Below are 50,614 nucleotides of genomic sequence, written 5' to 3' on the forward strand. Positions count from 1 at the left end.
CGAGGCGTCGCGCGATGACCCGGGTATGGACGCCGAGGCGTCGCGCGATGACCTCCAGGCCGACGAGGTTGCTGTCGAGGAACTCCTCACGCAGCTCGAGGAACTGGAGGCGTCCGTCGACGACCCTGACGAGCGCCGTGAGGTGCAGCGCGCGATTCGTCTCGTCGACAAATTCCCGGGCGATGGGGTTCGGGAGAGCATCAAGAAGTTCACACGCCGGGACATCGCCGAGTCGTTCGTCGGCGCGATTCTCATCTCCCTCCCGATGCTCCTCGAAGACGGCGTTTTTGAGATCGCCGAGTACCTCCTCGCCACGCCGTGGCTGTTCGCTGTCAACGCCGCCTTTGTCGTTCTCATCGCCGTCAGCCTCCTCTACTTCGCCGACATTCGCGATGTCGATGTCCACCGTCCCATCTTCGGGGTCATCCCGCGGCGCCTGCTGTCGGTGCTCGTGGTCGCCTTCGTCACGGCGACGTTCATGATGACGCTGTGGGGACGCCTGGAGGGCTGGCAAGACGCCAGCGTGGCGCTCTCACGCATCTGTGTCGTCTGGACGGTCGCCTCGCTCGGCGCCGCACTCGGGGATATCCTCCCGGGTGAATCCTCCGGCACGGACATCAACGACGAACTCGATGACCTCGGCGAGCGCGTCGGCATCGGCGACGAGGAAGGGCGGTTCTGAAGCCGCGGTCACGCCCCAAGCGGCGACGCAGTCGGAATCTCGATGCCTCGTTCTTCACAGAGTTCGCGCGCGTGCTCACGAACCGTCTCGGGTGTCGGAAACGCCCTCGAAAATCCGTTCGTACTCGTCTTCATAGCGCTGGTACCGGCCGATGGAAGGCGGTCGCTGTGCATCCTGACTCACTTTCCGAATGCGCCGCAAAATCATCGAAACGTTCGCCATACATCGGCTTCGACCGGGAGCGGAATAACGCTACTTGCCGTCAGTCGTCCCGTTTCGCACCGGGATTGGTGACGGCGCCGTTTGACGCCGACCCGAACGCCTGTCCGTACTTCGCGAGCACGCCCGTCGAGTAGTTCGGCTCTGGCTGCTCCCAGTCTTCGAGCCGTTCATCCAGTTCCTCGTCGGTGAGGTCGACGTTGATGGAGCGGTCCAGAATGTCGATGGTGACGTGGTCGCCGTCCTCCAGGGCGCCGATTGGGCCGCCGACGTACGCTTCGGGCGCGGCGTGGCCGATCATCGGGCCGCGGGTGGCCCCCGAGAAGCGACCGTCGGTGAGCATCGCGACGTCGTCCTCGTGGCCGGCACCGACGACAGCAGCGGTGACGCCGAGCATCTCGCGCATGCCGGGGCCACCCTGCGGGCCCTCGTTGCGGATGATGATGACATCGCCGGACTCGATGTGGCCTTCCTGGACGTACTTCATCGCTTGCTCTTCGCCCTCAAAGACGCGGGCCGGCCCCTCGTGGTAGAACTTGTCGTCGCCGGTCACTTTCAGGACGGCTCCTTCGGGCGCGAGGTTGCCCGTGAGGATTTTGATAGCGCCTTCCTCGTTGAGCGGGTGTTCGACCGAGTAGAGGAACTCCGCGTCGATGTCCTCCGTCGGCGGGAGATAGCCCGTCTCTTCGAGGTGAACGAGTTCCTCCGCGATGGTTCGGCCCGTGACGGTCATCGCGTCGCCGTGGACGTAGCCGCCGTCCATCAGCCGGCGGATGACGACCGGGACGCCGCCGATCTCGTGGAGGTCGTTCATGACGTGGACGCCGCCGGGCTGGAGGCTGGCGATTTTGGGCGTCCGCTTCGAAATCTCGTTGTACTCCGTGATATCGAGGTCGATGCCGGCCTCGGCGGCCAACGCCAAGACGTGCAGCACGCCGTTGGTCGACCCGCCGAGGGCGACCTGCACGGCGATCGCGTTCTCGAAGGACTCCTTCGAGAGGATATCGGACGGCTTGCGATCTTCCTGGACGCATTCGAGGACGAGTTCGCCAGCGCGTTCGGCGACCTCGTAGCGTTCCTCGTCTTCCGCGGGCGCGGAGGCCGAGCCCAGCGGCGCGAGGCCGAGCGCCTCGCTGATGGACGCCATCGTGTTCGCGGTGAACATCCCGCCACAGGAGCCGGCACCCGGACAGGCGGCGTGTTCCATGTCTTCGAGCTCTTCCTCGGACATATCGCCGCTTGCGACGGCGCCGACGCCCTCGAAGACGTTCTGAATCGTGATTTCGCGGCCCTCGTGCTCGCCGGGCATGATGGAGCCGCCGTAGAGGAAGACGGACGGCAGGTCGGTTCGAATCGAGGCCATCATCATACCGGGGAGGTTCTTGTCACAGCCGGCGACGGTGACCAAGGCGTCCATGCGCTCGCCGAAGGAGACGAGTTCGACGGAATCGGCGATGACTTCCCGAGAGATGAGCGAGGCCTTCATCCCCTCGGTGCCCATCGAAATCGCATCGGAGATAGTGATGGTGCCGAACTCGATGGGCATGCCGCCGGCGTTGTCGACGCCGTCGATGGCGGACTGGGCGACGTCATCGAGGTGAACGTTACAGGGGGTGATGTCGGCGGCGGGGTTCGCGACGCCGACCATCGGCGAGGCGAGGTCGTCGTCGTCGTATCCCATCGCCCGGAACATGGCGCGATGGGGTGCACGCTCTGGCCCCTCCGTCACCTCGCGGCTTCGGAGGTTTTCGGACTTCTCGCGGTCGCCCGGCTCTTCACGCTCGGGCGGCTCTTGGTGGCTCATGCTATCCACTTGCCGTCGAAGGACTTAATGACCCGTATATCGGTCAGTTTTTGCTCGCAAAGCGGGCCGACTGGCGGACACTCCCGCTGCCGGTGTCGAAACCCACAACTCCGTGACCGTCCAAGAGGCGTCAATGCGCGTCCGCGTCGACGCCGGCGCTCGGCTTCACGTCGGCTTCCAGAACCTCTCGCTCGCCCACGAGCGCCTCTACGGCGGCGTCGGGGTCGGCCTCGAAGAGCCAGGCGTCGTCATCGAAGCCGAACCCGCCGAGAGCGTCGTCTGTGATGATGCTCTCATCGCCGACTACGCCCAGCGGGCCAGCGAAGTGCTCGGCGTCGACGGCGCAAAACTGACCGTCGAGGAGACACTCCCCCGTCACGTCGGCCTCGGGAGTGGCACCCAGACCGCGCTGGCGACGCTCGCTGCAGTCGCGGCCGCCCACGACATCGACTCACGCGTCCGCGAGCACGCGCCCGACCTGAACCGCGGCGGCCGAAGCGGCGTCGGCGTCGCCACCTTCGAGGCAGGGGGGTTCGTCGTCGATGCCGGCCACCCGACGGAGCGGTTCACGACCGCACCACCGGAATCCGGCGAGTGGGAGGTACCGGCCGTCGTCGCACGCCACGACCTCCCCGAGACGTGGCGATTCGTTCTCGTGTTGCCGGACGCTGAACCCGGCCGGAGTGGCGAAACCGAAGATGAGAGTATGCGCGCCGTGGTCGAACGCGCCGACCCGGCCGTGGCCGATGACCTCGCGACGCTTCTCGTCCGGCGATTGCTCCCGGCCGCCGCCGAAGGCCGGCTGGAATCGTTCGGCGATGCGGCGGGGGCCTTCGGCCGACTCAACGGCGCGTGGTACGCCGACGAACAGGGCGGCGTCTACCGCCCGCCTGCGGGCCGACTCATCGATGCCTTGGCCGACCAGCCGTCGGTTCGCGGCGTCGGCCAGTCCTCGTGGGGGCCAGCAGTCTACGGTGTGACGGACGCGTCACTGGCCGGGGAGGCGCGAGCAGCCGCCGAAACCGCCCTCAAAGAGGCCGGGGTCGACGGTACCGTCGAAATCGTCGCGCCTCGAAACGAGGGGGCGCGCATCTCGCTTCCGTAGGCGACTGACCGCTGATCGACCGAAACGACTGAACGGTTTAAGGGCTCGCAGCCAAAATCGGGGGTATGGATCGTATCCCATTCGGGATTCGCCGGCTGGACACGACGATCGGTGGTGGTGCACCGCCGGGTAGCGTCGTCCTGCTGTCGGGGCAGGCCGGCGCGGGCGCCCGCGAGTTCATGTACACGTCCGCAATGATGAACGGCCTCGCGGAGAGCGACCCTGACCTCTTCGAACTCTACTACGGCGGCATCGACGACCGTGCGACGACGGTCGATGAGGTTCATTACGTCTCCTTTACCTCCGACGAACGACAGGTTCGCCGCGAGATGTCGCTTGCGATGGACGAAGAGATCGTCGACGCAGCCATCGAAAACGTCGAGTTCCACGACCTCTCACCGGAGTTCTTCAGGCTCAGCCCCGTCCCACGGGAGTGGTACGCCGCCAAAACGCAGAATATCTCCAAACTCGGGCAGAATCAGGAGCGTGAAAGCGTACATGAAGCGCTCGGTAACCGCGTCACGAAACACGCCTCCAACAACGTCGTCGTAATCGACTCGCTGGCCGACCTCATCAGCTCGGCGCGCGACAACATGCCCTGGAGTGACATTCCCGTTCTCTTGAAAGGGCTCTCGCGAGCAGCCTACGACTGGGGCGGCCTCATTCTCGTCCACGTCAACCAGGAGACGCTCAACGCCGAACGCCACGGACAGCTCATCGACTCTTCCGGCGGGGCGCTGCTTTTCGAGTGGGAGAGTGGCGGCTCCTCACGCGCCCGCACCATGGTCGTGAAACAGTTCCGTGGCGTGCTCTCACGCATCGAAGACGAGAACATCGTCCGCTTCGAGACGGAGATTGGGGACGCCGGCTTCGACATCAGCGACGTCCGGAAGATCCGGTAGCGACGACTCGGGCGAACCCTTAACTTCCCGTCCGTATAAAAACTGATAATGGATTCGGAGTCAGCGGAGGGGGCTGAGCTATCCGTAACGGTGCCGCCGCCGCTCGATGAGTGGCTCGACGAGCGGGCCGAAACGCTCGGTGCCGACCGCCAGGAACTGATTGTACAGCTGCTCAGCGCGTATCGTGCAGCGGCTGACCTCGACGATACCGTCGCGATGTTCGGCGGCGAGGACATCGAACAGCGGATCGACGAGAGCCTGGAGGAGCGGCTCGAATCGCTCGATACCGGCGATACCGAGGCCGAAATCAAAGACCTCGAAACGAAAGTCGACGACAGCGTCGACGACCTGCGAAACCGCATTCTTCAGCTTCGGGACGGGATGAAAAACCGGGCGAAGAAAGACCACAGCCACCGCGAGTTCGAACAAATCGGCGAGCGTATCGATGGCCTCTCCGAGAGCCTCGATGCGGTCGGTAGTGACATCGCCGACCTGTCGGACGACATCGAGGCGACTGACGATCGTCTCGATGACGTAGAGTCGAAACTGACGCAGCTGGCACAGGCCGTCGTCGCACTGCGCCGCCAGGCCGGCGCTTCGAACTCACTCGACGCGGAGCATCTCGACCACATCCGCCGGGCTGCGAACGAACGAGGCGTCTCGAAGGGCGAATGTGTCGAGTGCGGCCACAACGTCCAGCTCGGCTTGCTGACCGAACCGGCCTGTCCCGCCTGTGGGACTGCGTTCCGCGACATCGAGTTCCCCTCTTCGGTGCTGGGCTCGTTCGACCCCCGGAAACCGAAACTGACCGACACCGAGCGACCTGACTCGGGGCCCACGGATGAGTGAGGAAGACCCGTTCGACGACCTCGAGGTGAACGACGACGCCGACGACGAGGCCGAGGATCTCTTCGCCGAGATGGAGAGCGCCGACATAGACGCAGACGCTGTCTGGGAAGAACTCTCCGAGGGCGAGACTGCTGACGCGGAACCGACAACGGGCGAAACGCCTGTCGAATTGGACGACGTGGACGTCCGCCCCGATGCGAACGAGGCCATCGTCTCGAAGCACCGGTACTGCCACCGCTGTGAACACTTCTCGGAGCCGCCGGACGTCGCCTGCCGCAACCCCGACACCACCATCGTCGAGATGGTCGATATCGACCACTTCCTCGTTCGGAACTGCCCTGTCGTCGAACGCCGCCGTGGCCCGAGCGGCGCCGCTCGCAACGATGAGGGCTGAACGGAGTCGGTCGAATCCGCACACTTTTGCCACACTCGTTCGTAGCCTCGCGCATGCAGTTTTGCGATGAATGCGGCTCTATCATGCACTCGACGGACGGGGAGATGGTGTGTTCGTCTTGCGGTGCGACCCAGTCGAAAGACGAGGAGATGGCCGAGGAGTTCGTCTCGACCGAAGCCCAGACGGAGGGCGACGTCATCGAATCCTCGCCGGAGGCGGACTTCGAAGGCAAGCCGACCGCCGACGACGTGACGTGTGACGAATGCGGCCACGGCGAGGCGTGGTACACCATCAAACAGACCGCCTCCGCAGACGAACCGCCGACACGATTCTTCAAATGCAAGGAGTGTGGGCACCGCTGGCGCGAGTACAGCTGATCCACGCGGGCAGCGGGCTCGCCGAATCGCGCCCTTGAAACGCCCGCCGCCCGACGTTCCGACAATGAGTGACGATCACGAGGACGAACACGCATCCCCTGAGAGGGAGGCGTTCAATCACGACCCCGTCGAGCACGCGACCGTCTCAGCGGGCATGAGCGTCGCCGACCTCGCAGACGAGTACGGCAACGCCGGCATCGGCGCGGCCGATATCGCCGAGGCCATAGACGTCACCGGCGAGGCGTTCAGCCGCGAGGAGACGACGGTCTTCTTCGGACTCGCGGGCGCGATGGTGCCCGCCGGGATGCGCGCTATCGTCTCCGATCTCATCCGCGAGGGTCACATCGACGCCCTGGTGACGACCGGTGCGAACCTCACCCACGACGCTATCGAAGCCATCGGCGGAAAACACCACCACGGAACCGCCGAACACGGCGAACTCACTGAACGCGAGTACGATGAACAGCTTCGCGATGAGGAGGTCGACCGCATCTACAACGTGTATCTTCCACAGGAACACTTCGCGCTGTTCGAAGAGCACCTCCGTGCAGAGGTGTTCCCGGAGGTTGGTGAGGAGGTGGTCTCAATCGCCGAGTTCACCCGCGAGCTTGGCCGGGCCAATGCCGAGGTGAACGACCGGGAAGACATCGATGAAGACGCCGGTATCGCCGCGGCAGCCTACGAGAACGACGTGCCGGTCTACGCGCCGGCGATTCAGGACTCCGTCCTCGGCTTGCAGGCGTGGCTCCGCTCGCAGGTCACCGGCTTCTCCCTCGACGCGTTGAAGGACATGTCGCCGTTGAACGACCTCGCCTACGAGGCCGACTCCACGGCCGCATTCGTCGTCGGCGGCGGCGTCCCGAAGAACTACGTCCTCCAGACGATGCTCGTCACGCCCGACGCCTACGATTACGCCGTCCAGTTGACGATGGATCCGCCACAGACCGGCGGGCTTTCCGGGGCGACGCTCAACGAAGCCCGCTCGTGGGGCAAACTGAAGAAGGACGCCCGGAACGTCTCCGTGTACGCCGACGCGACGATTACGCTCCCGCTCGTCGTCGCGGGCGCGCTCGACCGCGCGGAGTAGCAGTCACTACTCGCTGAGTCCCTGCTTGATACCCCTGACGAGGGATTCGACGTCCTCTGGATTCGCGTCGACGTTGAGCGTCAGCGTGTGGTCGCCCTCACTCGGTAGTGTGGCTTCGAGGGCGTCTGCCGAAACGTCGAGTTCTCCCAGTGCTTCGGACACCTCTGCCTCGATGTCCGGTTCGGATCCGGCCTCGGCTTCAGCTTCTTCGGCTGCCTCCGTTTCGGCCTCCGCTTCTGCTTCAGCCTTGGTTTCCTCCTCGGCTTCGGCCTCTTCAGGTGAGGTCGCGATATCGATCGTCCCCGAAACGGGGTCGGTCGAGATCGTCACTTCGACGCCCGGCTCCGCATGGATATCGAGCGTCACGCCCGAGCCGAGTTCGGCTTCCTCGACCGCCTCCGTTTCCGGGGAACCCCCATCGGTTTCCTCGATTTCTTCGGTGGTCGATTCCGCCGCTTCGTCCATTGCGTCCGTTGCGTTTTCTGCCATGGCTTCGTCGACCGATTCTTCTGTCCCCACCTCGGCGCCGACCGGCACCCCCTTAGCTTCGGCCGTCGTCTCTGCTGGTTCGGCTTCGGCGACACCGTCGCCAGCGGGTGTTACTTCCTCCGTCGTTTCTTCGGTTTCTGCCTCGGCCTCATCCTCTGGCGGTTCTTCTGCCTCCTCTGCCGGTTCCTCGACACGTTCTACGGCGGCATCTGCCTCCTCGATAGCCGCTTTTCCCCCGTCTATCTCCTCGGTCTCCTCCGCAGCCGTGGCGCGTTCGGACTCGGGCAGACGGTACCGTCCGTCCGCGTCCCGTTCGAGAAGGTCGATCCATTCGAGCATCTCCAGGAGCGTCCGAGTGCCGGTCTCGACGCGCGAGGATTCGGGGTCTTCGCCCGTCATCGCGGCGACGACGGGGATGAGGTTTTCTTCGGAGAGCGGATTTCCCCGAACCACGCCCTGAATCTCTTCGGTCACCGGCCACGATTCCAACTGCTCGCGGAGATTCTCGACCGCCTTCTCCTCTTCTGCGACGAGAAGCGCCCCCGCGATGTCCGCGCCCGTCTCCGTCAGCCGGTGTTTCTGCTTCACCTTCTCGAGGATGCCGAGTGCCTCGAAGAACTCGTTTTGTCGGCCTGCGGCGTCAGTAACGCCAGCGTGCTCCTCGATGTCGGTCGTGTAGTGAGGTTCCTGGGCGGCTCCGACCGACGCCCACCCGGTGAGGATGTCCTGCAGCGTGTCGAGGCTGACACCTTTCGGTATCGAGTGGTCTGCCATACCTGTCGTTTCAACGCACAGTCACTAAAAACGAGTTGTCGAATTGACAGTGTTCGAGCGCTGGCTGGAGTTACCGCCCCCGGGTTTTCGTGCTTCCGCACTTCGGACACTGCGTCAGTTCGCCGAGTGGTGGGTGTTCGACGGTACCCCACTCCTCGGATCCCTGTTGCGCCTCGTAGCCGCACTCCAGACATTGGGTCATGCTCTCGGCTGACATACTCAATTCTCGAACGTCGGGGCACTTAACGCTACTCCGGGTCGGTTCGAGCGTGGAGTCGGCTCGCATCGAGGCGGAGATGATGGTACAGAGTGCCCGAAAGCGCCGATTCGGCAATCCGCCTTCGAAAGGTCTCGACGAGCCGCTCCGGGCAGTAGCCGGCTTCGTTCCACGCTGGCACGAGCGAAACCCACCCAAAGTCACCACTGGTGGCACTTTCTGGCCGCGAACCGAGACCCTTGATGAGAATCGGCCGAACCGCCATCCATTTGCGGGTGGCCCGCCTCGGTCGATTCACAATGGCAGACGCCTCCGAACTCTTGGACGAACTGCAGATCGAACTGGAAGAAACTGGCCGGTCGCTCGGCGAACTCCTGCAGGAAGCTCTCGAAGACCCCTCCTCGGCGCCCGACGTGGTCGCCGAACTCATGCAGGAAGCCCAAGAGAGCGGCCAGTCGCTCGGCGAACTCTTCCAAGACGCGAGCCAGGACACCCTCGAGCAGTTCGGCGGTGAGGATCTGTTCATGGTCGACGACGAGCTCTTCCTCGACCTCGAGGACGGCCAGCTTCCCCTCGACCCCACGGACGAGGACTTCCTCCGCCAGCTCGACGTTTTCGGCGTCGGCGAGAGCTTCGGCCTGATTCCCTCCGACAAGGAGTAGCGGAACCGACTTTTCCGTCGCGTACGTACGCCTACCTGGCCGATGACGAGCGACCGGGCCGAGTCTGTGTAGGCAGCCGACGGTGACGAGCCCTATGAGTGCCGAGGCCGCTATTTTTGACGGTAGAGGGTGTCTCTGAGGGCATCTAGTTGTGGCCACAGTAGACATAGCCCCCAGTCAGATCCTCGCCGAGCGGGGCAAACACGGATTTAAGAGCAATGCCGAGCAATCATATGCTATGGCCGCTGAAATTTCCGACCGGGTTCGAGAAATCGCCGAGGCTCGCGGCCTTCCGGAGTCGGAAGTGTTCGAGCGAGCACTCGAGCGCGGTCTCGAAGACCTGTGGGAGGATCTCGTGCTCGCACGGTACCTCGACGGAGAACTCGACCGCGAGGAAGCCGTCGAGCACGTTGGTCGGACGAAAGTCGAGCGAGCGGAGCGAGAGCGTGAAGTCGTCGACGAAGATGTCGACTGGGGCTTGAACGCGTGACGTTCGCGACTGTTTCGGACGCAGGGCCGCTCATTCACCTCGCCGAGATCGATTCGCTCGAACTATTGTCAGCGTTCGATACGCTCCTGATTCCGGAGACAGTCTACGAGGAAGTCGAGATGGGCGGCATTCCCGACGGGCTATCCGACCTCTCATCCCAACTCATCGAAGCCGACGAGAAGAGAATCGAATCCAAGGAGCTGGATCCAGGAGAACGTGCCGCGTTAGCAGCCGCAAAAGAACGCGAAGTTGTTCTTCTGACCGACGACCTCGCTGCTCGGGAGACCGCTTCCGACACTGGCGTTGAAGTACACGGCTCTATCGGCGTCATCGCACTTGGATACGGCCGTGGATTACTCGACAGAAACGAGGCGGCGTCACTGATGCGAGCACTCCAGCGGGAGACGAGCCTCTTCGTGACCGAGGCAGTCGTGGAGCGGGGGAGTCCAGATGCTGAACGAGCAGTAACGGAACGAGGGGGCTCCATAGACGCGCTAAACACATTCACTATGGATAGATTGTGAGTCGTGAGTGCCGAGGCCATCTCATCCGATGCCGCGCTACTGATTCGTCGAGATGACTTCGACAACGTCGCGGTGGTCGAGCACGGTATCGGCGCCGACCTGACGGTCGTTCCGGCAGTCGATACCGTGGAGGAACCCCTCGCCGATGTCCGAATGGAGGTGATAGGCGAACTCTTCCGCGGTCGCATCCTCGGGCAGCAGGAAGCAGTCCCGGAACGGCCCTTTTGACCAGTTTCCGGAGGCCGAGCCGGGGAAGACGGCTTTCAGTTCGAGGACATCGAAGGCGGCGACCTCCAGTGCGCGCTGAACGCCGGTGCCGTCGTACTCCTCGAGGAACGTCCGAATCTGTTCGAGGCCGGCGGCCTTCTCGCGGGGGAGGTCGGCCGTAATCTCGAAGTCAGCATCGCCGGGCGTGTAGTCGACGACGCCCTGCTCTTTGGCGTTTTTCAGCGCCTTCTCGGCGTGGGCAGACGCCGGGACGAACTCCAGATGTTCGTAGTCGGGGTCGTTCGTAATTGCCTCCCAGTTCGCCTGGGCAGTCTCGGTGTCCATCTTGTTCGCGGCGACGACCATTGGCTTCGTTCGCTTGCGGATTTCGCGAGCCAGCTCCGCCTTCTCGTCGTCGTCCCAGGAAAGCGGCGCGACCTCGAAGCCGAGCGCGAGGATGACCTGCTTGATTTCGGCGGCCGAGATGCCGAACGCCGACAGTTGCTCCGCGAGGATGTCCTCGGGGTCGGGGTCTGCCATATGTTGGTTCTCGTAGCGGGTGACGCCCTTCTTGAGAATATCGAGATACCACGCGTCGAGCTCCGCCTCGAGGAAGTCGATATCCTCACGGGGGTCGTGGCCTTCGGTCGGCTCGCCCTCGATGTCAGTGGTCCCGGAGAAATCGACGACGTGGACGAGTACGTCCGTCTCGTTGAGATCGGTGAGGAACTGATTGCCGAGGCCGCGGCCCTCGTGGGCGCCGGGGACGAGCCCCGCGACATCGACGAGTTTGACAGGTACGAAGCGGGTGCCGTCCTCGCAGACGCCGACGGAGGCCTCACACGTCTCGCCGAACTCGGGGGCCGCACACTCCGTGCGGACGTACGCCTCGCCGATGGTCGGGTCGATGGTCGTGAAGGGATAGGCCCCTTCGGGCACGTCGTTCATCGTCGCCGCGTTGAAGAAGGTCGATTTGCCCACGGAGGGCTTCCCGACCAGACCGATCCGATAGCTCATTACCAATGCGAGGTGCTCGGTGCCTAAACGGATTTCTACCGCAGGAGACGCGTGTGGTGTGTTCGCAGGGAGTGCACGAACGGCGGTTCGGCCGACCTCTTTCCGAGTCAGTCGCCTGCAAGAACGCTATTGCGTAGTGCCCGCCCGGAACGTCCGTACGATGTCGCGCTTGCCCTCTTCGGCGTCGACCGCCTCGAAGCCGAGGTCGGTGAACACGCCGTTCCAGTCGCGGTAGTACAGCGGGAATTCGCCGTTGACGTAGTTCACGCCGTCGTCGGAGTCGGCGTCGTCGCCACCCTCGTTTTCGACGGTGACGAGAACGTCGTCGGTGATGCGAGCGATCTCTGCGAACACCCACTCGACGTCCGGGTGGAGATGCTGGAGCGTCTCGACTGAGTACACCGCGTCGAACTGCCCGTCGTCGAACGACTTGATTACGTTCTCGATGGCGGCGTGATGGAACGTCCCCGTCTCGGCGAGGTCGGGATAGGTCTCGTCCATCACCTCGAAGGCTTCCTCGTTGAGTTCGATGCCGGTCAGGTTCTCGAAGCCGTCATCGTGGAGGTGTGCGAGGTGTCGGCCCGAACTACAGCCGAGTTCGAGGATGGCTGCGTCACGGCCGAGGAATCGGTCGATGGCGCTCCGCACCGATTCGCTTCGGTCGTCCGGGCCGTGGTGGGCGTAGTACGTCGGCGAGTACTCGCCGGAACGGTCGGCCCACTGGCGTCGAACCTGATTAGAATCCACGTTTAATAACTGTCGTACATACCTAAAGGCTCGTCGACTGCGCGGCGCGTGCGCTGTCGGGTATCAGCAGCGAGAAAATCACTGTGCGACGTGAAACCCACTCGGAGTCACACGGCGGCCGTATTACTCGATGTGGCCTTCGCGGCGGAGCTGGTCTGCGTCCTGCTCCTCGTAGCGCCATTCGATGTTGGCCTTCTCGTCCTGCCACGACCACGGCTCGACGAGGACGACGTCGCCCTCACTGATCCAGGTTCGGTACTTCATTCGGCCGGGAATCCGGCCCATCCGGTTTTTGCCGTCAGCACAGCGCACACGAACGTGATTGCCGCCGTTGTGTTCCGTAACGACCGCAAACAGCTCGTCGTCGTTGGGCATTCGAAGGTTCTTACGCCCACTTTCTTCACTCATACATACTCTACGCGAGGCGCACGTTAAAGTGCCGTGGAACTCTCGATAGCGTGTACCACGGCCACGCCGAACGGGATATCTATCGATTTCTGCAGTCTGTGGGTTCTCATCGACAGAAGCGTGGCTCTTCTCGGACAGCCGAAAGGTCGAAGGGCCTGGAGTGTCCATTGGTAACACAACGCATGGCCACCACCGAGGCGACCCCCGAGATGCAGGAGGCCCCGATAGACGCGGCAGTGGTCGAGCGGGTTGGCGAGCGGGCCGAGCTGGATTCACAGCGAATCGCGAACGCCATCATCGCGCTGAACGCGGAGCTGCTCGGGCGGCACTCCTCGTTCGAGCGGGACTACAACTACGTGACCATCGATGGAACGCGCGCCTACCGCGTCCACGAGGCCGAATGGGAAGCGCTGACGGACGATTTCGACCTCGATGACGGCCTCGCAACGTCGGTTCGGGCCGCCCACACCGAACAGGCTCGGCTCCTGTTCGCCCGGTCGGTCTGTTCGAACGACGTGTTCGAGGCCGAGGAGGCAGGCGTCGTCATCGGCATCGAGACCGCAGAACAGTTCTGACCGTCAGCCCGTCGTCGCGTTGCCGTCGGTCTGTTGGATGACGTATCGCTGCCCGACCATCGGCTCCAGTAGCGAGTCGACGGGCGCCTTGTCGTCTCGCAGCGTCGGGACGCCGTCGGTCGGCGGTGGCTCCTCGTAGGTGGCGATTTCGCTTTCGAGGTCGATGCCGATATCCCGGCGGTCGTTGCGGGCCTGCAACTCCTCGGTCGTGAGCCGCGTCCGGTTCTTCGTCGCGACGAGTTCGATGTTCTGGACGACGGCGCCGTCTGTCGTCGGGAACGTGTACACCTGTGGATACACCTCACTCATCGTCCGGTACTCGGCGCGGTAGAACTTTGAGGCCGGCCCCGACGGCGCCGAGATGAGGTTCGCAAAGAGCATCCCATCCTCCGAGAGGCGGTTGGACGCCAGTTGCATGAACTCCACCGTCGTCAACTGGAAGGGCACCTTGTCCTTCTTGTAGGCGTCCAGCACGATGAGGTCGTAGGTGTGGTCGGTCTCCCGGAGGAACTGCCGGCCGTCGGCGTTGTGGATGTTCAGTTGCTCGGATTCCTTGACCCGGAAATACTTCTTTGCGACACGGATGACCTCGGGGTCGATCTCCACGACGTCGATGGTCGCGTTGTACTCCTCGGCGAACCGTTTCGGCCCGGTGAACCCCCCGCCACCGATGAACAACACCCGGTCGATCTCGTCGGGGTCGTCGGCGAACAGGTACGGCAGGTGGAAATAGCGCGTGTAGGTGAACACGTGGCGGTTCGGGTCGGAGCGATCCATCGCGCTGTGTCGCTGGCCGTCCAGATACAGCGTGCGCGTGTCACCGAGGTCTGCGACCTCCAGTTCCTGATACGGCGTCTGGGTCTGGTAGACGACCTGGCCGCCACTCGAGACGCCGAGGGCACCGCTCCCGACGGCCGCGACGAGCAACAGCGTGACGGCGATGGTCGCGAACATCGGCTCTCGATCCCGAAGGGGCACTGTCAGGCTCGCGGCCGACCCCACGAGCAACAGGCCGAACACGAACCCGATGGCCTCGATGCTCAGCGAGGGAATGAGCAGAAACGTCGTCCCGAAGGCACCGAGGATGCTGCCGACGGTGCCGACGGCGTAGATGCGCCCCGAGGCCTCACCGACACCTTCCGTGTCGGACAGTTCAGCCGCATACGGGCTGATGAAACCAAGCAGGTAGGTCGGGGGGCCGAAAAGCAGGATGACCGCCGGCAGTGATGCGAACCGACCCGGCAGGGGGAAGCCGGCTGTCCCCGCGAGCAGCAAATCACCGGCGAACACGACGATAGCGACGTAGGCGGCCGTCCCGAGCAGCAGCCACGCGAGCCGTTCGTTGCTCGCCCGGTAGGCCGCCCGTTTGCCACCGTAGTGGTAGCCAAGACTCAGGGCCGCGAGAAAGACGCCGATGATGCTCCCCCATGTGTAGATGCTGCTCCCGAACTGTGGGGCGATCATCCGCCCGGCGAGGATTTCCAGCCCCATGCTCGCGACGCCCGAGACGAACACGGCCAGCTCCGGCTTGCTCGGCCGCGGCCGCCCGAACGGGCGTGTAGAGAACGGCGCCATTCGTCCAGTGGTTCGGCTAAATCGGTTTAAGTGTTCGTGCGGCGGAAAGCCCCACAGCAGCGGTCAGTTCTCGTCGAGCAACGCGTCGTCGCCGTACTCCTCGCGGAGTCGGTTCAGATACGCCCGCTGTTCCTCGACCCGTTGGGTCGGCTCGGCGTAGGCGTCCGCAAAGAGGTCGTCAGGGTCGGCCTCGATATCGGTTCCGCGTTCGATGGTCTCCGCGACGGTGTCCGTTACGTCCGTCTCGATGGCATCGATTCGCTCGTCGTCGAGGCTGCCACGGCCGTGGAGATAGCCTTCGAGCCGCGGAATCGGATCCCAGCGCTTCCACTGTTCGACGTCCTCGTCCGTCCGGTAGGCCGAGGGGTCGTCGGCGGTGGTGTGGGCGCCGAAACGATACTGTACCGCCTCGATGAGCGTCGGCCGCGTCGCGCGGCCGGGGGCGTCCTCCGCGGGCGGGCTCCCGTCCGGGTCTTTCGCCCTGGCGAGTGCCTCCTCGACCACTTCGTACGTCGCGAGCGGATCCATGCCGTCCACCTGGACGCCGGGGAAGCCGTAGGCCTCAGCCTTGCGAGCGAAGGAATCGCTCGCAGTCTGTTCTTCGGCCGGCACCGAGATGGCCCACTGATTGTTGTTGCAGATGAACACCGCGGGCACGTCGAAGACGCCGGCGAAGTTCAGCCCCTCGTGGAAGTCGCCCTCGGAGGTCGACCCGTCGCCGAAATGGCAGATGACGGCGTTATCGTCGCCGCTGAGCTTCGATGCCCACGCCATTCCCGTCGCGTGCGGAATGTGCGCTCCGATAGAGATGTTCAGCGGCGCGATGTTGTGGTCGATGAGCGCGGCGTTGCCGGATTCATGCCCCATCCAGTAGCGGATGTACTCCGCGAGGCCGCCACGGTCGACGACGGCGCCGTGTTCGCGATACTGATAGAAGATCCAGTCGGCGTCGTCGACGGCGTACATCGATCCGAACTGCGAGCCCTCCTGGCCGGCCAGCGAGGAGTAGGTGCCGACGCGGCCCTGTCGCTGGAGGCTAATCATCCGCTGGTCGAAATGCCGGGCGAGCCGCATATCACGGTACATCTCCACGAGGCGGTCGTCGGAAAGTGGCGGCTCGTAATCGTCCGACAGCGGCTGTCCATCGGCGTCCAGCCGGCGATGTATGTCCGCGTCCGCGAAATCCATGCCGCTACGTTGCGGACGGGCCATGATAGTTCTACGGCACCCGGCATCGGCGTGACGCAACGCTTTTTCCACCACGGGGTGTCCCTCCTCGCATGGCCGATTACATTGCCGTCGGCGAAGAGCAACTCTCACCCGTAGTCGTCGTCACGACCATCCTGCTCTGTGCCGCCTTCGCCCTCGGTATCCTGTACCAGCTCGTCACGCTCGTCCTGTAGCGACGGATGACTGCACGATTCGACCGAGATACGGCGCTTCTGTTCGCGCTTTTCATCGCCGCAGCCGCGTCGACGGCTATCATCCACTTCGTCTACCTCCCCCGCTACGTTCCGGACAGCTTCATCACCGCCCTGCCGTTCCTCGTCGTCGGCTGGGCCGGCTACGGACTGGCCTTCTACGCGCTCGGCCGGCTGTTCGCCTCGCCGAGCGATGTCCCGAACCTGCGCGCCGCGGATACTGGTGTCGCCCTCGTTCTCGTCGCCGTGGTCATCTCCGGAATACTCAATACCGCGGGACTGCCCGTCAGGACGGCCCCGATAGCGCATCTGCTGCCGACCCTCGGCGTCTACGTCGGCCTCGCGCTCGCCGGCTGGGGGTTCGGCAAGCGAACGACCGTCGTCAACAGGCTCACAAACGAGTGATCACTCCTCGTCGCCGACGACGAGCACGTCGACGTCGCTGACGCGCACGACGTGTTCGGCGACGCTGCCGAGCAGCGCGCGCTCGACGCCGCCGCGACCGCGCGTGCCCATCACGATGAGGTCGGCGTCGACCTCGTCGGCGTACGAAACGATTTCGTTTTTCGCCGGGCCCTCGGGGATGGCCGTCGTGACGTCGACGCCCGCTGTCTCGACCCGGGCTGCGATAGTCTCGACGAACTCCTCGGCGCGGTCACGAATCGCTGCTGCTGCGCTCTCGGCCTCGCCCGGGAGCCGATACGCCGAGATGGGCCCCGTATCGGCGACACAGATGACGTGTACCGTCGCGTCGTGTATCGCCGCCAGGTCGATGGCACGGTCGGCTGCCCGCTCGGCGTGCTCGCTGCCGTCGGTCGGAACCACGATTACGTCGAACACTGACAGAGCGTAGACGGCGACGATACAAAACTCGGATGGCTCCGTCGGGGTTTCGTCTCCCCCTCTCGCTCGTCCCCGCCGAGCGGAGTTTCTTGGTCGTGGAGCCCCTAGGCTCGTTGTGCCCGAGGAACGCGACCTGCAGCGGCCGACACACGCCATCCCGCCGCAGTCCGACGAGATTCGTGTCGAACTCGAACGTGGCGACCGGGAACTGCTTCATACGGACTGTTGTAACGATGTACCGGCGATTGCTCTGACGGGGGCCACAATCACCGGTAAAAGACTACAGCAGTCCGTATCACTGTCTGGCGTGTGGAAAACAGCTCCCCGCCCTCCGACATGGCGGCGGCTGTCTGTTCTGTGGCTCCGATGCCGTCATCATCGAGGCGTGGAACTAGCGGTACAGCGAGGTGTAGATCATCGCGAAGCCGATGATGAACGGGATCGTCTCCGCGATCTGCAGGTAGAGTAGGTCACGGCCCAGGCCGCCGCCGACGGCTACCTGCGTCGTGAGATTGGTCATGGCGACGCCCATGCTGAAGAAAGCAAAGCCGATGAACGCGTACTGGAGGCGCTCGGACTGTCGCTTCGAGTACGCCTGGAAACTGATGAGCGTGAGACCGAGCGAGAGTCCGAACAGGACGAGCCTGAGTAGAATCAGCGTGACCTGCAACACGTCGATCATGTTCGGGAGATTCCGTCCGAGATATTAAAACCCGACCCCGACTCCGACGCTGACCTCGCCCTTACTCCGCGCCGAGGTCGTCCCACAGCTGGGTGAACCGGTCGGGGAGGTTCTCCTTTCGGTAGATACGCACCTTGTACTCGTCGTCTTCGAGCTGTATGACCGTACTGTCGAAGTTGCACTCGTACACCTTGTAGTGATTGCCGTCGTCCGCGACGGCCGTTCGTTCGACAATGAGGTCGTGTTCCTGTAAGAGCTCCAGACGGCGGTAGATGGTCGGAAGCGAGAGATCACACTGCCCGGCGAGTTCCTTTGCCGATCCCGGCTCCTGGCTTATCGCCGCGAGCACGGTTCGGGCGTGTTGGTCACCGATAGTGTCGAGAACGTCCTCGATGCTTCGATCGTCTGCCACACCCAATGTCGGGTATGATTGCACAAAAGCGTTGTTGCAACCACTCGATTTGAGTCGGATGTCGGCATCCATTCTCCCGGCGGGACAGCCCGTTTCAAGTAGGTGGCTCTCCGACGTTTTCGCATGTACGACAGCATCCTGCTGCCAACGGACGGCAGCGACGGCGCCGCGGAGGCGCTCGACCACGCCATCGGCGCCGCAGACGCGTACGATGCCGAACTGCACATCATTTCGGTCATCGACCGACGGGTCGTTCTCGCGGCCGACGCCGACGAAAAAGCCACCGTTCGTACGGAACTCGCCGACGAGGCGAACGCCGCCGTCGATGAATTGGCGACGCGAGCCACGGATGCGGGCATCGAGGTCACGACTGACACCCCCGAGGGCGTCCCGCATCGTGAGATACTCGGCTACGCCGACGACGAAGACATCGGACTGCTCGTTCTTGGCACCCACGGACGAACGGGGCGGGAGAAACGCCTCAACCTCGGTAGCACGACTGAGCGCGTCGTGAAAGCCGCCGACCGCCCGCTTCTCGTCGTCAATATCGGATAGCGAGGGGCTGCCTGGAGTTATTCGACCGTGTTCCGAAGCGTGCCGATCCCTTCGTAGTAAATCTCTATCTCGTCGCCGCGCTCCAGCAGGCCCGGGTTCGCGGGGCTGCCGAAGGAGATGACATCGCCGGGTTTGAACGTGAACCGCTCCGAGAGGAACGAGATGACCTCACGCGGCTTGATGAACATGTTCTCTGTGTTGTCTTCTTGGCGGAGTTCGCCGTTGATGTGCGTCGTCATCTCGAGGCCAACGGGGTCGATATCGGCGATAACGGGCCCGAGCGGGCCGGATGAGTCGAAGGCCTTCCGCGCAGTGCGGCGCTCCTGGTCGAGACAGTCGAGGTCGTTGAGGATGGTGTAGCCCCGCACCACGTCATCGACCTCGTCCCCGTCGACGTGTTTGCATTCGGTGTCGATGACGGCCGCGAGCTCGCCGGCGTAGGTCAACTCCTCGGAGAAGGTGGGGTATGGAATCGGCGTCTCGGGGTCGTGCAGCGAGACCGGCGGTTTGATGAAGAAATCCGGCTCGTCGGGGATCTCGTAATCCATCTGCTCGACTTTCGCGCCGAAGTTGCGCCCGACACAGTAGAACACGGACGGCTCACAGGGCGCGAGGAGGGCGTACTCCTCGGGTTCGTAGCTACCGTCATCCGTATGCACAGTGCCGTCGTCGTACTCGCCTCCGAGAACGCCATCGGATGTCTCGATTCGTGCCTGCTTCATACGCGGGCCGGGGGGCGCCGCTGCCTTACGTGTTGTTATCGGCGGCTGTATCGAGCGGTTCGATTTCGTCGATGGAGACCACAGCAGCGGTTCGGTCGGTCTCCGTCAGCAGTGCCGCACTGACGACGAGCCGATACTCGCCCGTCGGAATCGTGACGTGGTATTCGATGCCGCGACGATCCGCTCCGGAGTCGACGACTTTCGGCGCGATGAGTTCGTGTACCGGGAGCGGGTCGCCGGATGGCGTTCGAATCTCCAGGTCGCCATCCGATGGTGCCATTCCGGTCAGTTCGTCGACGGATACCCCGAAAACGTCGGCCGCACGCTCGTTCGCGCGAACGATACGGCCGTTCGCGTCCGCGAGGATGATCGGCGTCGGGCTCACCTCGAGTAAACGATCGGCGATCTCGCGTTCGCGTTGCAGCTGCTCTTTCGTCCGGTGCTGTTCGGTGACGTCTCGTGTATTCACGACGAACCCCTCGACTGCGGGGTCATCGAGCCGGCTCACGCCTTTTGACTCCAGATGGAGCCACGCACCACTTTTGTGCTGGAACCGATACTCGACCCTGGGTCGATACTCCGGGTTCGTGAGCGACCGACGGAACTCCTCGATGACCCGTTCACGGTCGTCCTCGTGGACGTGTTCGAAGGCGACCGACTCGCGTAGCTCCCGGGACGAATACCCCGTGATGTCCTCGACAGAGGGACTGACGTACTCGAACGCACCGCTCTGGTTCATTACCGCCATCATGGCCGGTGACTGTTCAATGAGAGCGCGGAACCGAGCCCGCTCGCGTTCAATGGCGGCTGCAGCCTTCTCGCGGGTCTTCTCGACGGCTTCCGTCGCCCGTTTCGCATCGACGACGCTCTCGACGCGGTGGGCCAGCCGCTCGAATCGCTCCTGGCCACCCCCCTTGGCGATGTAGTCGGTCACCCCGAGCGAAATTGCATCGCTGGCGACGCCCTCCGACCCATCGCCCGTGAAGAGGATGAACGGAATCTCCTCGTCGAGGACGCGAACCTGTCGGAGGAGCTCCAGTCCGTCCGTTCCGGGCATCTCGTAATCGGAGACGATACAGTCGAACTCGCCCAGCCGGTCGGTCACGGTATCGGGAGTTGTGACCGTCGCCACCGACAGTCGCTCGTTCGCCGCTTCGAGGCTGTCCGCTGTGAGTTCGCCGAACCCCTCGTGGTCGTCGACGTAGGCGATTCGTATCGGTCGCCCCTGTGGTTTCGGCTTCGTTGAGCTTCTCTCTACGGACATTGCTACCAACCCTTCCGAACGTTCTATATAAATTCTAGGTGCAAATTCGAGAATCGAAAGTCACTGTTTCGGATAAGCGACGCGCACTGCCGCCGGAACGACCGTGAGCTCCGCCTGCCGAAGCGGTGTCGGAACCGGCGTGCCGTCGAGCTCCACGGGAAGACCGTCGGCCGACCGCACGGTGACCCTCTCGCCCGTCGCGTAGCTGACGGCCGGATGTTCACGGAGCCGGCCCACCCGAGCGAGACGGCCGAGACGAACCGATTCGTCGATACCAGTCGGTTCGATACTCAGCGCGTGCAGCAGGTCGTCGCCTGGCCGTGACTCTGGGAGCAACTCGAAATCACTGCCGCGATAGCGTCCGCCGCCGATGGCGACCAGTCGAGCCCGGCCATCGAAGAACGGCTCACCGTCGACGTCGACCGTGACCGAAACAGGGTCGTCGACGAGTGCGGCCTGCGCGGTCGCGAGGACGTACGCGACTGGCCCCGGAAGCGCCCGGAACCGTTCCGCGTTTTCGAGTGCGTTCCGGAACACTCCCGCCGTGAACCCCAACACGAAGTAGGTCGGGTCGATGTGCGGGTCGCTTTCGACGCAGCCGACCTCGAGAGGGCGGACTTCGACCCCGCCCGCCAGTTTACGGGCTATCGCCTGCCAGTCTTCGCCGCCGTATAGATGTCGATACGCGGAGTTGCCGCGTCCAGCGGGGACGACGAAAAGCGGTGTCTCGCTACCTGCCTCGATGAGTGCGGCCGCGACCTCCCGAAGCGTTCCATCACCGCCGATGACGACGACTATATCGCCCCATTCGGCTTGCTCGCGGGCGGCAGCGCCCACGTCGTTGCTACTCGTCGTGATTCGTGCATCGACCGCTGCATCCGGGAAGCAGTCGGCCAGTTCGGCGAATCTGGCAGCAGCGTTCCCACCGCCGGCGTAGGGATTCACGACGGCACCGACGCGTTCGGGAATCACTGGACAGCCCCCGATTCGGCGTCCATAAGCGACGCGAGCGACACCGTATCGGCGTCGTCGATTCCGAGCAGTCCTTCGACCCGACCCCGCGCAACCGATTCGCGGAGCCCCGTCTCCTGCAACCCTTCGAGACACTTCCGGCGCGCGACAGCTCGAATCTCGGCCAGGGGCTTGCCGGCGAACCCGGACGGATGACCGACAGTCGCCGACAGCGTGCGACCGTCGGTGGTCGTCACCTCGACTCGTGCGCCCATCCGTTTGTCCGCCGTCGAGAGGTCGGTCGGCAGCGGCCGCTTTCGGGCGAACCGAGCCAGCGTCGGCAGGTGTCGAACGGTCGCCCGTACACCGACGGTTTTCGCCGCATAGCCGATGACCGGCACGCCGACGCGACGCAGCATCGCACCGACGGGTACTTCCGATTCGAGCGCAGCCATCGTGAACGAGGCGTCGTGGTGGACGAACACGCGCTCGGCGAGCGTCCAGAGACCTTCGTCTGCCGTCCGCTTGCCCACCTGCCGTGGCGTGTGTTCGCCGTCGACCAGCGCCGCAGCGACGTTGTACGGAATGGTGAACGAGAGCGCCGACATCGGGCTCTCCGGGCCATCGAGATAGGGAGCCGCGAGGTCGTCGACCTCCGTTGCGAACAGCGACCCGTAGACGTCGACTCGTTGGATTTCGGTGCGGCCCGGGTCGAACCGTCCCCGAACATCCAGCGCGGCCTCGACGGGGGCCGTCACGTAGGCACACCCCGGCACCGCTTTGATCGTCACCGCCCGCGTGTGCCAGCGCTCGCCGAAGCCTTCGAGGAACTCCGGCAGAGGTAGGTCGGCGAACTCACCGAGGAAGCCCCCGTCCGCTTCGACCAGATCGGGGCGACCGCCGAGTCCCGCGCGGGCGGCGTCGACGGCAGCGATGCCACTCCGCACCGGCTCGCTCGCGCTCCAGACCTTCGCGTTGGCGCCGAGGAACGGCGGTTCCAGCGGCCACGGCGGCTGGAGGAGGGCCGTTCCGAGCGCGTTCGCGAGCGTCTCCGCGTCGTCATCTTCGATGACCGCCCGCCCGACCGCCGCCCCGACGGAGTGGATGTAGGCCGTCTGCTGGCCGCGGAAGGGGCCGATAGCGGCCGCCGAAGCGAGTCGGGCGGCGATCTCGTTGGCCGCGACGTGGGCGACGAGTGCGCGCTTGCCGCTCGCGTTGGTTGCTTCAGCGTACGCAAGCGGGACGAAGACGCTGCTGTGGCCCGTGTGGCCGCCGAGCACCGTGCCATCGAAATCCAGCGCCATCGACAGGGCGGCGTTGCCGACGGCTGCTCCCTCCGGCGTGCGGTCGCTGCCGCCGAGAAACGTCGCCTCGCCGCTCGGATATCTCGACTCGGTCGCGTCGGCGATGCGGTCGCCGAGTGGATGTGTGGTTGTCCAGACGCCCGCGCCGACCGTGCTCGTCAGCTGGGCCTTCGCGGCGCGTCGAACCGGTTTCGGGATGTCACGATACCGGAGCGAGGTCGCCCATCGGGCGGCGCGGTCGAGGAACGGGTCGAGCGCTGTCGGCTCCCCGCCGACGAACGGGAGCCGGTCGGTGATGGTCATTGCCCGACTCGTCGACGGCTGTCGGTTTATGCGTTCGCCTGGTCATGAGGGTTCGACGGCCTCGATGAGCGCCGGGCGGTCGTTTCCGGGGTTGTTGACCGCTGTCGAGACCGGATACGCGTGGAAGCCGTCGGCCGGTGCCGGGTCGAGCAGCACGTCCTCGCCCTCGAGCCAGGTCGTCTCTTCCTCGGGGTCGAGAACCACCGCCATCCGGTGATGAAGGGGTTCGACGACGCTGTTCGGCTCCGTCGTCACGATGGTGAACGTCTCGATGGGGTCTGGCTCCTGGTCAGGGGTGTCACCGCCGTCGCCGAACGACCCGAGACCGGTCTGTAGCGTGTCGGGCGTCCACCGCTCCCAGAGGCCGGCCATCGCGAACGGGCGGTCATCCTCGAAGGCGACGCGGTAGGGTCGCTTCCCGTCGCCGCGGTCGGCCCACTCGTAGAAGCCATCGGCCAGAACGAGACACCGACCCGCATCCGGCGTGTCGAGCCCTCCCTCGCTTCGCTCGCGAGGGCAACGACGGCTCTCGTAGGCGTCCGCGAAGGCGGGTTTCTCGTCGACTGTTTCGGCACGGGCGTTGATGTGGCCGTCGCTGCAGTCGTCGGCCCAGCGCGGAACGAGCCCCCACTCCAGCCGCTGGATGGCGTCCGACTCGGCGTCGGTGATGACCGGGAGCTGCTGGCTGGGAGCGGCGTTGTATCGCGGTTCGAACTCGAAGGTGAATGAGGCCCCGAAGCAGTCTTCGAGTTCCTCGGGCGGCGTGAACAAACTGTAACGCCCACACATGCCAGTGGCTACGGGCTGTGGTTCGATATAGATGGCGAACAGGCGGAGCGTGTCGCTCCGGCGGTGGCGCTCCGCGCTACGGCCCAGACCGACCGCCGGCTCGTCATCGAGTCGTGATCCGTCTGGCCGCGTTTCAGTATAAAAAGAGTCGGGTAGCCGTGATTATAGCTTCTCGGCCTTCTCTTTCGTCTTCACGACGATGGTGTCGGCCACGAGATCGCCGAGTCGCTGTTTTCGGTCGGTGACGTAGATGGCAACGAGGCCGATGAGATGGAGAGGGTATGGAAACCAGTCAACGATGCGCAGGATGGTTCGAAGCGCGGATTCCCTGTACGTGATGGGGTTTCCATCCTCGGTCACGACGACGATGTCCATCACCATCTTCCCGAGGGTCTGGCCGTACTCCGCCTCGAAGTAGATGAAGTACGCGAAGAGAAGCACCCCACCGAGCGCCGTGACGAGCGCCGAGAGCCTCGCGGAGACGACGCCGGCGATGCCGGAGAGAATCGAAACCGCTACGGCGAACAGGACGGCGTCTATCAGGAATGCGAGAATTCGTTTGAGGATGACGTCACCCTCGGTGCCCAAATCCGGTTGTGGCCGTTCGAATGTTACCATACTGGCTGCCTGCACTCCGGGAGTAAATAAAGATACATACCATCGGTGGCTCGGGTGCGGTCGTGTGGTCGTGATACATACCCGGTCAACGGCTATCCGGCGGATGGCCTATGTTGAACCATGCACGGGACACGACGGTCGTTTCTCGCCGGAGCAGCGGGCACGGTGGCGGTTTCACTCGCCGGCTGTCTCGGCGGCGGCGACGGGGGCGGGGAGTCCTTCGAGTCACACGATGCCTCGACGGGTATCGAGGCACAGCCGACGCTCGGAACCCTCGATGCACCCGGTATCATCGTCGGCTTCGAAGACCCGTCCTGTTCCTCCTGTCGACGGTTCGAAGAGCAGACCTTTCCACAACTCGAGGCAGAACTCATCACGTCCGGTGACGCCGCGTTCGTCTACCGGACAATCGATATAATCTATCCGTGGGGCAAGCCGGCAAGCCAGCTACTTGCCTCGACGTACGACGCCGCTCCGGAGGCGTTTTGGGGGCTGAAAGACCATTTCTACGCGAACCAAGACCGCTTCAGAAGCGGCGACGTCTTCGAGGAGGTACGACCATATCTCAAAGAGTCGTCCGTCGACGCCGGCGTGATTATCGAGTCCGCACGCGCGAAGGAGCACGACGCGTTCATCCAGAGCAATCGCGATGTGGCCGATTCGCTCGGCGTTTCAGCCACGCCGGAGTTCTTCCTGTTCCGTGACGGTGTGTTCCAGACGTCTGTTTCCGGGCCGCAGGGATACGACGTCTTCGCGAGCGCGCTCGGGTTCGAGTGAGATGGCTCGACGATTCCTCCCGAGTCTCCCGACCTCGGGGTCGGACTGGCGGCTCATGGGCCGAACAGCACGCCTTGTGCTCTCCCTCCCCGCATACGCCGCTCTCGGCCTGTTCGCGACGGGATTTGGACTGGCGCTTTTCGTCTTCTCGCTGAACATCCCACTGGTATCCTTCGCCCTCTCCGGCGACCTGGCGCTCGCTCGTCGCATCACGCTCCTCGTGTCCCTCTTTCCGTTCGTCGGGACGGGGTTTTCGACCATCCAGGGGCTTCTGCTCGTCCTCGTTTCGGCGCTTTTCGGCGTCGACATCGCGATGGTCAGCTATCACCTGCGAGAGCACGGCTTCTCCCTCTCCGGCGGTGGCGGAAGCGCCATCGGCGCGGTGTTCGGCGCGCTCGGCGCCGGCTGTGCAGCCTGCGGGTCGGCGCTTCTGATCGGCATTCTCTCGCTTTTCGGCATCTCGACGACGCTGCTTTTCCTGCCGCTCGACGGCCTCGAATTCGCCTTGCTCGCACTCGTGACCCTTCTCCTGTCGATCTACTGGGTTGCCGACGGCATGCGCGGCGGGAGGGTCGCGGGCTGTCCCGTGGATTTGTAGGCCGTTCCGCCCGCGAATTTAAACGATATCGCGCCCTACGAGACCTGTGGCCGACGACGATACGCCGACGTTCGCCATCCCGGAGCGCCCCGAGCGACGCTACCCGCGACGCGGTGGTGTCGAATACGAGGGCGAGACAGTGTTCTCGCTCACGCCGACGGCCGAGCAGCCGGACGCCGACCTCGCGGCACTCGTCGAAGCCGTCCTTGAACAGCCGCCGTACCGCTACGGCGACTGGTTCGACCTGCCGATGCCGCTGTATCTCGTCCATGACGACGAGACGGGCGACACCTTCCGGGTCGCAGTTCGGGACGGCACCGTCGAGTTCCACGTGCTCCCGGCGACGGAATCGGCGGGCCTGCGCGCGCTCCATCGCCGACTCGATGCAGCCAGCGATTGTGGCTGGGCTGTCCGGTGCCGAACCGGGGCCGCGAGCGGCTGACCGTGACGTTTGGACGGTTTGGCCGCCGTACAGGTGTAACGCGCCGAAAAAACAGCCGAACGGGTATCGTTATTCTTCGAGGCCGAACCCGGCACCGAGAAGTGCAATCGCGAGCACGAGGTGCAGGACGTTGTCGGCCATGTTCAGCCCGATGAGGTCACCGAGCAGACCGGACGCAAGGAAGCCGGCGATCGTGACCACGAGATACACGGCACCGAATCCTTTCAGATACTCGCCGGCGTACTTGCCGCCCGCCGCGAGCCCCGCACCGATTCCCACCAGACCGCTGGCGAGGTGGATGACGTCGTGGATGTAGTTCCGGCCGAAGACGATGAGGTTGCCCTCCGCGCCGCCGAGTACCGGCCCGAGGATGCCCACGAGTACGAACACCGCACCGAAGACGAGCGCGACCGTCTTCTGTTGGCTACTGCCCGATTCGACACTGGACTGGGTACTGGTTGCACCTGCCATGCCAACTCTTGTAGAACCAGCAAATATAGCTGTTTGCCCAATTTCATACATACTCTGGCTGACGGGAACCCACAACCGACTTACCGGACGCTGCCCTCCGCCGACGTATGAGCGTCTCTCGCGTCGTCGAACTGGAGGGCCACATCATCGACTCGGGGATGATGCAGGCTGCATTCGGCATCATCATGGATCGCGGCGGCTCCTTCGACGTCGAGGAGTTCGACATCGGCCGCCGGAAAGATAAGGAGTCGTACGCCCGCCTGCTCGTCACCGCGGACACCGAAGAGGATCTCCAGCGTATCGTCCACGACCTCCACCAGCAGGGCGCGAATCCGGCTGACCCCGCTGACGCGACCCTGGAACCGGCGCCGGAAGACCGGGTCGTCCCGCACGGCTTCTACTCGACGACGAACCACCCGACGCAGATCCGCTACGAGGGCGAGTGGGTCGACGTCGAGGATGTCGAGATGGATTGTGCCGTCGTCGTCGAGGAACGGGAGTCGCCACGCGGCTCGGAGGAATCGAGCGGCAATGAGCCGCGCGACGGCGATTCGAACGTACGCGCGTACACGAAGGTACTCAACGCCGTCGAGGAGGGCGACCGCATCGTCACCGGCGACGCAGGCATCCGGGTTCAGCCGCCGGAACGCCCCCGCGACCAGGAGGGCGCATTCGGCTTCATGCAGGGCGGCGTCTCCTCGGAGCGGCCCTCCGAATCGACTATCCAGCAGATCGCGGAAGCCATCGAGGAGACGAAAGCCGAGGGTGGCAACGTCCTCGTCGTCGCCGGTCCCGCACTCATCCACTCCGGGGCGCGCGAAGACCTCGCCCGCCTCGTGGAGAACGGGTACGTCGACTCCCTCTCCATCGGCAACGGCTTCGCTGTCCACGACATCGAGCGCGACCTGTACGGAACCTCCCTCGGTGTCAACACGGAAACGCTCGACCACGCCCGGCACGGCCACAAACACCACATCTACGCTATCAGCGAGGTCATCCGGGCGGGCGGCATCGAGGAGGCCGTCGAGGACGGACTCATCGACTCGGGCGTCATGTACCAGTGCGTCGAAAACGACGTCCCCTACGTCATCGCGGGGTCGATTCGGGACGACGGCCCGCTGCCGGACACCATTACGGACGCCATCGAGGCACAGAACGCCATCCGCGAGCAGGCCCACGAGGCCGACATGGTGTTGATGTTGTCGACGCTTCTGCATTCGGTGGCCGTCGGTAACTGCCTGCCATCGACTGCTCGCGTCGTTTGCGTCGATATCAACCCCGCGACCGTCACGCAACTGCTCGACCGCGGGTCGGCACAGGCCGTCGGCATGGTCACCGATATCGGGACGTTCGTGCCGATACTCGCCGAGAACCTCTTAGAAGAGGGCGCCGTCGAACTGGACGATTAAGCGCCCGGAACGCCTTCACGGTACGTCGTGATGGCTTCGCTGGCCGATTCGAGCGCCGCTTCGAGGTCGGCGTCCGCGTCTTCCTGAATCTCCGAGATCGTCCGGAGCATCCGGGCGAGCACACCGTGATCCATTGTTCGCCCGGCGTCAATGGCCTTCTCGACGCGGCCGATGATGGTTTCGAGTCGTTCTGCTGCCTCTCCGTCCGCGAGGTCGCGGGCAGCCTGCAGTTCATCGAGTGCCGCCTGAAGTTCGTCTGCGCTCATCGTTATTCGAGTGGGATAGCGACGACCGGAATATCTATCGAAAGCAGGACGTCCTGTGCGGTCGACCCGAAGACGATTTTCCCGGTACGGGAGCGCTGTCGAATGCCGATGACGATCTCGTCGGCGCTGTGTTTCGAAGCGAACTTCTTGATGTCCGTTTCGGGATCGTTCCCGCGGACGAGCTGGTGGGTTTCGGTGTTCGGTAGTCCCTCGGCGAGCTCCTCCATTGCCTCCTCGCCGTCGATGACCGCACGGTCGGAGGTGCTGTCCCCGCCTTTTAGGGAGTTGATGATGTATACCGTATCATCGTCGGTGACGCGGCCCTGCAGATACCGTCGCAGTCGTTTGCTTGTCTTCTCGTTGTCCGTCGCGGCTAGGAACGTTGTCATGAGAAGACACGTCTACCGGCACCCTCTTAAAACTGCTCGCTCCGCGAGAGTTACACGTACGTGTATATCACATTGGATATTTGGGGAGTGTGTATGCAGTTGCGTGTGGCGGAACCGGGGCTCTCATTAGCCATGCGTCGCAAGAGCCGATACGCTCAGTTTCCTATGACAGCCAACGGTAGCCCCTACGCGCCCCACACCGACACCGAGACGGAGTCGATGCTCTCGGCAGTCGGCGCTGACAGCGAGGAGGCACTTTTTGACATCCCCGACGGCGTCCGTTTCGACGGTGCGTTCGGCATCGACCCCCGAAGCGAACAGGCGGTACGACGGCTCGTCGACCGGAGGCTCGATGAGAACGACGACCTCACAGAGTTCCTCGGCCGCGGCCACTACGACCACTACGTCCCCTCGATGGTTGATGCCCTCTCGGCTCGTTCCGAGTTTCTGACCAGTTACACACAGTACCAACCCGAGGTCGCACAGGGGTTCCTGCAGGCCCTGTTCGAATACCAGTCGATGCTCGTGGAGCTGACCGGTCTCGACGTCGCCAACTGCTCGATGTACGACGCGGCGACAGCGCTCGGCGAAGCCGCGACGCTCGCCACTCGCGTCCGCGAGACATCCGGCACCGTCGTACTCGTTCCCGAGTCGCTCCAGACCGGTTGCCGCGATACGCTGGAGAACTACGTCGCAGGCCACGACCTCGCCATCGAGACGTACCCGATGGATGACGGCAACGTCGACCGGGACGCCCTCACCGAGCGCGTCGGCGAGGAGACGGTGCTCGTCTACGCTGAGAACCCGACCATCCGCGGCACCATCGAAGAGCACCTCGATGCCGTCGGGCGGCTGACCGACGAGCACGACGCGCTGTTCGTCCTCGGCTCCGACCCCGTCGCGCTCGCGCTCCTCGAGGAACCGGCCGCCGTCGGCGCGGACGTGGTCGTCGGTGACGCCGCGACGCTCGGCTTGCCAGCCGCCTACGGCACGGGCCTCGGCCTCTTTGCCTGCCGAGAAGAATTCCTCCGGCAGGTGCCGGGGCGACTGGTCGGCGCAAGCGAAGACGAAACCGATCGGCGCGCCTACACGCTCACGCTCCAGACGCGCGAACAGCACATCCGCCGGGAGCGGGCCACCTCGAACATCTGTACGAACCAGGCGTGGGTCGCCCTCCGGACGGCGATGCACGTCGCATGGCTCGGCCCGGACGGCCTGGTCGACCTCGCTGAGGACTGTGTCACGCGCGCTCGCGACCTCGCCGACCGCCTCGATGACCTCCGCGGCGTGAAAGCGCCCGTCCACGACCGCCATCACTTCCGGGAGTTCGTCGTCCACACCGACCAGCCCGCACCGGCTGTCGCCGAAGACCTCGAGGACATCGGCTACGCCGTCCACGTCGTCGGTGACCACCAGATACAGGTCTGTGTCACGGAGACGAACGAGACCGATGTCGGTGGCTTCGTCACCGCCTTCCAGGAGGCTGCCCGATGACTGACGAGACACCGCTCACGTACGACCAGGCGCGCTGGCGAGACGACGAGGAGACCTACGAGCCCCTTCTCTCCGAGAAGCACACCGAATCCGTCGACATCGGCTCGTCGCTGCCGGATGACCTCACACGGGACAGCGTTGAGCTGCCGAACCTCAGCGAGCCCGAATTGGCCCGCCACTACACCCGGCTTTCGGAGATGAACTACGGCGTCGAATCGGGCCCGTTCCCGCTCGGCTCCTGTACGATGAAGTACAACCCGAAGTTCACCGAGGACGTGGCGGCTCACCCGAAGGCCGCCGTTCACCCGGGCCGTTCCGAACGGAGCACACAAGGAACGCTGCAGTTACAGTACGACTTGCAGGATTACCTCGGTCGCATTGGCGGGATGGACGCCGTCACGCTGCAGCCCCCCGCGGGCGCAGCCGGGGAGTTCGCCGGCATCCTCATCGCGAAGGCCTACCAGCAGGCCAACGGCGACGACCGCAGCGAGGTCGTCATCCCGGACTCCGCCCACGGGACGAACTTCGCAAGTGCCGCGATGGCCGGCTACGACGTGGTGACGCTTCCCTCCGCGGAGGACGGCCGCGTCGACCTCGAAGCGCTCGACGCCGCGCTCTCCGAGGAGACTGCCGCTCTGATGCTCACTAACCCGAACACGCTCGGGCTCTTCGAGCGTGACATCGAGGAGATTTCCGAGATGGTACACGACGTCGGCGGGCTGCTCTACTACGACGGTGCGAACCTCAACGCCCTCCTCGGACGCGCCCGACCCGGCGACATGGGCTTCGACATCATGCATTACAACGTCCACAAGACGTTCGCGACGCCCCACGGCGGCGGCGGCCCCGGTGCTGGCCCCGTCGGCGTTACCGAGGAACTCGCTCCGTTCCTGCCCGACCCACACGTCCGGACGTCCGATGGTGGGTATGAACTGTACGAGCCTGAACAGTCCATCGGCAAGGTACACGGCTACCAGGGCAACTGGCTCGTGCTTCTGAAGGCGTTCGCCTACATCGCCCGCCTCGGTGACGAGGGGCTGGCTGACGCCTCCGCGAAAGCCGTCCTGAACGCGAACTATCTCGCGGCGCAGATTGACTACGAGATTCCCTTCGGCCCGTTCCACCACGAGTTCGTCGCGAGTGCTGGCGAGCAGGACGCTGCCGACGTGGCGAAACGCATGCTCGATTACGGCGTCCACCCGCCGACGACGAAGTGGCCCGAAATCGTTGGCGAGGCGCTGATGACCGAACCGACCGAAATCGAGAACAAGCGCACCCTCGACCAACTCGCCGCGGCGTTCAACGCCGCCCGTGCGGACGACACCGAGACGCTCGAATCGGCGCCCGAACGAACGGCCGCCGCGCGCATCGACCAGGTGTCGGCCGCCCGGAATCCGCGACTCTCCTGGCAGGCACTGGACGACGCGTAGCCCGAACGCCCGTTTTTCGACGGTAGCAGCCCAGCAGCGACGGGTCTCTCGGTTCGATTTTGCTAGATTTGCTATCGCAGCATATGGTTTATCAGTCGCCGTTCGGTCGCTGCTCAGCCCGCCGTTTCGGCGGTTTCGACCAGATTTCGGAGATATTCCACCCGTTCGGCGGTCGGTGGATATGGTGGCGGAACTGCCCCATCGACAACCTCGGGCTCGGCGGGCGGGAGGATGTCCATGACTGCGACCGACCGATCCCAGTCGCGGAGGTCGGTTTGCGGCCGCGCGAGCGCGCTGGCGAGTGCGGCCGGCGATAATGCGGCTAGAAGAGCCGCGCGCACCCTTCGGCGATCAGTAGCACGGCAACGATGAGTGAGAACATCGACAGGACACCCAGGCGACGACCATGCGTGCGAGTAGCGAAAACGGGGAGTCGAAACTGTACCGTCGCTGTACTCGCAGACGGGAGCGAAAACTCTTGGCCGAAACCGTCAGGCCGAGGTGTCGATGCCGTTGATGGTCACGAACCCGTAGTCACAGTCCGGGCAGTGCCACTTCTTCTTCGTGCCGAGCTGGATGCGCATGCTCGCGGCCTTGTAGAACTCGGTTGCGCCACATTCGGGGCACTCCTCCTCGAGCGAGAGACTCATAGCAGGGAGTTCACCCTCCGGGGAGTTGTAGTTTTCTGGTTCGTACTCCGAGCGCTTCCGAGAAACCGAGCCACAACGGGGTGAGAAAGCGATTTTGGCGACCATAAACTGTATATCACAATACCGAATCGGCGCAAGTAGTTCGTGATGGGCCAAGGCATCTCGGGCAACCTTAACAACGGCTGGAAGAACTTCGAGCGGACGCTCACGGACGAGGCCCGCGAACGGAGCGCGCTCATCGGACTCAACGGCGGCCCGGCGGCCACCAACTGCCGAGTGTCCTCCCGCTGGGAACACAGCAGGACGCCCGACTCGGCCGGATGAACCAAGCGGACGTGTGTTCGCCGGGTGGTGACTTCGGTTAACGCCGATTGCGGTTCTTCGAGGCCATCCGCGATGGCACCGGAGATTCCCGTGAGTTGGTCGGATCGGTACCGCTGACGACGGCGGACGACCAAGGCTGCGTCGCGGTTGACGCGCTGGATGACCGCACGACGCTGGCCGCTGGCGTCGATCTCGCGGTTTCGCACGAGGGCAGTGATGCCCTGACCGGAAGCACCGAGGAACCGTCGGGTGGAACCGCGGCCACGCCGACTGGCGTGCCAGTCCATCTTGAGTTAGCGACGGGGCCGTGACTGTCGGAGGCGTTCCAGGGCTCTCGGCGACCGTGACCACGGTCGGTGTCGAGTAGCGGCTCTTCTTCGCGCTGTCGCTCGGCCACGGGTCGGATCGAACACCTGGGACAGTCGTCCTCGAGAACATGACCGTCGGTGTACCGTTGGTCGAGGATTCGGGATAGGCCGTGACCGGCGCGGTGGTTCAAGCAGGCGATTCCGGGGGTGTCACGAGTGACACACCCAGTAAATTCGAGGGGAGTGTCGCCGAAATCGCGTTCCGGTCTTGAATACGCCTGTTATAGACACCACAACACCCAAGGGCTCCCTTACCGTGTGTTCACGAGACACATGAGTACGCCAGTCATTGTCGATGCCGTTCGCACGCCGTTCGGCAAACGAGACGGCTCGTTCCGAGACACGCATCCGCAAGACCTCGCCGCGGAACCGCTCGCAGCGCTCCGCGAGCGCAACGATTTCGACCCCGAAACCATCGAAGACGTCATCTACGGCTGCGTGACGCCGGTCGACGAGCAGGGGCTCAACGTGGGCCGTCTGGCGCCTATGGTCGCCGGCTGGGGCGACGGCGTCCCCGGCGTCCAACTCAACCGGATGTGCGGGTCGGGCCAGCAGGCCATCAACTTCGCCGCCGGGCAGGTCGCAAGTGGCATGCACGATGTCATCATCGCCGGCGGTGTCGAGCACATGACACGCGTGCCGATGGGGTCAGACGGTAACAGCGTCACGGACACGTACTTCGAATACTTCGATGAACTCACCACGCAGGGTGAGGGCGCAGATCGAATCGCCGAGAACTACGGCTTCTCGCGCGAACGACTCGACCAGATTGCCGCCGAGACCCAATCCCGATGGGGCGAGGCCGCCGAGGCCGGCCACTACGACGACCAGGTCGTATCCGTCGAAACGGAACTCGACGGCGATTCGGTTACCGTCGAGCAGGACGAACACCCGCGTCCCGACACCGATGTCGAGACGCTCTCGCAGTTGCCGCCGTCGTTCCGCAGCCAGGAGAACGGCTTCCACCACGCCGGTAACTCCTCGGGCATCGTCGATGGCTCCGGTGGCCTGCTCATCGCGAGCGAGGAGGCCGCAGAGGAGCACGGCTGGGAGCCGATGGCCCGCATCGTCGACAGCCACGTCGTCGGTGTCGACCCGGTTACGATGCTGACGGGGCCGATTCCGGCCACCAATGAGATTCTGGAACAGAACGACATGACCATCGACGACATCGACCGCTTCGAGGTCAACGAAGCGTTCGCCGCCGTCGTCGCCGCCTGGCTCGAAGAGACCGGCGCCGACTGGGAGAAGACGAACGTCTGGGGCGGCGCAATCGCCCACGGGCACCCCCTGGGTGCAACCGGCTCGGGCCTGCTCGGCAAGCTCCCCTACCAGCTCGAGGAGTGTGACGGCCAGTACGGCCTCTGTACGATGTGCATCGGCTTCGGCCAGGGCATCGCGACCATCATCGAGCGTATCTAAGCTCGCCCGCGTTGCGGCAGGCTATTTATTCTCGCTTCCCGAGATGTCCGTATGCAGGAGACGCGACGACGGGTACTCGAGGCGCTCGCTGACGGCCCCGTATCGGGCCCGGAGCTGGCGACGGAACTGGACGTCTCGCGTGCCGCCGTCTGGAAACACGCCGAGGCGCTCCGGGAGGCGGACTTCAGTATCGAGAGCTGCGACGACGGCTATATTTTGACCGACGTCCCGGAGTTCGGCGGCGCAGCTGTCGAGTTCGGCCTCGATGCGGCCTTCGATATCGAGTATCACGACAGTATCGGGAGTACGAACGACCGCGCACGCGAACTCGCAAGCGAGGGCGCCGGGGACGTCGCGGTGCTCGCCGACGAACAGACCGGCGCCCGCGGGCGGCTCGACCGCGAATGGTCGTCGCCGTCGGGTGGCATCTGGCTCAGTCTCGTCTGCCGGCCCGACCTGCCGCCCGCACAGGCGCCGATTTACACGCTCGCGGCGGCCGTCGCGACGACGGAAGCCGTCCGCGACCTCGGTGTCGATGCGGCCATCAAATGGCCCAACGACGTTCTCGTCGGCCCGGAGGAGAAGAAACTCGTCGGCATCCTCACCGAGATGGAAGGTGAGGCCGACCGCGTTTCCTGGGTCGTCGTCGGTATCGGGCTCAACGCGAACATCGACGCCGGCGAGGTTCCGGAGACGGCAACGACGCTCCGCGAGGAGGTCGGTGACATCGAGCGTGCGGAACTGACCCAGGCGATTCTCGAACGGTTCGACGAACTACGAAATGATCCGGAGGCCGTCCTGCCGGCGTGGCGCGAGCTTTCGAGTACGCTCGGGCGACGCGTCAGAGTCGAGACGCCGGGCGGCGAGGTCGTCGGCGAAGCCGTCGACGTGGAGTTCCCAGGCAGGCTCGTAGTCGAGACGGATGCGGGAGAAAAGCGGGTGTCTGCGGGCGACTGTGAGCATCTCCGGCCGGTCTGATAGAGAGACGAGCGCATACCTCCGTCTTCCCGTGAGTGAGGAGTGTTCCGACAGGGTGTCGGAACCGAGGAGCGAACAGGCGGGGGGTGAGCGGACACAGCGGCCACGAACCACGGGCGGCGGCTGCCGGGTTTCCCACCGCAACCGTTTTTCCGTGGCCCCGTGTAGCATGGAGTGCTACGGAATCGGTGAGATGCCGGCCCCGAACCACAAGGGGCGACGAACCAGCGGTGGTTCGCACGGCGATGACACGGATTCCGATGGGGCCTGTTTGACCGGGCCACAGCCCTATACAGGGGAGGAAACGAGCGTTCCTCCGGTATTTGCCGGTTCCTCTTGAGTGCGGGTTGGAACCTCGAACGTCACGCTCGGCGGAAATCCGATGGTCGGATTCCACGTCCTCCAGGCCGTGGAGGAGGTCAATACCACTCGACGCCGTCTCGGGCGTCGGCATCCATCCGTCGCAGCGCCGCTCGTGCGTTAGAAGCCTCGTAGCCGAAAAGTACCGACTCGCCGTACTCGAACGCGACCTCCGTGGCGTGAATCAGGTCGTCGATGTCCACGTCGACGGCGTAGAGTTCGATGCTGACCGGCGTGTCGAGGCGGTCGACGAATCCGCTGGCAATCGTTTCGAGCCAGTAGGTCGTCCCGTAGTGGGTGTCGTACAGCGGAACGACGAACTCGTCGACGTACTGTTCGACCGCATCGAGGTCAATGCCAGCCCGCTCGTAGAGGTGGCCCTCGTAGGGGTCTGGATACAGCGTCATGTACGTCTTGCCGGGGATGCGGTCGGTCGCGTCGGCGACGAACTCGGTGATGACATCGGCGCGCCACTCGTAGCGGTCGTCGACGGTCGTTTCGTCCGGGGGCGGCCCCTCGCCGGCCTCGTGACGGGTCTCGACCCACGACTCGAACCGTGCGTTACAGCGGTCACAGTAGCAGTATTCGGCCCGCGGAAAGCCGATATCATCGAGACGGACATCGGGGTTGACTGCGACGCAGTCCTCGATGATTTCGAGGAGCCCCTCGCGGTATCCCTCGTGTGTCGGGCAGACGTAGGCCCAATCGAAGTGGGTGCGGTCGCGTGTCGCCAACTGTCCGTCTGGGGAGACGGGCACAATATCAGGGTTCTCCTCGCCAGCGGCGTTATCGCCGAAACAGGAGACCATGCTCACCGCCTCCTCGATGGGTTCGGCGGAGCGACCGGAGACGTCTTTCACCTCGTAGAAGGCGCGGTCGAAATCCGGCCACCGGGCCTCCTCCTCGTTGCGCGTGACGACGCCGTACATACCGATGCTCGGCACTCGCCGAGGGTAAGTCGTTCGGAAGGAAGGTGGTTGGGAGGCGTTACTTCTTTTTCGCGTACAGCAGGACGGCCGCTGCGACGAGAACGAGCGCGAGTGCTTTCTTCGACATACAGTACCATACTCGGCCGGCGAGGCCATAGTCTTTCTCCTCGGCCCATGCGAACTGTGTCAATCCGCTGGCTGCACACCCGGACGTGATGGCCGTGACCGCGACAGCACGTGACGACTCGTTCGAAGGGGTCTCAGCGGCGGGCCCGCGAGTCGCCCGCGCCGCGCCGGGCGTCGACGTCCCTACGCGACGCTGATGTGGGCGGCGATGGACTCGCGGATGATGGTTTCACAGTACGTACAGCGAACGCCGTCGTCGAGCACCTCGAAACGGGAGTCGACCGGCTCGTCTTCCGTCGAGATGCAGTTGGCGTTCGGACACGACAGCACGCCGGTGACTTCCTCGGGGCGGGAGACGCGGTGTTTCTCGATGACGTCGAAATCACGGACGATGTTGATGGTCGCCGCCGGCGCGATGAGCGAGAGGACATCGACCTCGTCCTGACTCAGCTCCCGGCCTTCGACCTTCACGATGTCCTTACGACCGAGACGGTCGGAGGGGACGTTCATGCCGACGCTGACCTCCTCGCCGGAGGAGCCGTCGATGCCGAGGATGGCAAGGACGTTGAGCGCCTGCCCGCCGGCGATGTGGTCGATCACGGTGCCGCTTTCGATCTTGGAAACGCGGAGTTCGGTTTCGGTCATAGGAGTTCCTCGAGCAGCGCCATTCGGACGGGAACGCCGTTGTGTGCCTGTTCGAAGTAGGTCGCGTACTCTGTCCCGTCGACATCGGGGGCGATCTCGTCGACTCGTGGCAGCGGATGCATCACCGTCAGGTCATCGTTGGCTCGCTCCAGCAGTTCGGTGTCGATGCGGTACTCGCCGGCGACTTGTCGGTACTCGTTCTCGTCGGGGAACCGCTCCCGCTGGATGCGCGTGACGTACAGCACGTCGAGTGTGCCGAGCACGTCTTCCAGGTCGGTGTGCTCTCGCACCTGCGCCCCCGCCTCATGCAGGTCGTATCGGACGCTTCGGGGCAGCCGCAGGCTCTCCGGGCTGATGAAATGCTGGCTAGCATCGAAATTTGTCAGCGCGTGAGCGAGCGAGTGCACCGTTCGGCCGTACTTCAGATCGCCCATGATGCCGATGGTGAGGTCGTCAAAGCCGGCGTTCTCCCGGATTGTGTAGAGGTCGAGCAGCGTCTGGGTCGGGTGCTGCCCTGCGCCGTCGCCGGCGTTGATGACCGGGACATCGACGAAGTCGCTTGCGAGCTTCGCCGACCCCTCGGACGGGTGTCGAAGCACGAGCGCGTCTGCATACCCCTCGATGACGCGGACGGTGTCCGCGAGGCTCTCGCCTTTCTTGACCGACGAGGATTCGACGCTCCCCATGTCGACGGTGTCGCCGCCGAGCCGCTTCATCGCGGTCGTAAACGACATCTTCGTCCGGGTGCTGGGTTCGAAGAACAACAACCCAAGCAGCTCCCCGTCCTTCGAGTCGGCCACCGCGCCAGGGTCGTCGGCGATCTCGGCGGCGCGGTCGAGCACCGCCTCGATATCGCTGCGCGATAGCTGCTTCGCGCTGATGATATGGTCGTCCCGCATTATCGGAACCCCGTCGCGGACGCTCTTGAATGTCCCGACCGGATGGCTGTTCGGTGACCGCTGCCGTGTGTCGTTGTGACACTGTTTCCCGGCCGTTACGGCGCGTCAGACGCGCCAGAAGGTTTAATCCGCTGGGCCCCGGATATAAGACACCGATGAGTGAGCGCCTCCGGACCGGTATCAGCGTTCTCGACCGGAAGCTCAACGGTGGTATCCCGGCCGGAAGCATCGTTGCGCTCGCCGCCCAGCCTGCGAGTCAGGCCGAGCTGTTTCTCTATGAACTCACCGCGACTCGCGGGACGCTATACCTCTCACTCGACCGCAACGGCGACTCCGTCTCGAACAGCATCAGCACCGCACCGACGAGAACCGGAGACCCGACCGTCCGAGACGTGACCGGCGACGCCCCCATCGACAACGCCGCGAAACTCGTCTCAGCGCTGCCGGACTCTTCGAACCTCATCGTCGACCCCGTCGACGTGCTCGAACGACAGGAGCCGACTCGCTATCGCAACTTCCTGAACGAACTGCAGAACCACATCTATAACACGGATAGCCTGGCGATTCTCCACTGTCTCGACGGCCACAACGTTCCGGAGCTCCGGGATACGACCGAACACATGGCCGATATCGTCTTCCAACTGGACACGCAGGTCAAAGGCGACCGCATCGAGAACCACCTCGCGGTTCCGAAGTTCCGTGGCGGGCAGGCCCTGGCCGACGTCATCAAACTCGAGCTGTCCGACCAGGTCGAAATCGACACCAGCCGAGACATCGCCTGACGCTTCCGGCACCAGACGACGGTTTATAAACTAAAACGAGACCAGACTGCGCGTGCGCTGATGAGCCATCGGCGACCCGCCCAGGCGGGAGTCCAGCGCACGGGTCGCCGACGCCGCCGCGCTGGCTGTTCGCTATCTGGCTGTTTCAAGTGCTCCGGTGCGTTCGGTTGGGTATGGAGCTGTTCGGAACCGCCGGAATCCGGGGAGACGTCCGAACCGAGGTGACGCCGTCGCTCGCGCTCGCCGTCGGGCAGGCCGCCGCAGCGGACGGCGACGCCTTCGTCGTCGGACGAGACGGCCGCGAAACCGGGCCGGCGCTCGTCGCCGCCGTCGAGGCCGGATTGGAAAGCGGTGGCGCGGACATCACGAGGCTCGGACAGGTACCCACGCCCACGCTCGCCTACGCTTCCCAGGGCCGGCAGGGAATCATGGTCACCGCGAGTCACAACCCACCGCACGACAACGGGCTGAAACTGTTCGTCGATGGCAGCGAGTACGACCGAGAGGCGGAACAGGCAATCAAATCACGCATCAACGCCGCGACGGAACCGACCGACTGGGAATCGTGGGGACACTCGACTTCGGAGGACGTGCTCGACGACTACCGTGAAGCGGTTGCACGGTTCACTCATGAGACGGTCGACGATTGCCAGGGATTACACGTCGCTGTCGACTGCGGGAACGGGATGGCGAGTCTCGCGACCCCACAGGTGCTCCGGCAACTCGGCGCGTCAGTGGTGACGCTCAACGCCAATATCGACGGTCACTTCCCCGGCCGAGAGTCCAAACCGACGCCGGAGAGCCTCGAGACGCTCCGAGCGTTCGTCGCCGACGGCGAGTTCGATTTGGGCATCGGCCATGACGGCGACGCTGACCGCATCGTCATCGTCGACGAGAACGGCGGCATCGTCCACGAGGACACCATCCTCGCTATCATCGCAGGCGTGTACGTACGGGCCAGCGACGCAGCAGACCCCGTCGTTGTGACGACGCCGAACGCCTCCGCACGTATCGATGACCACGTCGAGACAAGCGGCGGCCGCGTCGAGCGCGTTCGCCTTGGCGCGCTTCATGAAGGAATCGACCGCGTCCAGCACCCGAAGCGTGACGACGCCACCGTCGTCTTCGCTGCCGAACCTTGGAAGCACGTCCACACCGCGTTCGGCCCGTGGATCGACGCCGTCGCAAGCAGCGCCGTCTTCGGCGCACTCGTCGCCCGAGATGGCCTCGATTCGCTCCGTGCGCCGATCACCGAACGGCCGTACCGGAAGGTAAGCGTCGACTGCCCCGACGAACGGAAGCCCGACGTCATGTCGCTTGTGGAGACACGACTCTCCAAGGCGTTTCCCGAGACCGACGTGGATACCGAGTACGGCGTTCGACTGACGTTCGAGGACGCCGCCTGGGTACTCGTTCGCCCGAGCGGCACCGAACCGTACGTGCGCGTCTATGCCGAAAGCGACGACGTGGACACCCTTGTCGAAGACGTTGTGGCGGTCGTCGAGCGCGCGGTCGCCGATGCCGCATAGCCCGGGTTAGGTATTTGCGACCGGCCGACGAGATACGGGTATGGATGAGGAGGCACTTCTCACGACCGCTCGTGATGCAGTCGGCGACTCGTATGCACCGTACTCGGAGTACCAGGTCGGCGCGGCGCTGGAGACCAACGACGGAACGGTGTTCACCGGCTGTAACGTCGAGAACGCGAACTTCTCGAACAGCATCCACGCCGAGGAGCTGGCGCTGTCGAAAGCCGTCGAAGCCGGCCATCGCTCGTTCGAGCGTATCGCGGTGAGTTCCGACCGTCGCGACGGCGTCACGCCGTGTGGGATGTGTCGACAGTCGCTCGCGGAGTTCTGTGATGACGACCTCCGAATCATCTGTGAGGGCGACGGCGAGCCTTCCGTCTACACGCTGGGGGAGCTGATTCCGAACACCATCTCCATGGAGCAACTGGAATGACCACGGACGAAGGGAGTCCCGACGACGAACAGTATCACGTCGAACTCGAGGAGGAGGACATCTCGGGCCCGGTTCTGCTACCGGGTGACCCAGACCGCGTCGACATCATTGCAGACCTCTGGGACGAGTACGACGAGCGCGCGAGCCACCGGGAGTACCGGACGCTGTCGGGCACCTACGACGGCGAGCCGCTGTCAGTCACATCGACGGGCATTGGCTCGCCCTCAGCCGCAATCGCCGTCGAGGAACTGGCTCGCGTGGGCGCGGACACGTTCATCCGGGTCGGCTCCTGTGGCTCGATTCAGGCCGATGTCGAAGTCGGCGATCTCGTCATCACGACTGCTGCCGTCCGGCAGGAAGGGACGAGTGATGAATACGTCCGCGAGGATTACCCAGCAGCCGCCCACGACGAAGTGGTGACGGCGCTCGTGACGGCTGCCGAACGCCTTGGCCACCCGTATCACCTCGGCGTGACCTGCTCTACTGACTCCTTCTATGCGGGCCAATCGCGACCAGGGATTGACGGATTCAAAGCGGCTGGAGCCGAAGCCCGGCTTGAAGCACTCCAGGAGGCCGGCGTCCTCAATTTCGAGATGGAGGCAAGCGCCATCATGACGCTTGCAAGCCTCTATGGGCTTCGTGCTGGCGCGGTTTGTACGGTCTACGCTAACCGTGTCACCGGGGAGTTCAGAACCGAGGGCGAGGCGAGAGCGGCCGAAACCGCCTCACTCGCCGCAGCACTACTTGCGAAAATGGAACGCCGAAAAGACGAAGCCGGTGTCGACCACTGGCATGCCGGGCTGTCGCTCGATAGCTGATGCGTCGAAAGCGGCGCAGAAGCGGTAGTGTATCGGCCGGTTCTACATATCCGGGAAGGCCTTCGCGGCGTCGGCGAAGCCGTTGACCGTCTTGATCCAGCGGGCGGCGACGGTCTTTTTCAGCGCTTTCGCAGCGGGGCCGCCGAAGGTGTCGACGGGCAGTCCCTTGACGTCGTGGGCGACGGCCTTGCTGCCGACGGAGATGAGCGTCCCTTTGTCGTCGTACTCCCACTCCTTCAGCGGCTGGCCGCGAATCGAGCGAGCGATGTTCTCGCCGGCGACTTCTGCGGCCTGCCAGGCAGCCTGTGCGGTCGGCGGTGCGGGCTGTTCCTGACCGGGCTGGTCGATGAGTGCGGCGTCGCCGAGGGCGAAGATGCGTTCGTCGGAGGTCTGGAAGTTCGAGGCGGATTCGATACGGTTGCTGCGCTCGTCCTTCTCGACGTCGGCCGTCTCAGCGGCGTCCTGACCTGTGATGCCACCCGTCCACAGCAGCACGTCGTAATCGAGTTCTTTCTCGTCGCCGACGTACACGGTCTCCTCGTCGACCTCACCGATGAACTCGCCGGTGTGGATTTCGACGCCTTTCTCCTCCAGCAGTTTGCGGAGTTTCGCCTGCACGACAGGGTCGTTGTTCGGGAAGACGTTGTCCAGTCCCTCGACGAGGTGAATGTCGAGCGGTGCGCGGTGTTTGTCTCGGAATTCGGCGATTTCGCCGGCAGACTGGATGCCAGAAAGGCCAGCGCCGCCAACGATAATCTGGGCAGGGTCGCTGCGGGAGGCTTCGCGGGCCGCTTCGGTGACGGCGTCGTGAATCTCAAGTGCGTCCTCGAGGGTCTTGAGCGTCAGCGAGTACTCCTCAAGGCCGTCGATGCCGAAGAAAGCGGTCTGAGAGCCGAAGCCGACGAGGAGATAGTCGTAGTCGATCGTCGAGTCGTCTTCGAGCGTGATGACGCGGTCGTCGGTGTCGACTGCCTCGACGCGACCCTGGACGAAGCGGGTCGACGGGGATTTGATCTCGTCGATGTCGAAGGTGATCTTCTCTTGGACGTCGGGGTCACGAATGCAGCGGTGCGATTCGTGAAGAACGAGATGATGGTCGACGTCAGAAACCCACGTAACGTCGGCTTCACCATTGAGCTCCGATTCGAGTTGCTTGACCGCACCGGTGCCGGCATAACCCGACCCCAGTACGACGATGTCGTCCGTCATACTGTACGCTGGGGAAGCCACTGATACAAACCTGTTGAAACGCCCATGGCGGCGAAAGTTGCCGGGAGCACCGCCTGATTGCGGTTTTCGGAGCCGTTAGTGGAGCGGCTCTTCGTCTCCAGCCGGCGCTTTCATCTTGTCGATGGTGAGAATCAGACTGTTGTTGGTGTCGTCTTTTCCCTCGAGCGCCCCCTCGATGAGGAGCTTCGAGAGCGGTGTCGGACCGACGCTGATGGGGTCGCCCTCGCTGAAGTCAGCAATAGAGCCCTGCATCTTGATTTCGGCCCGACAGAGTTCAGGGTGGTGGACGCTCGTGAGGTCGATCTCCTGGACGTTCGCCTCCTCGATGAGGTCGCCGTTGTGACGGAACGGAACGTCCGCTGCCTGATCCATCTCCTGGATTTTCAGTGCGTCGTAGGCCGTCGCGGTCGGTTTGTACCCGCCTTTCGGCCCTGGTACCCCTTCGACAAGCTGCAACGCTTTGAGGCTCTGCATCTGGTTGCGAATCGTGCCTGGGTTCCGGTCGACCTGGTCGGCGATGTCCTCACCTTTTACAGCGCTTTCCGACTCCCGGTAGAGGTTGATGAGCTCCTGCAGAATCGTCTTCTGGCTCGGAGTGAGCTCGATTGATGACATGAACTATCATTTGGTAGTTCCGTCCTTAAACCCGACGGTGGAATGCAGACCCCGTGAGAACGCCATTACTGGCGCTCAGCGTCCGCATGCGGACGTACATGCCAATCGCAGTGAGCTCCCGCCGTATGCCGGTACCGGCAACGATTGCATTAAGAGGCGGGAACGAAAAGCGACGGTATGGAACTGCGAGTCATCGGGGCGCCGATGGATCTCGGCGCCGACCGCCGTGGCGTCGACATGGGGCCGTCGGCCATCCGGTACGCCGGGCTCTCAGATGTTGTGGATTCGGTCGGTATGTCCCACGACGACGCTGGTGACCTCCCTGTCCCACGGCCAGAGGGCCGTGACCCGAACGCTGAACGGCCGGAGGGGGGCAACGCGAAATACCTCCGGGAGACGCGGTGGGTGTGCCGTCGCGTCGAGAGCGCCGTCGCCGACGCAATCGAAGAGGGGTCGGTGCCGCTCGTGCTCGGTGGTGACCACTCCGTCGCCATCGGCAGCGTCAACGGCGCCGCACAAAAGCAGGACATCGGCGTCCTCTGGTTGGACGCCCACGGCGATTTCAATACACCATCGACCTCCCCGAGCGGCAACGTCCACGGGATGCCCGTCGCGGCCATGCTCGGACGCGGCGTCTTCGGCGACATGAGCTGGGCGAACGCCGACATCGACGAGGAGAACGTCGCTATGGTCGGCCTGCGGGATATCGACGCCGAGGAGCGAACCGCCATCCGAGACAGCGAGGTCACTGCCTACACGATGAGCGACATCGACAGCCGCGGCCTCGTGCCCGTCGTCGAGGATGCCCTCGATGCCGCCCTCGACGGCGTCGATGCGCTCCATACGAGCCTCGACATGGACTTTCTCGACCCTGACGAAGCGCCCGGTGTGGGAACGCCCGTCCGCGGCGGCGTCACGTACCGTGAGGCCCACGCCGCGATGGAACTCGTCGCCGAGACGGGCGCGCTCTCCTCGATGGAGGTCGTCGAGGTGAACCCGATTCTCGACTCTCACAACCGAACCGCAGAGCTCGCCACGGAACTGGTCGCCAGCGGCCTCGGGGAGCGAATCCTCTGACCGGCGGCGGGATCAGGTGTGAAAAGGCGGTCGGGGTGTTACTCCTCTGATGTCTCGTCGGCCGCTTCGGACTCTTCGTCCCCTTCAGTTTCGTCCTCGTCGGCCGCTTCGGACTCTTCGTCCCCTTCAGTTTCGTCCTCGTCGGCGTTCTCGACGACATCGACGCCAGCAACGCGGTCGTCGTCTTCAAGCCGCATCACGACGATGCCCTTCGTGTTCCGGCCGACCTCCGACACTTCGCCGACCTCGGTGCGCATAATCTGGCCGGACTCGCTCATGATGACGAGGCCGTCACCATCTTCGACGGCGTTGATCGAGCAGACTTCACCGTTGCGCTCGTCGGTCTTGATGTCGATAAGCCCCTTCCCGTACCGGGACTGCTGGCGGTACTCCGACAGCGGCGTCCGTTTGCCGAAGCCGTTCTTCGTGACCGTCAACAGGTCGCGGTTGTCGTCGGCCTCCGCGGCGACGAGCCCAGCGACCTGGTCGTCATCTTGGAGTTTGATGCCGTTGACACCGCGGGCAGAACGGCCCATGGGACGGGCATCCTCCTCGGCAAAGCGGATGGTCATCCCCTGCCGCGTACCGAGCAGCAGGTCGCCCTCGCCGGGCGTCACCTCGACGTCGACCAAGGCGTCGTCGTCCTCGAGGCGGACGGAGCGAATCCCGCCGGAGTGGACGTTCTCGAAGTCCGAGACGGCGGTGCGTTTCACGTAGCCGTTCCGGGTTGCCATCGCGAGATACCCCTCGTCGATGTCGTCGGTGTTGACGACGGCCGTGATCTCCTCGCCGTCATCGAGGTCGATGATGTTGACGGCGGAGGTGCCGCGGGCCGTCCGGCCCATCTCCGGCAACTCGAACACTTTCAGCCGATAGACCTGTCCCTGATTCGTAAAGCAGAGCAGGTAATCGTGGGTCGAGGCTGTGAACACCGTCGAGACGCGGTCACCCTCTTTCGGACGCGAGCCGATGATACCTTTCCCGCCGCGATGCTGGGGGTCGAACTCCGCGATCGGCATCCGTTTGACGTAATCGTCCTCCGTCACCACGACGGCGACTTCCTCCTCGGGGATGAGGTCTTCACGGGACACCGACCCGGCGTCCTGGATGATCTCCGTCCGGCGCTCGTCGGCGTACTCGTCTTTGACCTCGCGGAGTTCGTCCTTGATGACATCGAGCAGCTCCGACTCGTCACCGAGGATGGTTTCGAGCCGCTCGATTTCGGCCTGAACTCCCTCGTATTCGTCCTGCACCTCGCCGGCCTCCATGGACGTGAGCGAACCGAGCTGCATCCGGACGATGTGTTCGGCCTGCTCCTTCGAGAGGTCGTACTCAGTCTGGATGCCAGCAATGGCGGCGTCGCGGTCTTCGCTCCCCTGGATGAGTTCGACCATATCGTCGACGTTGTCCAGCGCGATGAGCCGGCCTTCGAGGATGTGGGCACGGTCTTCGGCCTCGCCGAGTTCGAACTGCGAGCGTCGGCGAACGACCTCCCGTCGGTGGGCGACGAACTGCTCGAGCAGTTCCTTGAGATTCAGTACGCGGGGCTGGTCGTCCACCAGCGCCAGCGAGATGACCGAGAAGGTCGTCTCGAAGTGTCGCTCCAGCAACTGGTTCTTCACGACATCGACGTTCGCGCCGCGCTTGCAGTCGATGACGACGCGAACGCCCTCGCGGTCGGATTCGTCGCGGATGTCCGAGATGCCCTCGATTTTGCCCTCCTGGACGTCCTCAGCGATGCGCTCGACGCGTCTGGCTTTGTTCTCCTGATACGGGAGCTCGGAGATGACGATGCGGTCACCGCCGCTGTCTTTGTATTCGACGTCGATGTCCGCGCGAACGCGGAGCCGGCCGCGGCCCTCGGTGTAGGCGTCCCACAGCCCCTCGCGGTTGACGATTTTCGCGCCGGTGGGGAAGTCCGGCCCCTTGACGTAGCCGTCCGATTTCGGCGTGTCGACGAGGTCAGTAACCGAGCAGTCGGGGTTGTCGATGAGATGGATTGCGGCGTCGATGACCTCGCCAAGGTTGTGCGGCGGGATGTTCGTCGACATCCCGACTGCGATGCCAGAGGCACCGTTGACGAGCAGGTTCGGCACCTTCGACGGCAGCACCGCGGGTTCGGTCAGCCGGTCGTCGTAGTTGCTCTCGAAATCGACGGTGTCCTTGTCGATGTCCGCGAGCAGTTCCTCGGCGATGGGGGCCATCCGAGCCTCCGTGTACCGCATCGCAGCCGGTGGGTCGCCGTCGGTCGACCCGAAGTTCCCCTGACCGTCGACCAAGGGATATCGGAGCGAGAAGTCCTGTGCCATCCGGGCCAGCGCATCGTAGATGGCGCTGTCACCGTGGGGGTGGTAGTTCCCCATCGTCTCGCCGACGATGGATGAGGACTTCCGATGGCCGGCGCGGGCGGTGATGCCCATCTCCGACATCGCATAGAGGATGCGCCGTTGGACGGGCTTGAGGCCGTCTCGTGCGTCGGGCAGTGCACGCCCGACGATGACGCTCATCGCGTAGTCGATGTACGACTGCTCCATCTCGTCCTCGATGCGGACGGGCTCTACTTTCTCTGCCGGAACGTCCGGCGTCTCTGGTGCGTCTGAACTCATGTTAGATATCGACCCACTCGGCGTCGTCTGCGTGCTCTTTGATGAACTGCTTGCGCGGCTCGACGGCATCGCCCATCAGGACGCTGAACATGCGGTCTGCGGCCGCAGCGTCCTCGATGGTGATCTGCTTGAGAATCCGGTTCTCCGGATTCATCGTCGTGTCCCACAGCTGTTTGGGGTTCATCTCGCCGAGCCCCTTGAACCGCTGTACCTGTCCGGGGCTGCCGTCACAGACCTCCTCGACGATCTTCTCGCGTTCGGCCTCGGTCATGGCGTCGTACGTCTCGCCCTTGTATCGAATCCGGTAGAGCGGCGGCTGGGCGGCATACACGTAGCCGGCCTCGATAAGCGGCGCCATGTGGCGGTACAGGAACGTCAACAGGAGTGTCCGGATGTGGGCTCCGTCGACATCAGCGTCGGTCATGACGATGATCTTCTGGTACCGGGCCTCCTCGATATCGAACTCCTCGCCGATGCCGGTGCCGATGGCCGTAATCAGGTTCCGAATCTCGTTGTTCTCGAGGATGCGGTCGAGGCGGTGTTTCTCGACGTTGAGAATCTTCCCGCGAATCGGGAGGATAGCCTGGAACTCAGGGTTGCGACCCTGTTTTGCCGACCCGCCGGCGGAGTCACCCTCAACCACGAACAGTTCCGAATCCTCGGGGTCGCGGGTCTGACAGTCCGACAGTTTGCCGGGGAGGCTCGTTGATTCCAGTGCGGATTTCCGGCGCGTCAGCTCTTCGGCTTTCTTCGCGGCTTTCCGGGCCTTTGCAGCCTCGACGGCCTTCGAGATGACGACCTCGGCGGTGTCGGGGTGTTCTTCGAGATACGTCGCCAGCTCCTCGTGGACGGCGCCCTCGACGATACCGCGAACCTCGCTGTTGCCGAGTTTCGTCTTCGTCTGGCCCTCGAACTGCGGGTCGGGATGTTTGATCGAGATGACGGCGGTCAGCCCCTCGCGGATGTCCTCACCCTTGAGGTTGCCGTCGAGGTCGGCCAGCATGTTGTTGGAGGTAGCGTAATCGTTGATGACGCGCGTGAGCGCGGTCTTGAAGCCCGTGAGATGAGTGCCACCTTCGCGAGTGTTGATGTTGTTCGCAAAGGCGTGAATCGATCCCTGTACGCCCGCAGTGGCCTGGATAGCGATTTCGACTTGGATGTCATCCTCCTCGTCCTCGAAGTAGATGACGTTCTCGTGGAGGATATCGCGGGTCTCGTTGAGGTATTCGACGAACTCCTTGATGCCGCCGTCGTACTGGAAGCGCGACTCCTCGGCTTCCTCGGGGCGTTCATCGCGGAGCGTGATTTCGACGCCGGGGTTGAGGAATGCGAGTTCCCGGAGCCGGGATTCGAGCGTGGAGTAGGTGTACTCCGTCGTCTCGAAGATGTCGTCGTCGGGCCAGAACCGGATCTCCGTGCCCGTCTCCTCGTCGGGTTCCATATCGCGAACCCGTTCGATCCCGTCCTCGGGCTGGCCGTGATCGAAGCGGTGCTGCCAGACGGCACCGTCCCGCTTGACCTCGACCTCCAGCCACTTCGAAAGGGCGTTGACGACAGAGACGCCGACGCCGTGGAGCCCACCAGAGACCTGGTAGGATTTGGCGTCGAACTTCCCGCCAGCGTGCAGCACCGTCATGATGACCTCGACGGCCGGGCGGTCGTACTCCTCGTGGATGTCGACCGGGATGCCCCGGCCGTCGTCCCTGACGGTCACCGACCCGTCTTCGTTGATGACGACCTCGATGGTGTCACAGTGGCCGGCGAGCGCCTCGTCGATGGAGTTGTCGACGACTTCGTAGACGAGATGATGGAGACCTCGGGCGTCCGTCGACCCGATGTACATGGCCGGACGCTTCTGGACGGCTTCGAGCCCCTCCAGAACCTGAATCTGCCCGGCACTGTATTCGCTATCCTGAGACATCTAAGTATCTGTCTCTCCCTAATCCCCCGGTGGGTAAAAAACCCTCGCACGCCCGCGCGCGTGTCTGCCTTCACTGGGTGCTAAAACCGCCGTTTTACCGTATTCAGCGAGAAGGCTCCTTCCTCAAGGAACCGTTGTGAGTAGGGGGGAGATGAATTGCTGTGTTGCTGGTGCGAACCGTTAAGTGACTGATGGAGAAATGATATGTATCGATGGAGTACAGTCATCGCTACCCGGCCTATCCGGATTCGGAGGTAGAGGTGGCTATCGAGTCTCAGATCGATATTCATCGGCAGGGCTACAACTACGCCCTGTACGAGTACAATAACGTTAACGCGGCGAATATCGGGAGTGCGTACAAACACCACGATCGGCTCACGGATTGGAAAGAGAAGTTTGATGTGTTTTCTGAGGTGAATTCGAAAGCGCTTCAGCGCACAGTAACTCGCCTGTACCAAAACGAGAGTTCGCTTGATGAACTTGAAGCGAACGGGCACGATGTTGGTGCGTTGAAGTGGAAGTCGCCGGGTGAGCATTTTCGAGGTGGAGCCTCCGGCCTCAAGGAGCGAACGTAGTGAGCGAGTAGGCCGGAGAGGAAACCGACATGTGACGACACAACCACTACACGGCGGCCAACAGACTCCTGAACGTTTAAGAA

At 63.9% G+C, this 50,614-nt stretch carries 60 protein-coding genes and 1 pseudogene; 30 read left to right on the forward strand and 31 right to left on the reverse strand.

What is annotated here, in order from left to right; all coding sequences use genetic code 11:
- The coding region (locus ACI8UR_RS04050) for a DUF2391 family protein (RefSeq protein WP_415087585.1) at window positions 1-682 on the forward strand (682 nt) is incomplete at its 5' end.
- A gap of 75 nt (window positions 683-757) precedes the next feature.
- Here the strand turns inward: ACI8UR_RS04050 and ACI8UR_RS04055 are convergent.
- Both ACI8UR_RS04055 and ilvD read right to left on the reverse strand, forming a co-directional pair.
- Window positions 758-904: a hypothetical protein gene (locus ACI8UR_RS04055; RefSeq protein ID WP_415087586.1), complete on the reverse strand. Its 147-nt coding sequence runs from the start codon at window positions 902-904 to the stop codon at window positions 758-760.
- A gap of 40 nt (window positions 905-944) precedes the next feature.
- Window positions 945-2,705: a dihydroxy-acid dehydratase gene (gene ilvD / locus ACI8UR_RS04060; RefSeq protein ID WP_411714852.1), complete on the reverse strand. Its 1,761-nt coding sequence runs from the start codon at window positions 2,703-2,705 to the stop codon at window positions 945-947.
- A gap of 133 nt (window positions 2,706-2,838) precedes the next feature.
- Between ilvD and ACI8UR_RS04065 the strand changes: the two genes are divergently transcribed.
- The 6 genes from ACI8UR_RS04065 (at window position 2,839) to ACI8UR_RS04090 (ending at window position 7,419) form a co-directional block, all read left to right on the forward strand.
- On the forward strand, window positions 2,839-3,810 hold the full coding sequence (locus tag ACI8UR_RS04065; protein WP_411714851.1) for a beta-ribofuranosylaminobenzene 5'-phosphate synthase family protein: 972 nt from the start codon (window positions 2,839-2,841) through the stop codon (window positions 3,808-3,810).
- A 65-nt stretch (window positions 3,811-3,875) separates the two neighbouring features.
- Window positions 3,876-4,712, forward strand: coding sequence for an RAD55 family ATPase (locus ACI8UR_RS04070; protein ID WP_411714850.1), 837 nt, complete (start codon window positions 3,876-3,878; stop codon window positions 4,710-4,712).
- 48 nt (window positions 4,713-4,760) lie between these two features.
- Window positions 4,761-5,561, forward strand: a complete 801-nt coding sequence (locus tag ACI8UR_RS04075) for a hypothetical protein (RefSeq protein ID WP_411714849.1) — start codon at window positions 4,761-4,763, stop codon at window positions 5,559-5,561.
- Entirely contained in the window at window positions 5,554-5,955 is a 402-nt protein-coding gene (locus tag ACI8UR_RS04080) for a hypothetical protein (protein ID WP_411714848.1), read from the forward strand. Before ACI8UR_RS04075 ends, ACI8UR_RS04080 begins: the two co-directional genes overlap by 8 nt.
- A gap of 53 nt (window positions 5,956-6,008) precedes the next feature.
- The gene (locus ACI8UR_RS04085; protein ID WP_411714847.1) at window positions 6,009-6,332 is read left to right on the forward strand and encodes a transcription factor S; all 324 of its coding nucleotides are present in this window, start codon (window positions 6,009-6,011) and stop codon (window positions 6,330-6,332) included.
- A gap of 64 nt (window positions 6,333-6,396) precedes the next feature.
- The gene (locus tag ACI8UR_RS04090) at window positions 6,397-7,419 is read left to right on the forward strand and encodes a deoxyhypusine synthase (protein ID WP_411714846.1); all 1,023 of its coding nucleotides are present in this window, start codon (window positions 6,397-6,399) and stop codon (window positions 7,417-7,419) included.
- 6 nt (window positions 7,420-7,425) lie between these two features.
- Here ACI8UR_RS04090 and ACI8UR_RS04095 read toward each other — a convergent pair whose 3' ends face one another.
- The 3 genes from ACI8UR_RS04095 to ACI8UR_RS04105 form a co-directional block, all read right to left on the reverse strand.
- Window positions 7,426-8,682 (reverse strand): hypothetical protein, encoded by a 1,257-nt coding sequence (locus ACI8UR_RS04095; protein WP_415087587.1) that lies wholly within the window; start codon window positions 8,680-8,682, stop codon window positions 7,426-7,428.
- Between the two features lie 70 nt (window positions 8,683-8,752).
- A complete protein-coding gene (locus ACI8UR_RS04100; RefSeq protein ID WP_411714094.1) occupies window positions 8,753-8,899 on the reverse strand; it encodes a hypothetical protein in 147 nt (48 codons plus the stop codon).
- Between the two features lie 31 nt (window positions 8,900-8,930).
- The gene (locus ACI8UR_RS04105) at window positions 8,931-9,080 is read right to left on the reverse strand and encodes a hypothetical protein (protein WP_411714095.1); all 150 of its coding nucleotides are present in this window, start codon (window positions 9,078-9,080) and stop codon (window positions 8,931-8,933) included.
- Window positions 9,081-9,198: 118 nt separating this feature from the next.
- On the opposite strand from ACI8UR_RS04105, the gene ACI8UR_RS04110 reads away from it, so the two are divergent.
- The 3 genes from ACI8UR_RS04110 to ACI8UR_RS04120 all read left to right on the forward strand — a co-directional run bounded on the left by ACI8UR_RS04110 (window position 9,199) and on the right by ACI8UR_RS04120 (window position 10,575).
- A complete protein-coding gene (locus ACI8UR_RS04110) occupies window positions 9,199-9,561 on the forward strand; it encodes a hypothetical protein (RefSeq protein WP_411714096.1) in 363 nt (120 codons plus the stop codon).
- A gap of 238 nt (window positions 9,562-9,799) precedes the next feature.
- Window positions 9,800-10,051, forward strand: coding sequence for a hypothetical protein (locus ACI8UR_RS04115; RefSeq protein ID WP_411714097.1), 252 nt, complete (start codon window positions 9,800-9,802; stop codon window positions 10,049-10,051).
- Window positions 10,048-10,575 carry a nucleic acid-binding protein gene (locus ACI8UR_RS04120; protein WP_411714098.1) on the forward strand — a complete coding sequence of 176 codons (528 nt, stop codon included), beginning with the start codon at window positions 10,048-10,050 and terminating at the stop codon, window positions 10,573-10,575. The genes ACI8UR_RS04115 and ACI8UR_RS04120 overlap by 4 nt, the downstream gene beginning before the upstream one ends.
- Window positions 10,576-10,611: 36 nt before the next feature.
- Here ACI8UR_RS04120 and ACI8UR_RS04125 read toward each other — a convergent pair whose 3' ends face one another.
- The 3 genes from ACI8UR_RS04125 to eif1A all read right to left on the reverse strand — a co-directional run bounded on the left by ACI8UR_RS04125 (window position 10,612) and on the right by eif1A (window position 12,954).
- Window positions 10,612-11,799, reverse strand: a complete 1,188-nt coding sequence (locus ACI8UR_RS04125; protein WP_411714099.1) for a redox-regulated ATPase YchF — start codon at window positions 11,797-11,799, stop codon at window positions 10,612-10,614.
- 126 nt (window positions 11,800-11,925) lie between these two features.
- A complete protein-coding gene (locus tag ACI8UR_RS04130) occupies window positions 11,926-12,546 on the reverse strand; it encodes a class I SAM-dependent methyltransferase (protein ID WP_411714100.1) in 621 nt (206 codons plus the stop codon).
- 123 nt (window positions 12,547-12,669) lie between these two features.
- Window positions 12,670-12,954, reverse strand: a complete 285-nt coding sequence (gene eif1A, locus ACI8UR_RS04135) for a translation initiation factor eIF-1A (RefSeq protein ID WP_411714101.1) — start codon at window positions 12,952-12,954, stop codon at window positions 12,670-12,672.
- Window positions 12,955-13,136: 182 nt separating this feature from the next.
- On the opposite strand from eif1A, the gene ACI8UR_RS04140 reads away from it, so the two are divergent.
- A complete protein-coding gene (locus ACI8UR_RS04140) occupies window positions 13,137-13,529 on the forward strand; it encodes a hypothetical protein (protein ID WP_411714102.1) in 393 nt (130 codons plus the stop codon).
- Between the two features lie 3 nt (window positions 13,530-13,532).
- On the opposite strand, the gene ACI8UR_RS04145 is transcribed toward ACI8UR_RS04140, so the two are convergent.
- A complete protein-coding gene (locus ACI8UR_RS04145; protein WP_411714103.1) occupies window positions 13,533-15,104 on the reverse strand; it encodes a spermidine synthase in 1,572 nt (523 codons plus the stop codon).
- 63 nt (window positions 15,105-15,167) lie between these two features.
- The gene (gene pdhA / locus ACI8UR_RS04150) at window positions 15,168-16,292 is read right to left on the reverse strand and encodes a pyruvate dehydrogenase (acetyl-transferring) E1 component subunit alpha (protein ID WP_411714104.1); all 1,125 of its coding nucleotides are present in this window, start codon (window positions 16,290-16,292) and stop codon (window positions 15,168-15,170) included.
- A 92-nt stretch (window positions 16,293-16,384) separates the two neighbouring features.
- Between pdhA and ACI8UR_RS04155 the strand changes: the two genes are divergently transcribed.
- Together ACI8UR_RS04155 and ACI8UR_RS04160 are read left to right on the forward strand one after the other, a co-directional pair.
- Entirely contained in the window at window positions 16,385-16,507 is a 123-nt protein-coding gene (locus ACI8UR_RS04155; protein WP_411714105.1) for a hypothetical protein, read from the forward strand.
- A 6-nt stretch (window positions 16,508-16,513) separates the two neighbouring features.
- The gene (locus ACI8UR_RS04160) at window positions 16,514-16,930 is read left to right on the forward strand and encodes a hypothetical protein (protein WP_411714106.1); all 417 of its coding nucleotides are present in this window, start codon (window positions 16,514-16,516) and stop codon (window positions 16,928-16,930) included.
- Here ACI8UR_RS04160 and ACI8UR_RS04165 read toward each other — a convergent pair whose 3' ends face one another.
- The 3 genes from ACI8UR_RS04165 to ACI8UR_RS04175 form a co-directional block, all read right to left on the reverse strand.
- On the reverse strand, window positions 16,931-17,365 hold the full coding sequence (locus tag ACI8UR_RS04165; RefSeq protein WP_411714107.1) for a universal stress protein: 435 nt from the start codon (window positions 17,363-17,365) through the stop codon (window positions 16,931-16,933). It abuts the gene before it with no gap.
- 394 nt (window positions 17,366-17,759) lie between these two features.
- Window positions 17,760-18,050 (reverse strand): hypothetical protein, encoded by a 291-nt coding sequence (locus ACI8UR_RS04170; protein WP_411714108.1) that lies wholly within the window; start codon window positions 18,048-18,050, stop codon window positions 17,760-17,762.
- A 61-nt stretch (window positions 18,051-18,111) separates the two neighbouring features.
- Window positions 18,112-18,462, reverse strand: a complete 351-nt coding sequence (locus ACI8UR_RS04175; RefSeq protein WP_411714109.1) for an ArsR/SmtB family transcription factor — start codon at window positions 18,460-18,462, stop codon at window positions 18,112-18,114.
- Between the two features lie 123 nt (window positions 18,463-18,585).
- On the opposite strand from ACI8UR_RS04175, the gene ACI8UR_RS04180 reads away from it, so the two are divergent.
- The gene (locus ACI8UR_RS04180; protein ID WP_411714110.1) at window positions 18,586-19,017 is read left to right on the forward strand and encodes a universal stress protein; all 432 of its coding nucleotides are present in this window, start codon (window positions 18,586-18,588) and stop codon (window positions 19,015-19,017) included.
- A gap of 17 nt (window positions 19,018-19,034) precedes the next feature.
- Here the strand turns inward: ACI8UR_RS04180 and ACI8UR_RS04185 are convergent, their stop codons facing one another.
- From ACI8UR_RS04185 to ACI8UR_RS04210, 6 genes are all read right to left on the reverse strand, one after another.
- Window positions 19,035-19,739, reverse strand: coding sequence for a fumarylacetoacetate hydrolase family protein (locus tag ACI8UR_RS04185; protein WP_411714111.1), 705 nt, complete (start codon window positions 19,737-19,739; stop codon window positions 19,035-19,037).
- Window positions 19,740-19,764: 25 nt separating this feature from the next.
- Window positions 19,765-21,003: a PAS domain S-box protein gene (locus tag ACI8UR_RS04190; RefSeq protein ID WP_411714112.1), complete on the reverse strand. Its 1,239-nt coding sequence runs from the start codon at window positions 21,001-21,003 to the stop codon at window positions 19,765-19,767.
- 60 nt (window positions 21,004-21,063) lie between these two features.
- Complete coding sequence (locus ACI8UR_RS04195) at window positions 21,064-21,975, reverse strand: diacylglycerol/lipid kinase family protein (RefSeq protein WP_411714113.1); 912 nt, start codon at window positions 21,973-21,975, stop codon at window positions 21,064-21,066.
- A complete protein-coding gene (locus ACI8UR_RS04200) occupies window positions 21,972-23,561 on the reverse strand; it encodes an MmgE/PrpD family protein (RefSeq protein WP_411714114.1) in 1,590 nt (529 codons plus the stop codon). Before ACI8UR_RS04200 ends, ACI8UR_RS04195 begins: the two co-directional genes overlap by 4 nt.
- Window positions 23,562-23,603: 42 nt before the next feature.
- Window positions 23,604-24,350 (reverse strand): SOS response-associated peptidase, encoded by a 747-nt coding sequence (locus ACI8UR_RS04205; RefSeq protein ID WP_411714115.1) that lies wholly within the window; start codon window positions 24,348-24,350, stop codon window positions 23,604-23,606.
- Window positions 24,351-24,512: 162 nt separating this feature from the next.
- The gene (locus tag ACI8UR_RS04210) at window positions 24,513-24,968 is read right to left on the reverse strand and encodes an RDD family protein (RefSeq protein ID WP_411714116.1); all 456 of its coding nucleotides are present in this window, start codon (window positions 24,966-24,968) and stop codon (window positions 24,513-24,515) included.
- Between the two features lie 120 nt (window positions 24,969-25,088).
- Here ACI8UR_RS04210 and ACI8UR_RS04215 point away from each other — a divergent pair, with 120 nt between their 5' ends.
- The 3 genes from ACI8UR_RS04215 to ACI8UR_RS04225 are packed head-to-tail and all read left to right on the forward strand — an operon-like array spanning window position 25,089 to window position 26,785.
- Window positions 25,089-25,745, forward strand: a complete 657-nt coding sequence (locus ACI8UR_RS04215) for a DsbA family protein (protein ID WP_411714117.1) — start codon at window positions 25,089-25,091, stop codon at window positions 25,743-25,745.
- A 1-nt stretch (window position 25,746) separates the two neighbouring features.
- The gene (locus ACI8UR_RS04220; RefSeq protein ID WP_411714118.1) at window positions 25,747-26,343 is read left to right on the forward strand and encodes a hypothetical protein; all 597 of its coding nucleotides are present in this window, start codon (window positions 25,747-25,749) and stop codon (window positions 26,341-26,343) included.
- Window positions 26,344-26,389: 46 nt separating this feature from the next.
- The gene (locus ACI8UR_RS04225; protein ID WP_411714119.1) at window positions 26,390-26,785 is read left to right on the forward strand and encodes a hypothetical protein; all 396 of its coding nucleotides are present in this window, start codon (window positions 26,390-26,392) and stop codon (window positions 26,783-26,785) included.
- A gap of 69 nt (window positions 26,786-26,854) precedes the next feature.
- Here ACI8UR_RS04225 and ACI8UR_RS04230 read toward each other — a convergent pair whose 3' ends face one another.
- Window positions 26,855-27,256, reverse strand: coding sequence for a DUF4383 domain-containing protein (locus ACI8UR_RS04230; protein WP_411714120.1), 402 nt, complete (start codon window positions 27,254-27,256; stop codon window positions 26,855-26,857).
- 107 nt (window positions 27,257-27,363) lie between these two features.
- Here ACI8UR_RS04230 and ACI8UR_RS04235 point away from each other — a divergent pair, with 107 nt between their 5' ends.
- The gene (locus ACI8UR_RS04235; protein WP_411714121.1) at window positions 27,364-28,665 is read left to right on the forward strand and encodes a TIGR00300 family protein; all 1,302 of its coding nucleotides are present in this window, start codon (window positions 27,364-27,366) and stop codon (window positions 28,663-28,665) included.
- On the opposite strand, the gene ACI8UR_RS04240 is transcribed toward ACI8UR_RS04235, so the two are convergent.
- A complete protein-coding gene (locus tag ACI8UR_RS04240; protein ID WP_415087588.1) occupies window positions 28,662-28,931 on the reverse strand; it encodes a hypothetical protein in 270 nt (89 codons plus the stop codon). The two genes, ACI8UR_RS04235 and ACI8UR_RS04240, sit on opposite strands and share 4 nt — an antisense overlap.
- 2 nt (window positions 28,932-28,933) lie before the next feature.
- Window positions 28,934-29,320 carry a universal stress protein gene (locus tag ACI8UR_RS04245; RefSeq protein ID WP_411714123.1) on the reverse strand — a complete coding sequence of 129 codons (387 nt, stop codon included), beginning with the start codon at window positions 29,318-29,320 and terminating at the stop codon, window positions 28,934-28,936.
- Window positions 29,321-29,485: 165 nt separating this feature from the next.
- On the opposite strand from ACI8UR_RS04245, the gene gcvPA reads away from it, so the two are divergent.
- Together gcvPA and gcvPB are read left to right on the forward strand one after the other, a co-directional pair.
- Window positions 29,486-30,814 carry an aminomethyl-transferring glycine dehydrogenase subunit GcvPA gene (gene gcvPA, locus ACI8UR_RS04250; protein ID WP_411714124.1) on the forward strand — a complete coding sequence of 443 codons (1,329 nt, stop codon included), beginning with the start codon at window positions 29,486-29,488 and terminating at the stop codon, window positions 30,812-30,814.
- Window positions 30,811-32,244 carry an aminomethyl-transferring glycine dehydrogenase subunit GcvPB gene (gene gcvPB, locus ACI8UR_RS04255; RefSeq protein WP_411714125.1) on the forward strand — a complete coding sequence of 478 codons (1,434 nt, stop codon included), beginning with the start codon at window positions 30,811-30,813 and terminating at the stop codon, window positions 32,242-32,244. The genes gcvPA and gcvPB overlap by 4 nt, the downstream gene beginning before the upstream one ends.
- A gap of 113 nt (window positions 32,245-32,357) precedes the next feature.
- Here gcvPB and ACI8UR_RS04260 read toward each other — a convergent pair whose 3' ends face one another.
- On the reverse strand, window positions 32,358-32,585 hold the full coding sequence (locus tag ACI8UR_RS04260) for a hypothetical protein (protein WP_411714126.1): 228 nt from the start codon (window positions 32,583-32,585) through the stop codon (window positions 32,358-32,360).
- A gap of 150 nt (window positions 32,586-32,735) precedes the next feature.
- On the reverse strand, window positions 32,736-32,894 hold the full coding sequence (locus ACI8UR_RS04265; protein WP_411714127.1) for a hypothetical protein: 159 nt from the start codon (window positions 32,892-32,894) through the stop codon (window positions 32,736-32,738).
- Between the two features lie 147 nt (window positions 32,895-33,041).
- Here ACI8UR_RS04265 and ACI8UR_RS04270 point away from each other — a divergent pair, with 147 nt between their 5' ends.
- The 4 genes from ACI8UR_RS04270 (at window position 33,042) to ACI8UR_RS04285 (ending at window position 35,986) form a co-directional block, all read left to right on the forward strand.
- Window positions 33,042-33,218 carry a hypothetical protein gene (locus ACI8UR_RS04270; RefSeq protein ID WP_411714128.1) on the forward strand — a complete coding sequence of 59 codons (177 nt, stop codon included), beginning with the start codon at window positions 33,042-33,044 and terminating at the stop codon, window positions 33,216-33,218.
- A 47-nt stretch (window positions 33,219-33,265) separates the two neighbouring features.
- Window positions 33,266-33,529: a hypothetical protein gene (locus ACI8UR_RS04275; protein ID WP_411714129.1), complete on the forward strand. Its 264-nt coding sequence runs from the start codon at window positions 33,266-33,268 to the stop codon at window positions 33,527-33,529.
- Between the two features lie 330 nt (window positions 33,530-33,859).
- Entirely contained in the window at window positions 33,860-35,008 is a 1,149-nt protein-coding gene (locus ACI8UR_RS04280; RefSeq protein ID WP_411714130.1) for a thiolase family protein, read from the forward strand.
- 51 nt (window positions 35,009-35,059) lie between these two features.
- Entirely contained in the window at window positions 35,060-35,986 is a 927-nt protein-coding gene (locus tag ACI8UR_RS04285) for a biotin--[acetyl-CoA-carboxylase] ligase (RefSeq protein WP_411714131.1), read from the forward strand.
- 419 nt (window positions 35,987-36,405) lie between these two features.
- Here ACI8UR_RS04285 and ACI8UR_RS04290 read toward each other — a convergent pair whose 3' ends face one another.
- The 3 genes from ACI8UR_RS04290 to pyrB form a co-directional block, all read right to left on the reverse strand.
- Window positions 36,406-37,275, reverse strand: coding sequence for a hypothetical protein (locus tag ACI8UR_RS04290; RefSeq protein WP_411714132.1), 870 nt, complete (start codon window positions 37,273-37,275; stop codon window positions 36,406-36,408).
- A gap of 309 nt (window positions 37,276-37,584) precedes the next feature.
- Entirely contained in the window at window positions 37,585-38,046 is a 462-nt protein-coding gene (gene pyrI, locus ACI8UR_RS04295; RefSeq protein ID WP_415087591.1) for an aspartate carbamoyltransferase regulatory subunit, read from the reverse strand.
- Window positions 38,043-38,945: an aspartate carbamoyltransferase gene (gene pyrB, locus ACI8UR_RS04300; protein WP_411715313.1), complete on the reverse strand. Its 903-nt coding sequence runs from the start codon at window positions 38,943-38,945 to the stop codon at window positions 38,043-38,045. Before pyrB ends, pyrI begins: the two co-directional genes overlap by 4 nt.
- A 155-nt stretch (window positions 38,946-39,100) precedes the next feature.
- On the opposite strand from pyrB, the gene ACI8UR_RS04305 reads away from it, so the two are divergent.
- The 4 genes from ACI8UR_RS04305 (at window position 39,101) to ACI8UR_RS04320 (ending at window position 42,507) form a co-directional block, all read left to right on the forward strand.
- A complete protein-coding gene (locus ACI8UR_RS04305) occupies window positions 39,101-39,727 on the forward strand; it encodes an RAD55 family ATPase (protein WP_411715314.1) in 627 nt (208 codons plus the stop codon).
- Window positions 39,728-39,900: 173 nt separating this feature from the next.
- A complete protein-coding gene (locus ACI8UR_RS04310; RefSeq protein WP_411715315.1) occupies window positions 39,901-41,256 on the forward strand; it encodes a phosphomannomutase in 1,356 nt (451 codons plus the stop codon).
- Window positions 41,257-41,296: 40 nt separating this feature from the next.
- Window positions 41,297-41,689 (forward strand): cytidine deaminase, encoded by a 393-nt coding sequence (gene cdd / locus ACI8UR_RS04315; protein ID WP_411715316.1) that lies wholly within the window; start codon window positions 41,297-41,299, stop codon window positions 41,687-41,689.
- On the forward strand, window positions 41,686-42,507 hold the full coding sequence (locus tag ACI8UR_RS04320; protein ID WP_411715317.1) for a nucleoside phosphorylase: 822 nt from the start codon (window positions 41,686-41,688) through the stop codon (window positions 42,505-42,507). Before cdd ends, ACI8UR_RS04320 begins: the two co-directional genes overlap by 4 nt.
- 42 nt (window positions 42,508-42,549) lie before the next feature.
- Here ACI8UR_RS04320 and ACI8UR_RS04325 read toward each other — a convergent pair whose 3' ends face one another.
- Together ACI8UR_RS04325 and ACI8UR_RS04330 are read right to left on the reverse strand one after the other, a co-directional pair.
- Complete coding sequence (locus ACI8UR_RS04325) at window positions 42,550-43,716, reverse strand: NAD(P)/FAD-dependent oxidoreductase (RefSeq protein WP_411715318.1); 1,167 nt, start codon at window positions 43,714-43,716, stop codon at window positions 42,550-42,552.
- A gap of 96 nt (window positions 43,717-43,812) precedes the next feature.
- Window positions 43,813-44,352, reverse strand: a complete 540-nt coding sequence (locus ACI8UR_RS04330; protein ID WP_411715319.1) for an HTH domain-containing protein — start codon at window positions 44,350-44,352, stop codon at window positions 43,813-43,815.
- Window positions 44,353-44,529: 177 nt separating this feature from the next.
- Here ACI8UR_RS04330 and rocF point away from each other — a divergent pair, with 177 nt between their 5' ends.
- Complete coding sequence (gene rocF, locus ACI8UR_RS04335) at window positions 44,530-45,429, forward strand: arginase (protein ID WP_411715320.1); 900 nt, start codon at window positions 44,530-44,532, stop codon at window positions 45,427-45,429.
- 38 nt (window positions 45,430-45,467) lie between these two features.
- On the opposite strand, the gene gyrA is transcribed toward rocF, so the two are convergent.
- Together gyrA and gyrB are read right to left on the reverse strand one after the other, a co-directional pair.
- On the reverse strand, window positions 45,468-48,035 hold the full coding sequence (gyrA, locus tag ACI8UR_RS04340; protein ID WP_411715321.1) for a DNA gyrase subunit A: 2,568 nt from the start codon (window positions 48,033-48,035) through the stop codon (window positions 45,468-45,470).
- 1 nt (window position 48,036) lies between these two features.
- Window positions 48,037-49,956 (reverse strand): DNA topoisomerase (ATP-hydrolyzing) subunit B, encoded by a 1,920-nt coding sequence (gene gyrB, locus ACI8UR_RS04345; protein WP_415087592.1) that lies wholly within the window; start codon window positions 49,954-49,956, stop codon window positions 48,037-48,039.
- Window positions 49,957-50,168: 212 nt separating this feature from the next.
- Between gyrB and ACI8UR_RS04350 the strand changes: the two are divergent.
- Window positions 50,169-50,489, forward strand: a pseudogene (locus ACI8UR_RS04350) (RNA-guided endonuclease TnpB family protein); the annotation flags it as partial.
- Window positions 50,490-50,614 lie beyond the last annotated feature (125 nt).

Origin of the sequence: Natronomonas sp. (assembly GCF_047616845.1) — an archaeon.
In the GTDB taxonomy this organism is placed as follows: domain Archaea; phylum Halobacteriota; class Halobacteria; order Halobacteriales; family Haloarculaceae; genus Natronomonas.

Excerpts from the sequence above, each read along its gene's own strand:
- ACI8UR_RS04115 (WP_411714097.1), top strand. The coding sequence starts at position 9,800 with ATGGCCGCTGAAATTTCCGACCGGGTTCGAGAAATCGCCGAGGCTCGC.
- rocF (WP_411715320.1), top strand. The coding sequence starts at position 44,530 with ATGGAACTGCGAGTCATCGGGGCGCCGATGGATCTCGGCGCCGACCGC.
- ACI8UR_RS04320 (WP_411715317.1), top strand. The coding sequence starts at position 41,686 with ATGACCACGGACGAAGGGAGTCCCGACGACGAACAGTATCACGTCGAA.
- ACI8UR_RS04075 (WP_411714849.1), top strand. The coding sequence starts at position 4,761 with ATGGATTCGGAGTCAGCGGAGGGGGCTGAGCTATCCGTAACGGTGCCG.
- ACI8UR_RS04185 (WP_411714111.1), bottom strand. The coding sequence starts at position 19,739 with ATGAAGCAGGCACGAATCGAGACATCCGATGGCGTTCTCGGAGGCGAG.
- ACI8UR_RS04215 (WP_411714117.1), top strand. The coding sequence starts at position 25,089 with ATGCACGGGACACGACGGTCGTTTCTCGCCGGAGCAGCGGGCACGGTG.
- ACI8UR_RS04080 (WP_411714848.1), top strand. The coding sequence starts at position 5,554 with ATGAGTGAGGAAGACCCGTTCGACGACCTCGAGGTGAACGACGACGCC.
- ACI8UR_RS04235 (WP_411714121.1), top strand. The coding sequence starts at position 27,364 with ATGAGCGTCTCTCGCGTCGTCGAACTGGAGGGCCACATCATCGACTCG.
- ACI8UR_RS04205 (WP_411714115.1), bottom strand. The coding sequence starts at position 24,350 with ATGTGTGGGCGTTACAGTTTGTTCACGCCGCCCGAGGAACTCGAAGAC.
- ACI8UR_RS04210 (WP_411714116.1), bottom strand. The coding sequence starts at position 24,968 with ATGGTAACATTCGAACGGCCACAACCGGATTTGGGCACCGAGGGTGAC.
- ACI8UR_RS04310 (WP_411715315.1), top strand. The coding sequence starts at position 39,901 with ATGGAGCTGTTCGGAACCGCCGGAATCCGGGGAGACGTCCGAACCGAG.
- ACI8UR_RS04070 (WP_411714850.1), top strand. The coding sequence starts at position 3,876 with ATGGATCGTATCCCATTCGGGATTCGCCGGCTGGACACGACGATCGGT.
- ACI8UR_RS04200 (WP_411714114.1), bottom strand. The coding sequence starts at position 23,561 with ATGACCATCACCGACCGGCTCCCGTTCGTCGGCGGGGAGCCGACAGCG.
- ACI8UR_RS04140 (WP_411714102.1), top strand. The coding sequence starts at position 13,137 with ATGGCCACCACCGAGGCGACCCCCGAGATGCAGGAGGCCCCGATAGAC.
- ACI8UR_RS04270 (WP_411714128.1), top strand. The coding sequence starts at position 33,042 with ATGGGCCAAGGCATCTCGGGCAACCTTAACAACGGCTGGAAGAACTTC.
- pyrB (WP_411715313.1), bottom strand. The coding sequence starts at position 38,945 with ATGCGGGACGACCATATCATCAGCGCGAAGCAGCTATCGCGCAGCGAT.
- pyrI (WP_415087591.1), bottom strand. The coding sequence starts at position 38,046 with ATGACCGAAACCGAACTCCGCGTTTCCAAGATCGAAAGCGGCACCGTG.
- ACI8UR_RS04280 (WP_411714130.1), top strand. The coding sequence starts at position 33,860 with ATGAGTACGCCAGTCATTGTCGATGCCGTTCGCACGCCGTTCGGCAAA.
- ACI8UR_RS04265 (WP_411714127.1), bottom strand. The coding sequence starts at position 32,894 with ATGAGTCTCTCGCTCGAGGAGGAGTGCCCCGAATGTGGCGCAACCGAG.
- ACI8UR_RS04095 (WP_415087587.1), bottom strand. The coding sequence starts at position 8,682 with ATGGCAGACCACTCGATACCGAAAGGTGTCAGCCTCGACACGCTGCAG.
- ACI8UR_RS04100 (WP_411714094.1), bottom strand. The coding sequence starts at position 8,899 with ATGTCAGCCGAGAGCATGACCCAATGTCTGGAGTGCGGCTACGAGGCG.
- ACI8UR_RS04230 (WP_411714120.1), bottom strand. The coding sequence starts at position 27,256 with ATGGCAGGTGCAACCAGTACCCAGTCCAGTGTCGAATCGGGCAGTAGC.
- ACI8UR_RS04325 (WP_411715318.1), bottom strand. The coding sequence starts at position 43,716 with ATGACGGACGACATCGTCGTACTGGGGTCGGGTTATGCCGGCACCGGT.
- ACI8UR_RS04125 (WP_411714099.1), bottom strand. The coding sequence starts at position 11,799 with ATGAGCTATCGGATCGGTCTGGTCGGGAAGCCCTCCGTGGGCAAATCG.
- ACI8UR_RS04180 (WP_411714110.1), top strand. The coding sequence starts at position 18,586 with ATGTACGACAGCATCCTGCTGCCAACGGACGGCAGCGACGGCGCCGCG.
- cdd (WP_411715316.1), top strand. The coding sequence starts at position 41,297 with ATGGATGAGGAGGCACTTCTCACGACCGCTCGTGATGCAGTCGGCGAC.
- ACI8UR_RS04240 (WP_415087588.1), bottom strand. The coding sequence starts at position 28,931 with ATGAGCGCAGACGAACTTCAGGCGGCACTCGATGAACTGCAGGCTGCC.
- ACI8UR_RS04190 (WP_411714112.1), bottom strand. The coding sequence starts at position 21,003 with ATGTCCGTAGAGAGAAGCTCAACGAAGCCGAAACCACAGGGGCGACCG.
- ACI8UR_RS04290 (WP_411714132.1), bottom strand. The coding sequence starts at position 37,275 with ATGTACGGCGTCGTCACGCGCAACGAGGAGGAGGCCCGGTGGCCGGAT.
- ACI8UR_RS04170 (WP_411714108.1), bottom strand. The coding sequence starts at position 18,050 with ATGATCGACGTGTTGCAGGTCACGCTGATTCTACTCAGGCTCGTCCTG.
- gcvPA (WP_411714124.1), top strand. The coding sequence starts at position 29,486 with ATGACAGCCAACGGTAGCCCCTACGCGCCCCACACCGACACCGAGACG.
- ACI8UR_RS04065 (WP_411714851.1), top strand. The coding sequence starts at position 2,839 with ATGCGCGTCCGCGTCGACGCCGGCGCTCGGCTTCACGTCGGCTTCCAG.
- ACI8UR_RS04155 (WP_411714105.1), top strand. The coding sequence starts at position 16,385 with ATGGCCGATTACATTGCCGTCGGCGAAGAGCAACTCTCACCCGTAGTC.
- pdhA (WP_411714104.1), bottom strand. The coding sequence starts at position 16,292 with ATGGATTTCGCGGACGCGGACATACATCGCCGGCTGGACGCCGATGGA.
- ACI8UR_RS04305 (WP_411715314.1), top strand. The coding sequence starts at position 39,101 with ATGAGTGAGCGCCTCCGGACCGGTATCAGCGTTCTCGACCGGAAGCTC.
- ACI8UR_RS04085 (WP_411714847.1), top strand. The coding sequence starts at position 6,009 with ATGCAGTTTTGCGATGAATGCGGCTCTATCATGCACTCGACGGACGGG.
- ACI8UR_RS04285 (WP_411714131.1), top strand. The coding sequence starts at position 35,060 with ATGCAGGAGACGCGACGACGGGTACTCGAGGCGCTCGCTGACGGCCCC.
- ACI8UR_RS04220 (WP_411714118.1), top strand. The coding sequence starts at position 25,747 with ATGGCTCGACGATTCCTCCCGAGTCTCCCGACCTCGGGGTCGGACTGG.
- ilvD (WP_411714852.1), bottom strand. The coding sequence starts at position 2,705 with ATGAGCCACCAAGAGCCGCCCGAGCGTGAAGAGCCGGGCGACCGCGAG.
- ACI8UR_RS04145 (WP_411714103.1), bottom strand. The coding sequence starts at position 15,104 with ATGGCGCCGTTCTCTACACGCCCGTTCGGGCGGCCGCGGCCGAGCAAG.
- ACI8UR_RS04110 (WP_411714096.1), top strand. The coding sequence starts at position 9,199 with ATGGCAGACGCCTCCGAACTCTTGGACGAACTGCAGATCGAACTGGAA.
- gyrA (WP_411715321.1), bottom strand. The coding sequence starts at position 48,035 with ATGAGTTCAGACGCACCAGAGACGCCGGACGTTCCGGCAGAGAAAGTA.
- gcvPB (WP_411714125.1), top strand. The coding sequence starts at position 30,811 with ATGACTGACGAGACACCGCTCACGTACGACCAGGCGCGCTGGCGAGAC.
- ACI8UR_RS04160 (WP_411714106.1), top strand. The coding sequence starts at position 16,514 with ATGACTGCACGATTCGACCGAGATACGGCGCTTCTGTTCGCGCTTTTC.
- ACI8UR_RS04055 (WP_415087586.1), bottom strand. The coding sequence starts at position 904 with ATGGCGAACGTTTCGATGATTTTGCGGCGCATTCGGAAAGTGAGTCAG.
- eif1A (WP_411714101.1), bottom strand. The coding sequence starts at position 12,954 with ATGAGTGAAGAAAGTGGGCGTAAGAACCTTCGAATGCCCAACGACGAC.
- ACI8UR_RS04090 (WP_411714846.1), top strand. The coding sequence starts at position 6,397 with ATGAGTGACGATCACGAGGACGAACACGCATCCCCTGAGAGGGAGGCG.
- gyrB (WP_415087592.1), bottom strand. The coding sequence starts at position 49,956 with ATGTCTCAGGATAGCGAATACAGTGCCGGGCAGATTCAGGTTCTGGAG.
- ACI8UR_RS04245 (WP_411714123.1), bottom strand. The coding sequence starts at position 29,320 with ATGACAACGTTCCTAGCCGCGACGGACAACGAGAAGACAAGCAAACGA.
- ACI8UR_RS04330 (WP_411715319.1), bottom strand. The coding sequence starts at position 44,352 with ATGTCATCAATCGAGCTCACTCCGAGCCAGAAGACGATTCTGCAGGAG.